Origin of the sequence: Nostoc sp. (assembly GCF_036918015.1) — a bacterium.
Taxonomy (GTDB): Bacteria; Cyanobacteriota; Cyanobacteriia; order Cyanobacteriales; family Nostocaceae; genus Nostoc.
Map to the genome: position 1 here is coordinate 115,343 of NZ_JBALEO010000034.1, position 57,671 is coordinate 173,013.

At 41.3% G+C, this 57,671-nt stretch carries 42 protein-coding genes and 1 pseudogene (2 of these 43 running past the window's edge); 19 read left to right on the forward strand and 24 right to left on the reverse strand.

Annotation, left to right across the window (positions count from 1 at the left end):
- The 7 genes and pseudogenes from hemE to V7K61_RS08405 form a co-directional block, all read right to left on the reverse strand.
- A protein-coding gene (hemE, locus tag V7K61_RS08375; RefSeq protein ID WP_335052643.1) for a uroporphyrinogen decarboxylase crosses the window boundary here: on the reverse strand, nt 1–491 show its 5' end (the start). 562 nt of this gene lie to the left of the window's left edge; 491 of the gene's 1,053 nt are visible here — the first part of the coding sequence; it begins with the start codon at nt 489–491; its stop codon lies beyond the left edge, outside the window.
- Between the two features lie 346 nt (nt 492–837).
- Nucleotides 838–1,932 (reverse strand): aromatic ring-hydroxylating dioxygenase subunit alpha, encoded by a 1,095-nt coding sequence (locus V7K61_RS08380; protein ID WP_335052645.1) that lies wholly within the window; start codon nt 1,930–1,932, stop codon nt 838–840.
- A gap of 40 nt (nt 1,933–1,972) precedes the next feature.
- On the reverse strand, nt 1,973–3,427 hold the full coding sequence (locus V7K61_RS08385; protein WP_335052647.1) for a glutamyl-tRNA reductase: 1,455 nt from the start codon (nt 3,425–3,427) through the stop codon (nt 1,973–1,975).
- Nucleotides 3,428–3,510: 83 nt separating this feature from the next.
- Nucleotides 3,511–4,959 (reverse strand): FAD-binding protein, encoded by a 1,449-nt coding sequence (locus V7K61_RS08390; protein ID WP_335052649.1) that lies wholly within the window; start codon nt 4,957–4,959, stop codon nt 3,511–3,513.
- A 5-nt stretch (nt 4,960–4,964) separates the two neighbouring features.
- Entirely contained in the window at nt 4,965–5,618 is a 654-nt protein-coding gene (locus tag V7K61_RS08395; RefSeq protein ID WP_334716584.1) for an L-2-amino-thiazoline-4-carboxylic acid hydrolase, read from the reverse strand.
- A gap of 800 nt (nt 5,619–6,418) precedes the next feature.
- Nucleotides 6,419–7,423, reverse strand: coding sequence for an oxygen-dependent coproporphyrinogen oxidase (gene hemF / locus V7K61_RS08400; protein WP_335052652.1), 1,005 nt, complete (start codon nt 7,421–7,423; stop codon nt 6,419–6,421).
- Between the two features lie 1,041 nt (nt 7,424–8,464).
- Nucleotides 8,465–8,953: pseudogene (locus V7K61_RS08405) on the reverse strand (hypothetical protein); the annotation flags it as partial.
- A gap of 320 nt (nt 8,954–9,273) precedes the next feature.
- Here V7K61_RS08405 and V7K61_RS08410 point away from each other — a divergent pair.
- The 4 genes from V7K61_RS08410 (at nt 9,274) to V7K61_RS08425 (ending at nt 11,989) form a co-directional block, all read left to right on the forward strand.
- Entirely contained in the window at nt 9,274–9,582 is a 309-nt protein-coding gene (locus V7K61_RS08410; protein WP_335052654.1) for a hypothetical protein, read from the forward strand.
- On the forward strand, nt 9,579–10,412 hold the full coding sequence (locus tag V7K61_RS08415) for a hypothetical protein (RefSeq protein ID WP_335052656.1): 834 nt from the start codon (nt 9,579–9,581) through the stop codon (nt 10,410–10,412). The genes V7K61_RS08410 and V7K61_RS08415 overlap by 4 nt, the downstream gene beginning before the upstream one ends.
- 203 nt (nt 10,413–10,615) lie before the next feature.
- The gene (locus V7K61_RS08420) at nt 10,616–10,798 is read left to right on the forward strand and encodes a hypothetical protein (protein ID WP_335052658.1); all 183 of its coding nucleotides are present in this window, start codon (nt 10,616–10,618) and stop codon (nt 10,796–10,798) included.
- A 345-nt stretch (nt 10,799–11,143) separates the two neighbouring features.
- The gene (locus V7K61_RS08425) at nt 11,144–11,989 is read left to right on the forward strand and encodes a DNA/RNA non-specific endonuclease (protein ID WP_335052660.1); all 846 of its coding nucleotides are present in this window, start codon (nt 11,144–11,146) and stop codon (nt 11,987–11,989) included.
- Nucleotides 11,990–12,248: 259 nt separating this feature from the next.
- Here the strand turns inward: V7K61_RS08425 and V7K61_RS08430 are convergent, their stop codons facing one another.
- Entirely contained in the window at nt 12,249–12,650 is a 402-nt protein-coding gene (locus tag V7K61_RS08430) for a nuclease A inhibitor family protein (RefSeq protein WP_335052662.1), read from the reverse strand.
- Between the two features lie 525 nt (nt 12,651–13,175).
- Here V7K61_RS08430 and V7K61_RS08435 point away from each other — a divergent pair.
- The 5 genes from V7K61_RS08435 to pstB all read left to right on the forward strand — a co-directional run bounded on the left by V7K61_RS08435 (nt 13,176) and on the right by pstB (nt 18,199).
- On the forward strand, nt 13,176–14,333 hold the full coding sequence (locus V7K61_RS08435; RefSeq protein ID WP_335052664.1) for a sulfate ABC transporter substrate-binding protein: 1,158 nt from the start codon (nt 13,176–13,178) through the stop codon (nt 14,331–14,333).
- 87 nt (nt 14,334–14,420) lie between these two features.
- Nucleotides 14,421–15,422, forward strand: a complete 1,002-nt coding sequence (locus tag V7K61_RS08440) for a PstS family phosphate ABC transporter substrate-binding protein (RefSeq protein WP_335052666.1) — start codon at nt 14,421–14,423, stop codon at nt 15,420–15,422.
- 50 nt (nt 15,423–15,472) lie between these two features.
- Entirely contained in the window at nt 15,473–16,414 is a 942-nt protein-coding gene (pstC, locus tag V7K61_RS08445; protein ID WP_335052668.1) for a phosphate ABC transporter permease subunit PstC, read from the forward strand.
- Between the two features lie 5 nt (nt 16,415–16,419).
- On the forward strand, nt 16,420–17,319 hold the full coding sequence (pstA, locus tag V7K61_RS08450; RefSeq protein ID WP_335052670.1) for a phosphate ABC transporter permease PstA: 900 nt from the start codon (nt 16,420–16,422) through the stop codon (nt 17,317–17,319).
- Nucleotides 17,320–17,371: 52 nt separating this feature from the next.
- Nucleotides 17,372–18,199 carry a phosphate ABC transporter ATP-binding protein PstB gene (pstB, locus tag V7K61_RS08455; RefSeq protein ID WP_335052672.1) on the forward strand — a complete coding sequence of 276 codons (828 nt, stop codon included), beginning with the start codon at nt 17,372–17,374 and terminating at the stop codon, nt 18,197–18,199.
- 389 nt (nt 18,200–18,588) lie between these two features.
- Here the strand turns inward: pstB and V7K61_RS08460 are convergent, their stop codons facing one another.
- The 6 genes from V7K61_RS08460 to V7K61_RS08485 form a co-directional block, all read right to left on the reverse strand.
- A complete protein-coding gene (locus V7K61_RS08460) occupies nt 18,589–18,834 on the reverse strand; it encodes a pentapeptide repeat-containing protein (RefSeq protein ID WP_335052674.1) in 246 nt (81 codons plus the stop codon).
- 100 nt (nt 18,835–18,934) lie between these two features.
- Nucleotides 18,935–21,796, reverse strand: a complete 2,862-nt coding sequence (locus V7K61_RS08465; RefSeq protein ID WP_335052676.1) for an isopeptide-forming domain-containing fimbrial protein — start codon at nt 21,794–21,796, stop codon at nt 18,935–18,937.
- A gap of 198 nt (nt 21,797–21,994) precedes the next feature.
- Nucleotides 21,995–25,819 (reverse strand): TonB-dependent receptor, encoded by a 3,825-nt coding sequence (locus V7K61_RS08470; protein ID WP_442936303.1) that lies wholly within the window; start codon nt 25,817–25,819, stop codon nt 21,995–21,997.
- Between the two features lie 50 nt (nt 25,820–25,869).
- Nucleotides 25,870–27,306: a hypothetical protein gene (locus V7K61_RS08475; RefSeq protein WP_335052739.1), complete on the reverse strand. Its 1,437-nt coding sequence runs from the start codon at nt 27,304–27,306 to the stop codon at nt 25,870–25,872.
- Nucleotides 27,307–27,577: 271 nt separating this feature from the next.
- Nucleotides 27,578–28,141 carry a hypothetical protein gene (locus V7K61_RS08480; protein WP_335052680.1) on the reverse strand — a complete coding sequence of 188 codons (564 nt, stop codon included), beginning with the start codon at nt 28,139–28,141 and terminating at the stop codon, nt 27,578–27,580.
- 170 nt (nt 28,142–28,311) lie between these two features.
- On the reverse strand, nt 28,312–30,837 hold the full coding sequence (locus tag V7K61_RS08485) for a beta strand repeat-containing protein (RefSeq protein WP_335052682.1): 2,526 nt from the start codon (nt 30,835–30,837) through the stop codon (nt 28,312–28,314).
- A gap of 828 nt (nt 30,838–31,665) precedes the next feature.
- On the opposite strand from V7K61_RS08485, the gene thrC reads away from it, so the two are divergent.
- Together thrC and V7K61_RS08495 are read left to right on the forward strand one after the other, a co-directional pair.
- Nucleotides 31,666–32,976, forward strand: coding sequence for a threonine synthase (thrC, locus tag V7K61_RS08490; protein ID WP_094350254.1), 1,311 nt, complete (start codon nt 31,666–31,668; stop codon nt 32,974–32,976).
- 87 nt (nt 32,977–33,063) lie between these two features.
- The gene (locus tag V7K61_RS08495; protein WP_094342283.1) at nt 33,064–33,339 is read left to right on the forward strand and encodes a ubiquitin-like small modifier protein 1; all 276 of its coding nucleotides are present in this window, start codon (nt 33,064–33,066) and stop codon (nt 33,337–33,339) included.
- Between the two features lie 431 nt (nt 33,340–33,770).
- Here V7K61_RS08495 and V7K61_RS08500 read toward each other — a convergent pair whose 3' ends face one another.
- The 4 genes from V7K61_RS08500 to ppsA form a co-directional block, all read right to left on the reverse strand.
- The gene (locus V7K61_RS08500) at nt 33,771–35,339 is read right to left on the reverse strand and encodes a dolichyl-phosphate-mannose--protein mannosyltransferase (RefSeq protein ID WP_335052684.1); all 1,569 of its coding nucleotides are present in this window, start codon (nt 35,337–35,339) and stop codon (nt 33,771–33,773) included.
- Between the two features lie 256 nt (nt 35,340–35,595).
- A complete protein-coding gene (locus V7K61_RS08505; protein WP_335052686.1) occupies nt 35,596–35,955 on the reverse strand; it encodes a XisI protein in 360 nt (119 codons plus the stop codon).
- Nucleotides 35,925–36,359, reverse strand: coding sequence for an element excision factor XisH family protein (locus V7K61_RS08510; protein WP_335052688.1), 435 nt, complete (start codon nt 36,357–36,359; stop codon nt 35,925–35,927). The genes V7K61_RS08505 and V7K61_RS08510 overlap by 31 nt, the downstream gene beginning before the upstream one ends.
- Before the next feature lie 19 nt (nt 36,360–36,378).
- Entirely contained in the window at nt 36,379–38,877 is a 2,499-nt protein-coding gene (ppsA, locus tag V7K61_RS08515; protein WP_335052690.1) for a phosphoenolpyruvate synthase, read from the reverse strand.
- Nucleotides 38,878–39,073: 196 nt separating this feature from the next.
- Here ppsA and V7K61_RS08520 point away from each other — a divergent pair, with 196 nt between their 5' ends.
- Nucleotides 39,074–39,478 carry a hypothetical protein gene (locus tag V7K61_RS08520; RefSeq protein ID WP_335052692.1) on the forward strand — a complete coding sequence of 135 codons (405 nt, stop codon included), beginning with the start codon at nt 39,074–39,076 and terminating at the stop codon, nt 39,476–39,478.
- Nucleotides 39,479–40,011: 533 nt separating this feature from the next.
- On the opposite strand, the gene V7K61_RS08525 is transcribed toward V7K61_RS08520, so the two are convergent.
- From V7K61_RS08525 to V7K61_RS08545, 5 genes are all read right to left on the reverse strand, one after another.
- A complete protein-coding gene (locus tag V7K61_RS08525; RefSeq protein ID WP_094350249.1) occupies nt 40,012–41,244 on the reverse strand; it encodes an aspartate aminotransferase in 1,233 nt (410 codons plus the stop codon).
- On the reverse strand, nt 41,241–42,431 hold the full coding sequence (locus tag V7K61_RS08530) for an iron-containing alcohol dehydrogenase family protein (RefSeq protein WP_335052741.1): 1,191 nt from the start codon (nt 42,429–42,431) through the stop codon (nt 41,241–41,243). The genes V7K61_RS08525 and V7K61_RS08530 overlap by 4 nt, the downstream gene beginning before the upstream one ends.
- 717 nt (nt 42,432–43,148) lie before the next feature.
- The gene (locus tag V7K61_RS08535; RefSeq protein WP_335052696.1) at nt 43,149–43,670 is read right to left on the reverse strand and encodes a Ycf51 family protein; all 522 of its coding nucleotides are present in this window, start codon (nt 43,668–43,670) and stop codon (nt 43,149–43,151) included.
- Nucleotides 43,671–44,395: 725 nt separating this feature from the next.
- Nucleotides 44,396–45,853, reverse strand: coding sequence for an O-antigen ligase family protein (locus V7K61_RS08540; RefSeq protein WP_335052698.1), 1,458 nt, complete (start codon nt 45,851–45,853; stop codon nt 44,396–44,398).
- The gene (locus tag V7K61_RS08545) at nt 45,835–46,677 is read right to left on the reverse strand and encodes a YaaW family protein (RefSeq protein ID WP_335052700.1); all 843 of its coding nucleotides are present in this window, start codon (nt 46,675–46,677) and stop codon (nt 45,835–45,837) included. Before V7K61_RS08545 ends, V7K61_RS08540 begins: the two co-directional genes overlap by 19 nt.
- A gap of 134 nt (nt 46,678–46,811) precedes the next feature.
- On the opposite strand from V7K61_RS08545, the gene V7K61_RS08550 reads away from it, so the two are divergent.
- From V7K61_RS08550 to V7K61_RS08575, 6 genes are all read left to right on the forward strand, one after another.
- Entirely contained in the window at nt 46,812–47,900 is a 1,089-nt protein-coding gene (locus tag V7K61_RS08550) for an NAD(P)/FAD-dependent oxidoreductase (RefSeq protein WP_335052702.1), read from the forward strand.
- Nucleotides 47,901–48,407: 507 nt separating this feature from the next.
- Nucleotides 48,408–48,782, forward strand: coding sequence for a hypothetical protein (locus V7K61_RS08555; protein ID WP_334900225.1), 375 nt, complete (start codon nt 48,408–48,410; stop codon nt 48,780–48,782).
- A gap of 197 nt (nt 48,783–48,979) precedes the next feature.
- Nucleotides 48,980–49,834, forward strand: coding sequence for an SIMPL domain-containing protein (locus V7K61_RS08560; protein WP_335052704.1), 855 nt, complete (start codon nt 48,980–48,982; stop codon nt 49,832–49,834).
- 225 nt (nt 49,835–50,059) lie between these two features.
- Complete coding sequence (locus V7K61_RS08565; RefSeq protein WP_335052706.1) at nt 50,060–51,727, forward strand: hypothetical protein; 1,668 nt, start codon at nt 50,060–50,062, stop codon at nt 51,725–51,727.
- Between the two features lie 790 nt (nt 51,728–52,517).
- Nucleotides 52,518–52,925: a VOC family protein gene (locus V7K61_RS08570; RefSeq protein ID WP_335052709.1), complete on the forward strand. Its 408-nt coding sequence runs from the start codon at nt 52,518–52,520 to the stop codon at nt 52,923–52,925.
- A 582-nt stretch (nt 52,926–53,507) separates the two neighbouring features.
- Nucleotides 53,508–54,422, forward strand: coding sequence for a bestrophin family protein (locus V7K61_RS08575; protein WP_335052711.1), 915 nt, complete (start codon nt 53,508–53,510; stop codon nt 54,420–54,422).
- A gap of 176 nt (nt 54,423–54,598) precedes the next feature.
- Here the strand turns inward: V7K61_RS08575 and V7K61_RS08580 are convergent, their stop codons facing one another.
- Nucleotides 54,599–55,447, reverse strand: a complete 849-nt coding sequence (locus V7K61_RS08580; protein WP_335052713.1) for a M28 family peptidase — start codon at nt 55,445–55,447, stop codon at nt 54,599–54,601.
- A gap of 318 nt (nt 55,448–55,765) precedes the next feature.
- Here V7K61_RS08580 and dnaK point away from each other — a divergent pair, with 318 nt between their 5' ends.
- A protein-coding gene (gene dnaK / locus V7K61_RS08585) for a molecular chaperone DnaK (protein WP_335052715.1) crosses the window boundary here: on the forward strand, nt 55,766–57,671 show its 5' portion. 176 nt of this gene lie beyond the right edge of the window; the window shows 1,906 of its 2,082 coding nt (coding positions 1–1,906); its start codon is at nt 55,766–55,768; its stop codon lies beyond the right edge, outside the window.

A 57,671-nucleotide genomic window follows, 5' to 3' on the forward strand; every position in this document is an offset into this window, starting at 1 on the left:
ATAATGGCGTAGTCTTTCGAGCTTTTACCTTCAATTGCATAGGCAGCTAGCGTCCAAGGAGCGCCAACAAAGCCCAAGACAGTAGCTTGACCGTTAACTTCTTGGCGTAGCGTCCTCAGAATTTGCTGCACGAAGGGTAAAGAAGCTTCGGGGTCGAGGGCAGTCAGCGCCTCAATTTGGGCTGGCGTGCGGATTGGCTGCTCAAATATTGGCCCTTTACTTTCGATAATGTCAAACGAGATACCCATACCAGGCAACGGCGTAAGGATATCTGAGAACATAATCACCCCATCGGGTTGGAAGGCGCGGAAAGGTTGCAGCGAGATTTCCACGGCTAGATCGGGGTTCTCGGAGCGATCGCGGAACGAAGGATACTTCTGACGCAAGTCTCGATAAACTTTCATGTAGCGACCTGCTTGGCGCATCACCCATACCGGAGGGCGATCGAGTACCTCACCTCGCGCCGCTTGCAGTAACGTATAATTCCCCATACATTTCTCCCTGGATTTAATAATTGTCATTTCAAGAATTTGGGATTTGCAACAATCCAATCTTGTGGGGTGGCATCTTGCCATTGGTGTCAAGTTAAGCCGAAAACTATATCGGACAGGCGTTTTGCAAATCCCTCACGCCCTCATCCCCTAACCCCTTCTCCCAAGGGAGAAGGGGAACTTGAATGTCTAGTATCTAGCTCCCCTCTCCCTTAGGGAGAGGGGCTGGGGGTGAGGGCAAAACGTTGTCACCAAGCGGGTTTCGCGTTAAGTTGACACCAGTGGCATCTTGCCCGCCCTAGTTATGCGAACTCTAAATTTAGTTCTTCAATAAGACAAAAGCTGTTCATGAGCGATCGCCCACTATGGCTGAAACAAACCATTCTGTTTTCTCAGGAGAAGGTGGCATTAAATTTCCGTTCGAGTCGTCTACTTGGTTCTGATAAGGTTTCATACCCCATCCCATAGCCAAACATTTTTGCCGAAGTTTGCGATAAGCAAGAGATAAGTTATCGCAAGGAACGTGAACTTCGTCTGACAACTTATCGGGGACTGCCATCGGATATTCAGACTCAACCACTCCCTTGTCTTCCATCACAACTTTGTAAGCTGCTCGCTGAAAGATACCATCGGCCCAAGGGAAAGTTAAAAAACTGCGAAACTGAATTCGCTTGGTAATAGTGGTGCGATCGTCAACAGGAACGTGGACAGTAAAATTAACCAGCTTGCCACGACCGAAGTCAACCACTAACCGAGTGATATTGGGCATATAAAAGCCTAGAGTCACCTTCACATTGGCTTTCAATGGGCGAAACACAAAGGCGAAAAGGTCTTTTGCTTTGGTGTAATCTCGGACATTAACATTGGCGTGACCCTCCCACTCCCCTACATTCAGCTCGTAATCTTCCATTTTTTGCTCTAATGCAAACCCATTCCCGAAGGACTTGGAATGAATAATAGATACGTGAGACATATCCATATCATTCTCTAGCGTGCGGGTGTAGTGAGCATTCAGTTCGTATTCAAAGAAAATTTTCTGTAGGCTTGGGTCTTCAAATTCTGGCAAGGGTGGGATTGGCGGACGTTCTTCTTCTGGTAAGTCTCCATAAAATAGCCAGATAAAACCGTATTTTTCCTGGATTGGATAGCTATCTACACGAGCATTCTTGGGAATAGGAATTCCGGGTTGATTAGCAGGAATATTAATACATTTTCCATCTGCTTGAAACTTCCAGGCATGATAGGGGCAATGGATACAATCATCTTTTACCCAACCGAGAGATAAGGCAGCACCACGATGGGGACACCGATCTTGGAGAGCTATCAGTTGTCCTTTAGCGTTACGGTAAAAGACTAATTTCTGATTTAATATCCGAACTTGCTTGGGCTTTGTAGTAACGGCGGCGCTAAACTCACAAGCGTACCAGAAGTTTTTTAACATACTTCCTTCCTGTTATTGCTATTAAGAATTATGGATTTTCTTAAGTTACGCTTTGAGCAATAACTTCTTCAACTTTTGCATGGACTGCAATACTTTCAAGTCTCATTTGAGCAACTTGGAAATGTTCCCGGTTCACTTGAGCAACATTGATGTTTTTTGCTGCTATCTCTACGGTGCTGATTGATAGGGAGGATGTTTCGGCAACAAAATTAGATTGCACCTCTCCTGTCTCTAGATTAAACAACTCTTGCAGAACTTGGAGGACAAGGCGTTGAGCTTCTACATCTCGCTGCGTCCGCAGTTGCACCATCGGTTCGTGGAGAATTTTGTTGATAATCCTTTGAGTTAAGGCTTCGACAGCTTCTTGATGTTTTTTAGCAAAATCAGACCCCATACGGGACAAAGCTTTTTCTAACTCTTGTTCGCGAATTTTTTCGAGTTTGTCCCGTAAACAGCTAATAATGGAAACGGTTTCTCGCGATCGCAACCAAGTTTGAAATGCGTCTAAATCCTCTTGGATTAATGCTTGCGCCTCTATTGCCATTTGCCGACGACTTTCTTGATTCTGGGCAACGACGGTTTTTAAATCATCAACATTAAACACCCGCACGTGAGGTAACTCATTAACGTCCGCATCAACGTTACGAGGCACTGAAATATCGACCAGCATCAAAGGCTGTTCGGGTTGCAATGCAGCTTTGAGTTTGGCTTTATCGAGTAAAGGTTCAACTGAAGCAGTGCTGGTAAAGACCAAATCCGCAGTTGCCACTAATGACATCAATTCAGCGAGGGGATAATATTGCACTCCAGCATCACTAAATTGATTCGCCAATTCCTCAGCTCGTTCGACGGAACGATTGACAATTGAAATTTGAGTTGCGCCTTTAGAGATTAGATGTTGCACCAGTCGCCGAGCCATGTTACCAGCGCCGACAATTGTCACTCGGCAAGCCGATAACTTCTCTACTTTGATTTGGGCTAATTCTACTGCCGCAGAGCTAACCGAAACCGCACCCGTACCGATTGATGTCTGCGTTCTAACCCGTTTTGCAGTGGTAACGGCTTGCTTGAACAACTGATTGAGGATGCGTTCGCCCTGATTGTATTGCTGAACCAGTTGGAAGGCGTGTTTGACTTGAGCTAGAATTTGCCCTTCTCCCAACACCAAGCTATCCAAACCGGAAGCAACTTGCATTAAATGCTTAACAGCATCTTGCTGTAGCAGAGTAAACAAGTATTGCTGCAAGTCTGCAAAAGGCAGTTTACTGTACTCGCAAAGAAACTCTGTCACCTCTTGAGCTGCCCGATCTATCTGGTTTACAACTACGTAAATTTCTAAACGATTACAAGTGCTAAGAATAGCAGCTTCTTGAATGTGAGAATATTTACACAGCTGGGCGATCGCGTTTTCAATTCGTTCTTCTGGAATACTCAGTTTTTCCCGAATTTCAACCGGAGCTGTTTTGTGACTAAGACCTACAAGTGCGATATTCATGTTTCCTCCTCTGAAGTTTGTCTTCTTCTAGAGCCTCGGTCAAGTAATATGGATGGTTCTAAACAAGATGATTGAGAAGTGACTTATACTGCGATCGCAGACTTAGTAGCAACATTCTCAACGAGTTGGTTTTTCTGTGGTGCGATCGCTGGATGGGCAATCTGTTCGTACTCAAAAAAGCCAGAGTTAAATATTCCTTTGGGATCGTACTTCCTTTTGATTTGATTAACTTTTGGCCAGTAATCGCCAAATTGGCTTTGCCACTGTTGAATAGTAAAATCTATCCAGCAAGTTAAATATCTTTTTCCGCCCATCTCTAAACTCAGGTTACTGAGCTTTTTCAATTCAGCCAATATTGGTTGAACTTGCGATTTCGGAATGCTGGGATAAATTCCAAACCCAATAATTAGTTCTTCCTCTTGCGGTAAACGAAACATGGGCATCGTGTTATTCCGGTTTACCAAGCAAAAGCAGCCCATTTGCGCTTTACTAATATCGAGAAAAGAAGGCAACTGTTTGAGAGCCGTTTCGATGTAATTTTTAGCTGATGAGGCGGGAAGAAAAACATCCATCCAAGGGTGAGCGATATCCTTACTATCTACTTGAATCATCGGTTCGATGAATTGTGCAAATCCCAAGTCTTCAGTATGGATATGACGGTAAAAATTTAAGCCAGCAAGGATTTCTTTGTCATCAATAGCGTCAAGAGAATTTGCTTCAACAGTAATCCGCAACGTGTAAAACCATTGAATCAAAGGTTGCATTATTCCTGTTGCTCTGGATACTCCTTGCAAACAGGGAACTGGGAAAGATACGAGATGATCGACCCTTTGTTCGGTTACTAAAACCCGTTTGTCATGCAAAAGAGCATCTAGGTTGTCATAGAACAACAAATACGTGCGGGTTTGGGAAGGGTAAACTTTGAGTTTGTGCTGAACTTGGGTAATAATTCCAAACTGACCGTAACCGCAAAGTACGTGATTAAAAAGTTCGCTGTTTTCTTCAGGCGAACACCAGAGAATATCACCTTCTGCGGTTACGACTTCTAAACCAAGACAATTATCAGCTTGATTTCCGTAACGAAAAGAGGCTGCACCTATACCACCCGCAGAATGAGTTCCTCCTACAGAAACACCAAAATAATTGGTTAATACGGGAGGAACTAAACCATCAGGAATACAAGTATCGATTACTTGATTCCAAGAAGTCCCCGCATCAGCTTTAAACCAGAGTTGCTCTTTTTGGATATCTCGAATTTTATCGAGATTCCTCATATTTAAAACGATTCCATCTTGGTTTAAAGACTGACCGCCTAACGAATGTCCCGCAGCGCGTGAAGAAACTATTAATCCTTTTTGAGTGGCATATTTGACAGTTTGGGCAATATCGTTAGCGTTTTGAGGAGTGACAACAACTTGAGGAGACTTTTGGAATATACCACCAAAATCTTCGGAAACTTCTGTCAAAATTTCTGAAGCGTTGCTAACTTCACCTGCAATCAAATGCTTGAGGTCTTGAACAATGCCATTCATAAAAGTTACGATCCTTTAGAAAGAGACGTTTTTAAAAGATTCATCCCAATCTGCAAGATTTTAGGAGTCAAGCGAATCAAATCGAGAATATGAGAGAACAAGCTCGGTGTTTTTTGTGGTTTTACTTCTACCCCTTTGGCAGGTCTTTCATACTTGAACATACAAACGCAGTCACCATCTGCCTGCTTGCTAATAATTGCGGCTTTCATCCCAGGAAATGCTCTCCTGGTTGCTTCTTGTTCCATCTCACAAATAACTCGACAAGGGCTTTCAAGTCCATATTCTTTGGCAATTGAAAGAACCGGGCAAACTCGTTGAATTTCTAGTGCAGCATCTTTTCCTTCTTGGGAAATATCTACGACTTGCATTTTGAAGCCCATGATCCGAAAGATCGGAATTGCATCAGTAAAGCCTTTGGCTATGGTGGTATTGTCAATGAAAGCACCCATGAACGCTTTTTGATGACCAGGGTAAGCTAACATCATTTGTTCAAAAGCTGCATCTTCTCCAATTTCATCTGACAGCTTTTTGTAGGCTGCAAATCGATTCCTAAACATACTCACTGCTTTGGAGGAATCCATTTGCATCACATCGTTCATGGTAATGTCGCCAATACCTATAACGTTATCCATTGCCAGTTCTCCGTGTTTGTTACTCATTTAAATTACCTAAAAAAACGAGCTAATCAATGGCTGATTGCTGCTAAATTTAAGACTGCGATCGCCAGAAACTTTTTTGCTCCTATAATCCTACGATTGACTTCAGGGATAGCACGTCCTTGGTGATTCAGGACTAGTATGAATTGAACTCCATAAGTATAGTAAAATGATCGTCAACGTTAGGTATCTGCTAGCAAACATACAGAGGAATACAATGTCAACTTCTTGCAACTGCTTGATGGAGAGAGAACTCAACCATTGAACTTGGAAAAACTTGCTAATTTCAGTTTTAAAGTTGGCGAATTTAGTTGAGTTAGACCAGCGAAATAGTTTGTTAATTTGTAGCAAAATACTTGTCGGCAATTTTTCCATAAACACCTTGTTACTTCCTATTTAGAGGCTATCTCTAAAGAAATTTAAAGAGTAAAAATTAGGGCGCTTATTATACCATTTCACTCAATTCTTGATACAAATTACTTTTCTTACTTTCCCTGGCTCAAGAGCCTACCCTGCTCAAGAACAGGTTGCCATCTGTATCAATCTTCAGGTGAAACGGTATTAGCCCTCTTTTTATCACTTTGGGAGAACCCAATCACTGAAAGCCTTTCAGAGCTTTAATCTCCAGGTTTTGGTTACAAATTTTAGTTCCTGTTAGAAAATAAACACTCAAAGCTTGACTCGATCAAAGTTTTGGAATCTTGCTTCGATTATTGTTTTCCGAGAGTAACAAAACAGGGTTAGGATTTGGGTAGCCAACATTTTTGATCGGCTGCTGTTTTCAAATCTGCTCTTGACCGTCTTTACACCCATTCCTGGGGATTTCTCAGTACCTCTAGAAGCTTTGCTTCTTGACTATCAGCCGTGGGTTGGTCATTATAGTTCCAAAAAGCTTCTCCAGGCATACAATTAAGAACACTTTGTGTACTCACGATGCCGCTTTCCAATCCGAATCGAACACCTCTGTCATGCAGTAGAATAAATTCGGCATAACGTCCGCGTCTGATGCGCTGCCAATATTTCTCCTGTTCCGTAAACTCCATATCCTTACGTTGTTTGACAATCGGAAAATAAGCAGGGATGAAAGCTTCAGAACAAGTTTTTACGAAGGAAAGTAAAGTTTCGACATCGGAATGTTGTAAATTGTCAAAGAAAATTCCACCTACACCTCTACACTCACTGCGATGAGGAAGATAAAAGTATTCATCACACCACTTTTTCAAGCGTGGATAGAGTTCTGGATCGTGGCGATCGCAAGCTGCTTTATGTACTTGATGAAAATGAACTGCGTCTTCTTCAAATAAGTAAATTGGTGTTAAATCACCTCCACCACCAAACCACCAAGAACCAGGTTCAGTGCCATCACCCAATTGGAAGTAGCGATAGTTAACGTGTGCTGTCGGTATCATTGGATTAGATCCATTAATGACAACACTGGTACTCGTAGCGAAGAAAGAAGTACCTTTTTGATCTGGCGTTATAGTTGTTGGGTCAGCCATCACAACATCCGATCCTCGGAAAGTCACACCAGGAGGTAACTCACCCTGCATCGATACGTAGTTGATACCTACTTTTTCAAATACATTCCCGTTCCGCAGCGACTTGTCGATATATATAGCACCATTACTGTTTTCACCTTGTACCCATTGGCCTCTTTCATCTCTTGTCCAGCGTTGTTCGTCAAGTTTACTTCCATCTATTTCCTCAATAGCTTGGCAAACATTATTGAACATATCTAGCAAAAAACTTTCAACTCTATTACTAATTGGTGGTTGCTTGACTGCTGGGTTTTCAAGAATTTGAACCATGACAACTGACCTCGTTGTGACTAAATAATTATTTGCAAAAAAGGAATTTTGGAATTTAGAAAAATTGGAAGTTGCTTCTCAACCTTTCATCTTGAGGTTTCATTGATTAAGTATGTTTGCTTTGTAGCAAAAGTCTGGGAAGGAAAGAGCTAGCATTTCGCGTTAATTACTTTTGGTTTTCGCGTTACCTAAGTCCTTTCGCTATCTATCTTTTTACTTTAGTCAGGTTTTTACTAGTGAAGATATAGAATTTTAAGAAAATTATAAAGAAAATATTAAAAACGTAACTGCCTAGTTAAGAGAAGAAAAATAGGATAACTTCAATAACTATAACCAGTCACACTTCAAATCAGTGTTTGATATTATTTTGACTTAACTAAAAAATAAGTTATTTTTAGCTAATATTTAACTTAAGCATAATCAATATCTCAGTCTTTAGATAGAAGACAGACTATTGTTGTAAATTATTGGTGTTTGTACTATTTTTTTAGCTTTTTCAAGATTCGAGACTTCCAGAAAATAAAATATACAGTTACTTGAAATGATAATCATTTTATTGAAGAAGAATTCAGAAGTCAGAATTCAGGAGTCAGAATGAAGACGCTCTCTACGTTCGCGCAGCGTGTCGCAGACAGACGCTACGCGTAGCTTGCTTCCCCGTAGGAGTACGCGGACTCGCTCGCGGTAGCGTCTCCAAGAGTTGCCATGCCGTTGGCGAAGCCTCTCGAAGAGAAGACTTTACGCTGCGCTATCCACTCTTTCGTTCAAAATTTATTCTGTTAGCGGTAGCGGGGCGTTTAGCCCATTCTGGCTCCTGACTCCTGAATTCTATTTCAGTAAACACTTTCTTTCCATACTCCCCATATTTCTTGAAAGTGCAGTAGGACATGGATTTTTTAGTTAAATGTATCCATAAAGTAAGTTTGACTGACTAACTTAACAACTGGATGCTTATCATTCCCAATCATAGTTTTAGTAAAATATAATGCTGTTTAAAGCCCATCAAAAATATTTTTATTATAATGATTCTCTACAATTCAGTTTCGGGTATTTTTTTTGAGCTTTAATCTTGGCAAGCCGCTTGAGGCAATACCCTAAATCATTTAACTTGACACGAATTGTTTCCGAAGTTGGTAATTCTTCATCATTATAACCAAAATTATCAATTAATTGCTGTCTAACTTCAGCAGCAGAAAGACTTATATACAGTTTTTGGCTTTTACCACTTGGGTCTATTTGGCTTTGTAAATCGACAATTTTTTTGATATCTTCTAAAAGATTTGGCAGTTTTACTTCTGCTTTATAACGCCCTCTACTTCGATAATTATCCACGCAAGTAATACTAGTAGTTAGCTCTTTAATTCCTTTACTAATAGTTACACGATTCCATCCTAACTCTCGCTCTGCTAGAGACTGTCCCCCATGTCCTAATGCCACAACTGTTTGTGCTATAAATTTACGTTTGTCCGCACCTTTTAATTGCTGTGCGGTTTCCTTCAACAACTTTTTCAGTGAATCCGTTAATTGTATTGACACCTCTATCTACCCAAAAATCAAATCATCATTAAATTTACTACAAAAAGGGGAGAGAGAGGCTACCAACGGCAATCTCTCCTGTTTTTATATAATGATTATCATTATTAAAATTGTATATTTTATTTTCTGGAAATTTCTTAAAATGCGTGCAGTGTTGTCACTACTAAATAACTTTTTTCTTAACTTCACTAGTCTTTACTGGTGAAAATTTTTAGAAAACTTACCCTAGATCACAAAGGACTTTTGAACTTTCGTTTTTTTTAACCTGGATGTATAAGGAGGAGCAAGAGTCATATACGGTGATTAAAGGTAGTATGCCGAAAGCGCTTAAGTTTCGGTTTAAAGCGCTCTGTGCACAATATGGATTAAAGATGAGTGAAGTCTTGGAAGTATTAATCAGCGAATGGGTAAAGGCTGATGGCCCAACTTCTTCTTTCATGACTAACACCTTAGATGAAGACCGAGACGATATCACGCATATCAAGGCATACATTCCCTCCTCCCTGAAGATACAATTTAAAGTTCTTTGTGCTCAAAGAGAGGTTATGCAACGCTTTATCCTCCACAACCTTATTCGTGAATGGGTAGAAACAACCCATGAAAATGAAAGAAACTTGCCATGAATCTATTATTCCGTTCAACTAACATCGACAAACCTAACAAGAGTAGCCAATTAAGTCTAAAGAGTAGTAATCCCTTTATCCAACTGATATTTAACAGGGACACTATATCTGAGACTCGCAAGCTTCTAGATAGAGCTATAGTATCTGCTGCCAAAGATACATTACCAAACTGCAAGCCACCTGCCTTAACTCCCTCCCATTGGATCTGGCAACTTGCCGCTTCCTACCATTTAACTCACCATACTGCGCTATTAATGGAAGAAGCAGCTGGGCGCTTTGCTGGATTGGGACGCTGGAGTTTAGCACAGTGGGCAGCACAGAAAGCTCGTGAAGAACAAGGTCACGATCGCCTCGCCTTGCTTGATATTCAATCGATGGGATATGATGCCGAAGCTGTAGTCAAAGCACTCCTCCCTCCGACTGCTATGGCTTTGCTGAGTTACTTCACTCAGAGCGTACAAGCAGCAGATCCAATTGGTTGCGTTGGGTATTGCTATACAATGGAACGTCTAGCAATGAATATCAAAGCAGAGCATATCCAACAGGTGGAAGCGATACTACCACCTAATACCTATGCTAATCGCTGCCTGCGAATGCACAGTTGTTTAGGTAGTGACGTAAAGCACGTGGATGAGACAGTTAAAATAGTGGCGGCACTAAGTTCAGAGGAGCGCACTAACATAACTGTTGCCTGCTATGAAACTGCACTGTTGTACTTCGGCTCGCTTAAGGAGAAGTATATATCAGAAGTGGAATTACAGCAGGTATTGAATCAGTTGAGGTTAGATCCTTGTAGTCAGAATAATTCTATTCCTCAATACATTTGCTAGTGCAGAGAGCGCTGAACAATGATTAATTTGTTGGCGTTGCAGAGAAAGGGAATGATTTAGCAAATTATAAAATCTCTCCGTCTGCTTCCCCTGTACAAGAACTGCCTCAGAATAGCTTGCTACAATTCATCCACTTGTTGTGGAATGCCAATTTGTTTAACCAATTCTTAATCACATACTTGAAACAACCTGAGGAAAATACAATGAACGTCGCAATCACAAGCATTGGGCAGCAACTTTTTGGCTGGAAATCTTTTAAATACTTCTTGAAGCACAACTTCGATACTTGGTTTCAAGTTCCGAATGACGACGAAATTGAACTGGAAGACTTTTTGAAAAATCAATTCGACCAAGGACTATTTTTTAATATTCCTTCCTCTTTCTAAGCTTTCGTGAGAGGTTAAGATAAAGCGTATTTTGTCAATCAGTCAAAATACTCTCTAGTCCTCAGTAGAGCGAAAATAGCGATCGCTTGGGCGCGGGCACTCCGCGCCATCACTCAATTATTAAAGCAAATAATAAGGTTAGAAAGACGCGATAAATCGCCGTCTCTACAGGAAACTTATCCGTCAATTAGTTCTTGACAGACTACTAGATGTTAACGCAATATTTACAGCTTTTTAACCTCTCTTTATACAACCATAGCTATATTGCGATTGGTAAGTTTTACTGAATTTCTGTAACTTTCACAGAAACAATTGTAGTTGATTTAAACAAATAAATAGTAACAAATGAAGAAGTCTGATTTTCTCAGGGCTATTCTAACTATTGCTGTACCAACAGCAATATCTTTCACTCTGCTTAATTATCTACAAAAGCCACTAACAGCCCAAACCTCAAGCGTTCATCTAAGAATGGGCAATCCTAGTAATGCTGGCAGTAGTTACAGTAATCTTTTGTTGAGCAAATCTCAATACGCAGTTTCTTACAATTGCTATAGAGGGACACCAAATTGGGTAAGTTGGCAGCTAAACACATCATGGCTAGGAAGCGCACCTCGCCAAGATGATTTTCGTGCAGATACTACATTACCTTCAAGCTGCTACCGAGTCACTTCTTCCGATTACACTGGTAGCGGTTTTGATAGGGGACACATGACTGCTTCAGCAGATAGGACAAATACAGTTACCAATAACTCTGCTACTTTTTTAATGACGAATATAATTCCTCAGTCACCTGATAATAATCAGGGGCCTTGGGCTGCACTAGAAAACTATTCTAGAGACTTAGTAAACCAGGGGAAAGAACTCTATATTATTTCGGGTTCCTATGGCACTGGTGGAACTGGATCGAATGGAACAAAAAACACAATTGCTAATGGTAACGTTACAGTTCCGACTAGAACATGGAAGGTTATTGTAGTATTAAATTCATCAAATTCTGATGCTAGCAGCGTCACTACTAACACAAGAGTAATTGCAGTGAATATGCCTAATTCGCAGGGAATTAGAAATAATAGCTGGACAAGCTACAGAGTTAGTGTTGATTCCATTGAAACAAACACTGGTTATAATTTGCTCTCTAATGTTTCTTCGTCTGTTCAAAGTGTGATTGAGTCTAGAGTTGACAATTTGTAAGGATACTTACTTCACTTAAAACTTAAAGCCTGTCTGTAAATTATAGACAGGCTAGTACCGCAAGGCGGAATTAAAAATTAAAAATTAAAATAGCGTAAGCATTTCATTGGTTTTGAATGGGTGGTTTATTTACGCCGTGCTGTACTATAGCGGTTCTCAGTTGAGTGAGATACAAGAACCCCACCCCCAACCCCCTCCCCGCAAGCGAGGAGGGGACTATGATGTAGCTCATGTGATTAGTAAACGCTATAGTGATTAGTTAGGTTTCTACAACTTTTGTCGAAATTCCGCCTAAATCTTTATCTGGAGTTTTACCAACAATATAGACATCAATACTTATCGTACCTATGCGATAAACCTTGATATTAGTGAGGCGATCTCTTAGTGTTTTGACAAGTGATTTAAACTTTAGCACATTTTGTTTTTGTATTTCATCGTGCCATTCTTTTTCTTGGGCACAGTTACGAAAAAAATAATCTAGTTCTACTTCTTCAACTGATGTTTCTTGAGGATGTCCTGTTAACTGGAGAAGTTTTTGAGCGGTCATTGGTTCTTGCGCTTGATTAGACCACAAAAAAGCTTCAAAAGGATACTCTGATTCACTTATCATTAACAAACCATCGGAGGCTTGTTTAAGTTTTTCCGTAATCTCGTTAGTCATAAAATTTATTTATGGTTATGAGCATTGATTTTTGAGTTTGCCAATCAGAGAATTAAGATTAATTTGGGTAGGCCAACCTTAAGGAAGATTTCCAGAATTATATCCTCTGTCTTTCAATCCTTATTTGCAATTAGATAACTGGTTAGAGTAGCAAAATCAAAGCATACCTTGATTTAGTAATCAGTGCGATCGCTAGATATGATTTTCAAAATGCTTTAATACGAATACTTTGTTTTACAAACAGCTTGGCGGCTAAAAAAAGTCTAGTTTTCAATACTGTTTTGTATTACAAATCACATATTTTTTAGCAAATATTATGTATGCAATCGGATTGTTTCGCTTTCCAGCAAAAAACCCGTCTTCTGAAATGCCTTGGTAAATCAGATTTATTTGCTACTTTTGATGATACATTGCTCACTTAGTCAAAAAAATTTAATCCAGATGATAAATATTATTCTATATACCCTATAATTCTCATAATCACGGTATCCATGTAGAAATACCGTAGATTTAGGGGTGATTCTAATGAGCAAGTCGCAACAATCGATACAATTAAGTAAATTCCTGAGTGAGGGAATGCAGGCTTATGCCATGAAAGCTTTGCGGACTATACAACTATCGTATCAACATACAGTTAGAAGTTGGTTGAATGGCCGCAGTATCCAAAGCTTTGTAAGTCTGTTTTTAATAAGTATTTTTTTGAGTATAGCAGTTGCCTCCTGTTCTGGAAGCAGTTCAGCTAGCAAAAATGATGTTAAGTTAAAACTCGTTTCATTCTCTGTCACCAAAGCCGCACATGACCAGATAATTCCCAAATTTATCGAAAAGTGGAAGCAAGAACACAACCAAAATGTCACATTTGAGCAAAGTTATGGTGGTTCTGGCGCTCAAGCGGCTGCTGTGATTGACGGTTCGCAAGAAGCAGATATAGTACACTTGGCACTTCCCCTCGATGTCAGCAAAATTGCTCTTGCAGGTTTGATTAAATCAGGTTGGGAAACCAAAGCACCGAGAAGTGGTATTGTGAGTAGATCGGTTGCTGCGATCGTTACTCGCGAAGGCAACCCAAAAGGCATTCAGACTTGGGCAGACTTGGCAAAAGATGGCGTGAAAGTGATTGCTGCTAACCCAAAAACTTCTGGTATTGCTATCTGGGAATTCTTAGCTTTCTGGGGTTCGGTAACTCTAACAGGTGGTGATGAAGCGACAGCGTTAGATTATGTCACCAAAGTTTATAAAAATACCCCGACTCTAACAAAAGATGCCCGTGAGGCTAGCGATTTGTTCTTCCAAAAAGGTGAGGGAGATGTCTTAATCAACTACGAAAATGAGGTGATTTTGGCGGGTAAAAATGGGACGAAGTTGCCTTATGTTGTCCCCCAAGTCAATATTTCCATTGACAATCCTGTAGCGATAGTTGATAAAAACGTCGATAAACACAGTACAAGAGAAGTTGCACAAGCATTTGTTGATTTTCTTTACTCCACAGAAGCTCAACGGGAATTTGCAAAATTACAATATCGTCCTGTTAACCCCACCGTTACCCAAGAAGTAGCATCACAATATCCGCCAATTAAAACTTTATTCACATCTCAAGATTTAGGTGGTTGGGATATTATTCAGAACAAGTTTTTTGGAGATGGGGCAATTTTTGATAAAATTCAAGCTGCGAACAAAGCATGATAAAAGATATATCATGCTGCATTCTCTACATTTTGCAGTTAGCCAAGCATAAGTAATTCTCAGCCACTTTATCTCAATGGATAATTTATGAGCTTTTGTAACCGATTTCAAAATAGTTTTTTCTTAACATCTTTAATGCTTCTTGCCAGCAGTATCACTGCTTGTAACAGCGGACAGGAATTGAAAAGTCAAGTAAGTATTGACGGTGCTGCTGTAGGTTTTCCTGTTTCTTTAGCAGTTGCAGAAGAGTATGGCAAAGGGAAACCTGAAGCTAAAGTTAGTGTCGCCTCAAGTGGTACTGGTGGTGGTTTCAGTAAATTTTGTAATGGCGATATTGATATAGCTGGTGCTTCTCGTACCATTCGAGATGAAGAAATCAAAAAATGTAAAAGTAAGAATATTGAATTTGTCGAGTTACCTGTAGCTTTAGATGGTATAGCCGTAATTGCTAACCGTAAAAATAACTTCGCCAAATGTCTCACTATTAAGGAACTGGGCAAAATTTGGGGCGCAAAATCAGACGGTAAAATCTTGACTTGGAATCAAGTTAATCCCAAATTCCCTAACGAAAAACTGAAGCTTTATGCTCCTGCTTCTGATACTGGAACCTTTGATTATATGACTCAAGCTGTGACTGGCAAAGCCAAGAATGGCCGTACAGATTATACCCCTAGTCACAATCAAAATCTCCTAGTACAAGGTGTTTCAGGTGATGTATCAGCCTTGGGTTATGTTGGAATATCTTACTACATTCAAAACCAAGATAAACTCAATTTAGTTGCTGTAGAAAGTCCTACAGGAAAGTGTGAAAAGCCAGTTCCTGTAGATAATGTCATCAAAAATATCTACACACCTTTGTCTCGTCCTCTATTTCTCTATGTCAGTAAAAAGTCTTTAGATAACAAGCCAGCAGTTAAAGAATTTGTAGATTTTTATCTAGAAAATTCTTGGAAATGGGTAGATAGTGTTGGTTATGTGGCACTACCTGATGAAGCTTATGTCAAAGTCAAACAAAAATTTGCTACTGGTGAAACGGGGACAAAATTCAAAAAAGCAAAACCAGGTGAACCAATTACAAACTTTATTTAAATAAAGTTCCAGCTATTGTAGTCTGAGTGTAGTTAAAAAATTAACTGTTTATGCAAAATCTCAATTCTCAAGACGATCCTTATCTATTATCCAGACAATCATTGGATAAAAATGCATCTGAAGATATTTCTGAAAAGATTGTTGGGGTAATTTTATTTGCTTGTGCTTTAGTTTCGGTTTTGACGACTTTTGGGATTGTCCTAATTATCTTTCAAGAGACATTTGGTTTTTTCCAAGAAGTCTCCTTTGCTCAATTCTTTCTTGATACTAAATGGACTCCTTTATTTGCAGATAGACATTTTGGCGTTTGGCCCTTGATTAATGGCACTTTCTTAACGACAGCCATTGCGATGGCAGTTGCTATTCCTTTGGGGTTATCTTCTGCTATTTATTTAAGTGAGTATGCTCAACCAAAAGTAGCAGCAGTTTTACGTCCAGCAGTGGAACTTTTAGCGGGAATACCAACAGTAGTATATGGTTACTTTGCTCTATTGTTTGTCACACCTTTGCTACGAAATTTTATCCCTGTGGAAATATTCAACGCTTTGAGTGCAGGATTAATGATGGGAGTAATGATTACTCCTACTGTTGGTTCTATCAGCTTAGATGCTATTAAAGCAGTTCCACGCTCTTTACGAGAAGGCTCTTATGCTTTAGGTATCACGAAACTGGAAACCATTTTTAAAGTAGTTCTACCAGCCGCGCTTTCTGGAATCATTGCCTCAATTATATTGGGTATTTCTCGCGCTGTGGGTGAAACAATGACTGTTCTCATCGCCGCCGGACTACAGCCAAAGCTGACTGTTAATTTTGCCGAATCAATAGAAACAATGACAGCTTACATGGCACAAATTTCTGGAGGAGATAGTCCGCGTGGTAGTCTCAATTTCAAAACCTTATATGCTGTAGGTGCTGTTCTGTTTCTCATCACCCTAGCTTTGAATATTGTGAGTTACTTGATTGCAAATCGCTTTAAAGAAAAATACGATTAATAAGTATGGCTACAAGTTATCAACCAAATAGTTCTCTAGATTCTACGACAGAATTTACTGATAATGTTGAAAGTAGAGAGACATTAGGAAAAGTATTTGAAGTAATTTTTTTGTTAGGATTACTGATTGGTTTATTTATCCTAGCATTGCTACTTTTTGATATTTTTAAAGACGGATTAGGTAGATTTTTGTCACCCGGCTTTCTGACCGAAACTCCTTCTCGTTTTGCTGACCAAGGTGGCATTCGTCCTGCAATTATCAGCAGTGTTCTTTTGGGAACTATTGTGATTTTGGTTACTGTTCCTATTGGTGTCGGAGCAGCTTTATATTTAGAAGAGTATGCACCTAAAGCTTGGTGGACAGCGATTATTGAGATTAATATCAGTAATCTCGCGGGTGTACCTTCTATTGTTTATGGATTGCTGGGTTTAGGAGTTTTCAATTATCTGCTTGGGTTTGGCCCCGCTTTGATTTCTGGTGCATTGACTTTATCTTTGTTGTCTTTGCCAGTAATTATTGTCACCTCTAGAGAAGCAATTCGCGCCGTCCCAGATTCTTTGAGAAATGCTTCTTATGGATTAGGTGTTACCAAATGGCGAACTATCAGCAGTCACGTCATACCCTATGCTATTCCCGGTATTTTGACAGGAGTGATTATCTCTGTATCTCGTGCCATTGGTGATGCAGCCTCTCTAATTGTTGTCGGTGCTGTGGGTTTTCTCACTTTTGACCCTGGTTTGTTCCAGAGATTTATGGCATTACCCATTCAAATTTACAGTTACATCACTCGTCCTGAACCGGGTTTTGCTGGTGCAGCAGCCGCGACAATTATTGCGTTGTTGCTCTTGATTTTAGCTTTAAATGGTGTTGCAATTTATATCCGGCAACGCTTCTCAATCCGTTAGGTAATTAAATATCTAATTAGATACATTCACAGATTATTTGGAGAATAGCCACATGACTTATAGCAATAGTAGAAGTCAATCAGATAGCGCCACAATTGAACAAGGTAATAGCGTTTTCAATGTTGAAGGTGTGAAGGTCTTCTATGGAGGATTTTTAGCACTTTTAGATGTCTATCTAAAGATTCCTGATAAACAAATTATTGCTTTTATTGGGCCTTCAGGATGTGGTAAAAGTACCTTACTGCGTTGCTTCAATCGGATGAATGATTTAATCCCTGGAGCTAAGGTAGAGGGTAGACTAAATTATCGCGATCGCAATATTTACGATCCCAAGATAAACTCTGTAAAATTACGCCGCCAAGTCGGAATGGTTTTTCAAAGACCAAATCCTTTCCCCAAGTCAATATACGAAAATATTTCCTTTGGGCCCCGTGCTAATGGTTACAAAGGTAACGTTGATGAATTGGTGGAAGATTCTCTCAGACGCGCTGCTATCTGGGATGAAGTCAAAGACAAACTCAAAGAGAAGGGAACTGCATTATCTGGCGGACAACAGCAACGGCTTTGTATTGCCCGTGCGATCGCCATGAAGCCAGATGTATTATTAATGGATGAACCATGTTCTGCTCTCGACCCGATTTCTAGCCGCCAAGTAGAAGAACTCTGCTTAGAACTCAAAGAGCAATACACCATTATTATGGTGACACACAATATGCAGCAAGCTTCGAGAGTGGCAGATTTCACAGCTTTCTTCAATACAGAAATTGACGAGTATGGCAAACGTCGGGGCAAATTAGTCGAGTTTAATCCGACAGCGCAAATGTTTAGTTCTCCTCAAACTAAAGAAGCTGAAGATTATATTAGTGGGCGCTTCGGTTAAAGAGGCATCACACCATAAGGGGAAAAGTATAGCGGTTCTCGGTTGGATGCATTAGAGTTTTCACCTCTCTCCAAACCTCTCTCCTACAAGGCTACGGTGTACACACAAGTGTTAGTGCAGTGTATCTATCCCGCCTCGGAATAAATTTCGAGTCTCATAGCGAAAGTCTTCTTTTAGATGACTAAACAAGAAATTTAGTTCAGTCCACGCTTAGTGGACTTTAGCTATCAGCCCGGAACTAAAGTTTCGGGCGTGATATTTGCTCAGTGTGCGACTTTCACTTGAACAGAAATATTGTGTGGGTAGGATTTTTAGAGATGTGTGTACACCGTAGCCTACAAGGAGAGAGGCTTTGAGTCTTAATAACGATGAATAAACTAATAATTTATTTAAATAGTTCCATTGTAAATACTGCCATCTGGCATGATAATTCTACAAAAAATAGAATCTTTAACCATCTCCTGAATAAACTCAATCTCAGCACCAGTCAAGTCAGCATTAGTCAAATTTACACCCCGCATCACAACGTTTTGCAGACAAGCGTTAGTTAACTTGGCATCGGTCAAATCAGCACCATCAAGGTTAGCGTATCTGAGATCAGCACTAGTACAGGTCGGCGGAAATAAACAGACCATATTGGTGGGAGAATAAATAATCAGGATAAAAGCCGTTTTGTAGGGACAGATGGAGGAATCACGGTGTGGCTAGATTAGCTCCTAAAATATTAAATTTAAGCTATTTCACCTTAGCGCGGAAGCGGACAAAACCATAAGAATTAGCTGGTGTGCCAGATCCAGTGGCTGCGGGTAGATTAGGAAAACTTGGGACTGTAATATTGACCACTACTGCTCCATTAGTGTTAGTACCACAGTATGATGGTGTACTTGAGTCATTAGCTGTATAAAAATACCCGCGATCGCTATCTCCGACATTCGTCAGATAAAGCGTAGGTGTATTAGAACCAATAGCTAGAGCAATTCCTCGATCTGCTCCTGGTAAGCCACCATCATTAGGAGTCATACCATTAAAAGCAGTAGGAATCAAACTAACATTAGTGGGAACTAAGTCGCAGAATTTCACATTAGTTGCATTACCAAGACCATTGGAAAGGAAATATATCGTGTATTCCAATTCATCTCCCGGTTTGACAGTGCCAGCATTAATTAATCCTCGCAAGTAGCCAACAGGCCATTTAGGATCGCTATCATCAGTAGCATAAGGTTCTGGTACATAGTTACTGGCATTAGTAGCAACGTCACTGCGACCATCCACAATATCAGTTAAATCTTGGTTATTAAGGCGGGTGATGCGTTTAATTAATAGCAATTTAGGGTTAGAACTAATAATATTTAATACTGTAAATAAAGTGGGGTCATCATCTGCTGTACTGGCAGGATTATTACCAGTATTTACACCATTATCAGTAATTTGTAAGAACGAATTACCAAGAGTAGGTGGATTATTAGTAGCACCAGCAGAGTCTGCATCCGTCAACACCGTGCCAACAGTTCCTGTAGGATTATCAGGTGTGTTAAAAGTCGCATTTGCTTGGTTACTAATTGGATTACCGCCATTGGCATTATTAATTGTGGCAGTAATTTTAATGGTAATCGTATCACCTACACGGAGAGTTCCAGAATTTGTCACAGCAACAACACCAGCGCCGTTATAACTGGGATTGATTGTGATATTATTTCCTGAAGTTGCAGCAGTAATTGCCGCACTCATAAAGGTTAACTGTGAGGGCAATAAGTCGTTAATGACAAAGTTAATTGCATCGCTATTACCTGGATTCAGGTTGGAATAAGTGATGGTATATTCGATGCGATCGCCTACAGTCACTGTTCCACTACTATCATCATCTGCGAGGAAGCGAACAGATTTGGTTCCGATGACATTTGCTTGAGTGTTAGTAGTAATTACTAAGGGAGTAAGGATTGCTTGACTTGGGAAATATGTCCAAGTATCTATTCCCTTAAAGTCACCATAATTACTACTAAACTCATGTTTTCCTAACGCACTATTAATCCCTCTAGCAGCATTACGCGGGCTAGTAGCTCCCGTACCATTTAAGTTAATCGCCGTACCATTGGCAGTAGTATAATTGTTGTCGTTGTAATAAACGGTCGTCGATCCAATCTGCTGGCCATTTTGATCTACAAGGGTAGGAAAAGCAGCAGGAGGATTTTCCATTGTGATTTTAAACCCCAGCGGATTATTCTCAGCATCCAACATGGGAAAGTGATATTCACCCGAACGTGTTGTGATTATGGCATTGTATGGTGCATTTCCTGCTAGAGGTTGGAGATTTGTCCCATTTGCATCCTTTCCATTCCAAAGCACCACATTTGAGCCGACAGACAGCACATTTTGTATTACTCGATCGCTACTAGGGTCAAAAATGCCATCATTATTGGTGTCAATAATTATTTGATAGCTACCAGTTGAGACAGCATTGAAGCTAAAATTGCCTCCCACACCCACAGAAGTTTGGTTCCCACTACCTCCATTACCCCCAGTGAATTTGAACGAAGTCGGTACTGTGGGAATCGTCGCTGCAATAGGAATACTCAAAGAATTGAGGGTTGCCGTGTCGGGTCGATTGAAGAAAACTAGGTGGGTAATGTCTGTTGTAGTATCAGAAACATTTGGATTTTGAACTTGCAGATTGCCGGGAAAGATCAAACTATTATTAGGAGCGCTGCCAGTAGAATGGTAAAGAGTGCTGTTATTTGTTGTATCAATATATCCCCGGTTATTAGCAAAAAAGATGAAGCCAAAAGGATCGACTCCATTCATGTCAGTCTCGTAACGATACCCATCTTTGGTTTGAATATAAAGCTTAGAGTTGAGTGCTACGGCATTTGCCCCCATATTCATCGCGATATAGTTAGTAAATACCCGCCCTTTTTTGGCAACACCGTTACTATCTCGAACTGTGATATCCCAAGCAGCTACCCCTGAAAGTTGAGTACCATCTGTAGGAAATGCCGCCGTTGCAACTTTTGGCGGCGGATTATTGTTTGTAGCACCAGTTTTATCAGGAGAATGAAATTCAACTTCGTAAATACCTGTTTCTGTAGCGACGAAACTACAAGGGGTATAGCCACCACTATTAGGTAAAGGGCCAGCCGTTTCTTTGGCAACAGTGTCAATAAAACCAAAACCAGTCGCTAGAACATTACAAGAGCCATTTTGAGTACCAAAGGGACTGCGGTAAACAATATCTTGTGGATCTGAAAAACTAGTAGGCGCACTAGAGCCAAGATTAACTGTTTCTCCTTGTTGAACATAAACTTTGAGTACAGTTTTCCGAACAATACCTGCCAGTAGTAAATCTGACCATTCCAGGTAAGGTCTGTATCCGCCATCAGAAACTAACTCTTTGCTGCCTTCAGCCCAGCTAGGTTGGATACTATTTCCGAAAATACATAAAAAAAAGCCCAAGCTACTGAGCCATAGTTTTTGACGGCTAATTGTTAATGGCTTTTCCAGAGTTTTTTTTACTGGATTGTCCACAGTCAGAGAAAATTTCTCATTTTCATCAATATTTATTGTGGCGATCGCTCTTAATTTCTTAAGTAAATATTTCATCATTTAGTTCCAATAAAAATACATAATATGTGAGTAATGATATTGAGTTTATAAATATATAAATACCAGCATGAGAATTGAAACGTTTTTGCACTAGATTCAAAGCGAATAAAAAATCGTTACGACAATAGTATTCCCATGAGGAAAGGTTAAATTCGTATATAGAGGTTGCAACGAACATCTCTACATCAAATAACCCTTTTATATTTCACGCTTTTGCATCCCCCTCATTGCAGCCTTGAGTTTACCCACCAAAGTTTTCATCGCCGATTCTTGTGGCTGGCGCGCTACAGGTTTTTGTTGTCCAAAGCCGTCAAACAATTCGTTGAGCTTAACCGTAAAGCCTAAATACGCGCCTCCCGCAGAACGTGTTCCTGAGAAATCTCGGTCATCAACTTTACCAAAGACGTAACCAGCCGAAATGCGCAGATTAGGCGTGAGGTAGTAGCCTGTTTCAAGAACAAAGCCTGTCTCACTGTAACTAGACTGACTAATTACACGAGCCTCACCCACCAAATCCCAGCTATATCCCAAACGATAGGTAGCGCGTACTTGGGCGAGATTTACTGTGCTAGTACCGGCTAAATCGTTAGCTATGTAAGAAGTACTGTTACGCAAAGCATACTTACCGTAGAATTCCCATTGCCAGTTAGGAGCGTAAATCGCTTCTAAAGCAAAGGTATGGTCTTGAGAACCCGTACCACTTCCTAAGAGGATAGTCTCAGGGATGGTTGATGGATTTTGGCGATATTCATAACGCAATAAAGCATTAAATTTATCGCTATTGGGGTCGCGGTAGGCTAAACCAAGCTTTAGGTTAGCGGTATCTCCCAATCCTGAAAGCTTTTGATTGGAAGAACCTGCTTGTTGATAACGTACTAAAGCTGTGAGAGCCGGAGAAATTTTACCCGCAGCACCTGCGGTAATTACTGTATTACTACCACCAGAAGAGGAACGATGTTCATAACGGACGCTAGCTTGAAACTGCGGGTTATCACTGTATTCCAGCCCGACACTGTAGCTATCGCCACCATCAAACCCGATCGCAGATGCTGCTTGACCAAAGGCGTAGGGTTGGGCATATTGTTGACCTGCCGCCGTGCGTCCGAAGAAGTTGCCAAATACGTGTTCGTAAGCAACATTCAGCCGCAATCCCGAAGCAATAGTCCAGCGATTATTTAGACCAATCGCCCCTTGGGTAGTCATTTCGTTAGCACCACCCAAAATTGAGTAGCGACCGGTCAAGGTAGTATCCGATCCGAGTTTGTGTTCGCCGTTGACACTCAAGCTGGTGATGGAATTACCCGAATATTGACCACTACTGTAATACTGTTGGGCTAAACTAACGCTGACACCAGGAATTATCGCCCAATTCAACCCTAAAATGGTACGGTCTGGGTAAACAGTATCTTTTTGCGAAGATAAGCTGAGTTCATTTTGGGCTTGGAAGGTCAGGTTTTTAGCTAGAGGAACTGAAAAACGCGATCGCAGTTGATCCGAATTACTACTTAAACTACTGTCGGGGATACGGTCTTCCCGACGACGATGAATCCAATCCACATCCAGAGTAGCTTTACCCAAACGTTGTTGAATCCCAGCGGAAATCGTCGTCAGTGAATTATCAACTTTGCTCCCAGGTATCGCCTCATAACGCGGTGCAAACAGTTCTTCAAAGGTGTCTAGGGGTTGGGGAGCAATCCCAAAATTGTCTTCGTGGTCGTATTGCGCTCTGACGTTGGTAGTTGAGGTGAGTTTAGCTGTAACCTGCGCTCCATAACGGGTTTGTCCTGGGACAAAGCTGATAGTGGCATTATTGGCAAAACCCGTATCAGCAAAGCGATAATAGGCACGACCTTGAATCCCATTAGCAATCTTTCCTTCAGCTTCTAAACGGTAGGCATCACCTCTAACTTTTCCCACAACATCAGAATCATTCGTGGAATGGGCATATTCTGCGATTAACTTACCGTTGTCACCTAAAGCAATCAGCGCATCTGCGCCGTAGAGTTGAAAGTCGCGCACGCCGTGATTTTCTTGAACATAAGTTGCTCCTATCCAACTTTCCTGGTTGAGTTTGCGGGAAAGATTATATTGCAGACGACCAGCATAGATGCTCCCGTCAGAGTCTTCGCTGTCATATTGATAGCTAACAACAATCCGACGTACCAATACTTGTCCGGTTCGATCGATATCGGTGCGAAGAATCGGTTCGCGGAATAATAAAGTACCGCGATCGTAGTCGATTTCGTAGTCTGGGCCTCGGTTAAGCTGTTTTCGTTCTAATACAGTCCCAGGACGATTGAGTTCTTCTAACTCGATAAAGACATTTTCACTACCTGCTTGTAATAGTCTGCGAGAGAGGAAGTAATAACCACTAGTACCATCAGGAGCAATAGTATCTCGTTGAAATCCTTCTAAGTGGTCGCCATAGAAACCTGTAATTTGTAGGTTTCCTAAGTTGTAATTAGCTTTAAAACCGTGGAGTTGACGGGTGATAGAAGTAAATTGCTGCGATCGCCGCGCAAATTCTTCTGTGTTATAGTCACCCCACATCGCATAATCAGGATCGGAGCCAGGGGTACGAGCTGAACGCTCAAAACGCAAAAATACACTGTCAATGGAAGGAGCGACTACATCAACTTTCGAGCTATCACCGTAGACAGGATAGTTTTGCTCGCTGAATTGATAAGTTCTAAACAGGCGATTATCGCAGTTGCAATCTTCATTGAGGTTACGAGAACTGTTGTATGCGCCTGTAAACAACCATTCCCCAATCGCACCAGTGGCAAATATCGCGGAATGAAAATCTAATTGGGTTCCATTGTTTTTGTCAGGAGGGAGGAAATCACGGAAACTGCCGTAATAATTTGTACCTCTAGCGCCCAAGCGTAAATCTATGACTCCAGTAACTAAACTCGGACGCAGTGAGGTTTCAAATTGTAGTTGGGTGAAGGCTTCTAAATCATTTGCGATCGCGCGAATTGTGACAGTTTCCGCCTTCAGTTGCGATCGCAAAGTAGCTGTAAATTGCCCCGCTTTCGCCTCCACTTGAAATCCGGGTTCATCAGGTTTGAAGTCTTTCCCAACCAATTCCCCAGCAGTGGGTATAAGGGTGACAACAGCATCACGATTCGAGCGATTGCCACTTGCATCGATGAGTTGACCCCGGATTGTCGCCGTAGAACGCCCATCCGCCGGGATACGAGACTCCACTGTTTCTACAGTTAATTGCTGCGGCGCTCCCCGGACTGCAACTTGCACTGTTACAGGGGGTTCTGTTCCTCCAACTACCTGTGCAGAGATGGTGTTTGCACCTTGTTTTAACGAGACACCATACCATGTCTGCGTTACCAAGTTGGTGGTAGCATCAGTTTCCGTCCGTCCCACTAAAGAAGGATCTACCAACGCCCCATTTACCCGCAATTCCACTTGACTACCAGCGGGAAACTGCACAATCACCGTGCTAGCTTGTACATCTACAACACTGTCAGCCGTCGGAGTCAGGATTTTGATTGTTGTAGAGATGGGGACAGTGGGGGACACCGGAAGATTTTCATTCACCTCTTGTCCCTTTGTCCCCGCGTCGTCTACTCCTGCAACTTTGCGTAATCCTCTAGGCAAGCCTAAAGAAGTTGCTGGTTGAAATGGTTGTATTTCTGTTGGAGAAGCATGAAATAGTGTTTCGGTATTTTTGCGTTCGTCGTTCTTGTTCTCTATTCCTACTGTTTTGCCTAAGTCTCTGGGCAAATCTACAGAAGTTTTTGATTGAAATGGTTGTATTTCTGTTTCACTTGGCTGGACATCTGGAATTTCAGGAGCCGATACTGAAGAAGTTGAGGCAAATTCCAGAGGTGGAGAATTCAAACCCTCTCCCATTCTAGGGGAAAGGTTTTCCAGATCCGGTGAAAAGTCAGGATCTTTAATACCCTTATCTGCTTGCGAAGATGAATCAGGGAAAAGGAGATTTTCACTAGTGATTTCTGCTTTGACAATTGCAGGGTACAAAACAAGGCAGACTACTGGCATCACCCCTATCAATCTCAGGTTAAATGTAGTTACACAGTGCAGTCTGGGTTTCATTTCTTGACTGGCTCCTGAAATGTTGGGGTTACAGCGAAGTTCATGCGTACTAAGCCACCAGGCTCTAAATGCACCAAGCGAGATTGGCTATTTCGTTCGCGGAATTTTTCGTTATGAGCTAGGGTGTAACCCCCTACACTGCTGAGGTCTAGTACACCTGTGTGGTATCCAGGTAAGGCATTAGCTAGAGAGAACAAACCATTAGGATCTGTAGTGATGCGGTTTCCATCCTCCAGAAAAATCACCGCATTTGGTATCCCAGGCTCACCCCGCTGTTGTTCCCCGTCAAAGTTTTTATCAACAAACACCCGACCGATAATCGTGCCACAGTCAGAAACGATTCCTGGACGAATTTTCAATTGGTGCGTTGCTGGGCCATCCTTAGTACTAAAACGGTTATCAGCTCGTTGACCATTAACGATCGCAGTGTTACGACCAGTACCACGCAGCGCATCAGTTGTTAATTGAGCAGCGTAGGCAATATTCAAGACTTTCTCTGGGGAAATTGTTACGTCTGTGCGGAATGTGACTGTGTTACCGTTGCGTTCTGAAGCGATCGCAACTGGTTGACCGTCCAACTCTCCCTGCACAGATTTCGGTAAAAACTGGAATCCTAAAGGTAGGTTGTCGGTGACAAATATATTACTCAAACCAGCATCAGCGAGATTTTTTACCGACAGGCGGTAGATTACCGTATCTCCAGGTTCAGCAGTAGCGCGATCGCCTGTTTTGATAATCTGTAACTGATTGGCTTGACACAAATTTGTGGTGAATTCAAAGGCTAATAAATCCAGTCCCACTGTTTCTGCATTGGGAACTAAAACAACTGTTTGCTCTAGTCTGGTTTCACCTGTAAGACTGATTGGTTGACCATCTAGAGAACTAGCGACATATCGCACAACACCATTAGCTTTTGTGCCATTGTTAGCAAGGATTTCAATCTTGACCCGCCGCTGTTTATAGATAGAATTTGGTGGTGGATTAACTACAAAAATGTAGGTTCTACCTGGAGCGGTTTGACCCTTATTCGGATCGAGTAGGAAATTGTAGACACCCGCAGGGTTATTCGTAACGAAGTAGGGATTACTATTCTCAGTATTCGGCGATTTCCCACCAGGAACGTTGTTATTAGGAATATCTGGTAACTCTGTTCGAGTCAAAGCAACCAAGCTGCCCAATTCTGTCCCCGTTGGATCGCTAGAGTTGGGTTCGTATACCCCAACTGAAAAACCTGTATAGTCAGGTAAGATTGTCCCAGCGCAACCTAAAATCCGTCCTAATGGATCGAGTAAGGGAATAGGACTAACATTGATTTGCTCAGAACTTCCTTGATATTGATAATTACTACCAGAATCTGTATAAGTATAAGTAGCCTGATTTATTAATGGCAAAGACGCAACCAGATTGTTAGTCTGTTGCGCGATCGCTGGCATAGATATAGTAGTAGTATGCAAAAAACTTCCCAGAAGAACGGTAGCTGTTAACCGTCGCCACCAGCTACCGCTAGAAGTAATTTGCTTATGGTTTTGAGGACGACTCACTTACCACATCTCCTCTGAAATGTCAAGCTTGTTGTTAATAAAAGCACTTATTTATTTGGGGAAATCCAGTTAAGCTAAAACTCTTTTAAAATCTCGTTTCCAGTTGAATTTGAAAATATTCTTGATTGCGGCTCTTTTTCGAGTTAGCAAGGCGGCGTGTTAATCAGCGCACTTGGGTTTGATAAGTTGCCTTGACTGTTGTCTTCGCTGCAAGTGATGGAATCTGCAAACGGATATGAGTGTAAGCCGTGGCTGGGGCTGGTTTGGTTTCCACTTTGCCGCCAGGAAGAGTAACTTTAACAGTGGGATTTTCGACAAAGCTACGCCCACCATCAATGCTGTAAATAACTTTGGCATTGTTGGCGACATTGGTAGAATTCAGCACGTAGACCATTCCTTTGGGAATAGGTTGATTAAAAGTCAAATTTTTCACTGGGCGATCGCTCTGATTTTCGCCGCTCAAGGTATATCGCAATACATCTCCTGGTCGCACCACAACTTGACCTTTTAAAGGTTCCCATTTCTGGCTTTGCTTACCCTGTTGATCCTTTGCCACCACTTGCTTTTCTGCTTCTAAACGCAATTGAATTTGCCCTTGAGTTTTGATATTCTGAGCAACAGCACTTTCTAAATGCCATACATTTGCGATTCCCGGAATTTGACCAACAAATGGAACTGTAGCAATGAGAGCGAATGCTCCTAAACCTGCAAGAGAAACACGCTTCATATAAATAACCTCAAAAAACTTCCAGAATGTGAATTGTTGACTTATCTTTCCCAGCTTTTGCTAAGAAAAAGTCACTCTGCTATTTGCTTGCTGTTTGGGATCGGGTTAAATGGTTTGCAGACTCTTCTGTACTAGAGCCTGCAAACTTCAAAGTCCCCAATCCCAACGAATTAATTCACCTTGCGCTGGAAGGTAAATGTTCTTTGAATGCCCGGTGCGATCGTGCCAGTGACAGTATCCACATACTTAGCAACATCAGTATTTGCCGTAGTTCCAGTTTGGTCGATGCCAGAGTTAGTAGCTGGATTACCACTGAAGAATTGAATGGTTGCAGTCCCGGAATCCTTAGCTGAACCAACAATGTTGCTAGTATCAATTTGACCGCTGGCATCGTTGTCTAATGCCCAGTTATTGGGGCTTTGCGTACCATCTTCAGTAATCACAACTTTGTTAGCATTCAAAATCACATTCCCAGTTCCAGATTGAGGATCGGAAATATTTGTGTATTGAATTTGGTACTCAATAATGTTTCCTGGTGCAGGCTTCTTCGGATCGATACTGAATGTGCCATCATTCCCCTGGACTACAGGCCCAGTTCCTTGTAAGACTCGCGACACTTTCAGCAGTTTTAGGAAGCCAGTGTAGACGCGATCGATAGTAGTGTTGGTTGAATCAAAGGTATTATCGTTTCCACTATCCTTAATTCCATCACCATTAGTATCCGTCGTATAGTTGTCAATCGAAGCAATGATGGGTACTGGAAAGCCTTTATTAATATCAGTGGATAACTGCGTACCTGGAGGTAAATCAACTTCTACACCATAGTTGACACTTGCACCAGGAGCAACGTTGGGGATTGTGATTGCTGTACCAGCAGTTAATGCAAACGCTCCATTATTGTAGGTATAGACAGCAGACTGACTACCGTAGGTAATAGTCACCTTTGTATTATTCGGTAAATCTCCTGGAATTGCTGGTGACGTTGGCTCTATCTTCAAAACACCTGAGTCAGTACCACTGTTCTTAACTGTATTGGTGAAGCCAACTGATTGTGGATCGAGTGTACTACCAGGTGCTGTACCAGCAGGAACGAGAGAAGATTTGTTAGTGAAATCATCGTTGGTTCCACCTGACGGCCCAGTAGCATCCGGGGCATTTTGCGGCCCGTTGAGTAACGCTGAAGCAATAGGCGCTTGCACCGTGAAGACGTTCGCCTCACCACCTGTACCAGTACCACTATTGTTATTACCTGTGTCAGTTCCAGTTTCTGGAGTTGCTGGAGTGTTAATATAGCCATCATCAACGTTGCCAGGCGGTAGAATATTAGGAACACCATCACCATCAGTATCGGTACCTGGAGGAGGTGTCATACTACCTGGGGAACCGTCGTAGTTGCTGGGGTTTTGGTCGCCAGATTCGTCGTATACTGGGAAATTGCTACTGGGTGTTTGACCAAACAATTGAGCGATATTAGCGACGGTTAAGGGTGAAGATGCAGTTGATTCAACAGCTAGCTGAATCGAGAAGCCATTTACCGTTGTACCAGGAGCGATGGAAGTAATAGTCGCTGGATTATTGATAAAACCAACGCGAGTGACTGAGGCCAAGGCTGGTGCTGTCGTAGTCCAATTAGCTGTATTAGCATTAGTTGTAACTGGAGTGGTGGTGTAGACAGTTTGCCAACCAGGAGGTGCAGTTGGTGCTACTGCTAAATCTGTACCCGCAGGAATCGCATCAGAAACCAAGATATAAGTACCAGCAACACCATTAACATTGATGCTTGTACCCGTCAAAGCTGATGGTGTAATTCCCTGTCCTGTGGGATCGTTAGACTCAACTCGCAAACTCAAATCGTAGGTCAATTTATCATCTGTAATCGCAGTTGTGCCAGCATTGTTATAGCCACTGCGAATCTTCAGAATGGTGGCTAAAGCATAGGTCTTCACCGTTAAACCAACCTTAATTTGTTCGGTGGCGCTAGCTTCCCGCGTACCATTAACTGGTGCGCCAGATACCTCACCAGCACTACCATCGGGGTTATCTACGGTGAATATGTCACCACCATCAGGACTCCGCAGTTGGTTTTGAGCATCACCAGGAGTATTACCAAGAGTAACGGTTATGACATCATTGGTTTGAGCGCCAGCTTGTACAGTTACTGGCACACGTACTAACACAGTACCGTTAACCGGAACAGAAGGTGTGTCTACGCCACCTTGAGGGACGTTTATCCAAGTTTGACCACCATCAGTGCTATATTGCAGGCTATTAACTGTACCACCATTTGGTAATGTACCAGAAACTGTACCCGGCCCAGTTGTTGTCGCTTGGTTGGGAATATGGAATTTGGTGGGGTCATTACCTACGTTAGTTAAGGCGTAGGTGTAGATTAGTAAGTCGCCAACTGCAACATTACCGCCATTGTTATCTGTAACTCCAGACCCTGTGACGGTGATTCCAGCAACCTCTGCTACGGTGACAACGACAGTGTTAGAAGTGGCATTTATAGTTGTCCCTGGACTGTTAGGATCTTCGTAAGTTGCTGTCGCAGTGTTACTAATAGATGTACCCGCAGTCGTTCCGTCAGCTAATACGGGTGCGAGAAATTGGAAAAGGCTACCAGTTAATAATGCTGTTGCTACTAGAAATTGGTAAAGTTTATGCTGATTATTTACAGATTGATTTCGATTTACCATAGAAGTAGTTTGTTTGCTGAACTTGTATCTCAGATTTTGAGACAGGATAAAGTTCGGCAATTCCTTTTAAGGAATTACCGATTTATGGCTGCCCAAAACTTCAACGTTTTGGGAATGCATATTTAAGGAGTTAAATTATTGACACTCCTTGGAAATTATGTTGAGGCAATAACCAGAAATAATTTGTCTAGTTGTTTTACGCTTACCCTTGAGAATCAAAGCTGGCAATCGCAAATATGTGTAATTTATTACTGTATTTTGCTTAGTTATAGATGTAAATAGTAATGTAGCTTTTAAAGCAAAAAAAAACTTCCGTATAAATAAGTAACTTCTGTAGCTGTGAATGAGTGCATCAAAGCTGGAAAATTAACTTTATTTTGGCAACACACATAGCAATTTTAGTGGTTTAAGAAGACGCTAAAAAGACTAAAACTTATATAATTAAATGCTTTTGAGCCTTTGTTGTCAGAAATATATACTGCTCTATAAAGTCATTTAGATCAAAAAAATTGAAAGTTAACTAAGCGATCTAGATCGTTTAAATAGGATGGCAATTTCAATAAATGCAATTTTATCATAAAAAAATGCTATTTAATCATATTTTTTACCGTGTTAATGCTGAAGAAGGGAAGCTATTTTATTTTTTAATAACATTAAAGGTATGCGTGTAAATACTAAAAACAGAGATTACTAGTATTAAAGTTTTACAAGAATCATTCCTCTCAATACCAAACATACCCGACATTTTTAGTCGGGTATGTTTGACTGGTATTTTTGCTCGTGTTAGTATCAGGCGACAAGTGACAGACAAACAGGGAAAGCTAGTTTATGACTCAGGCAATCAAAACCCAAACCCAAACCCAAACCAGCACTGCCTACTTTCAAGCCTTGAAGTGTAAGGAATGTGGTGCGGAATATGAACTCAAAGCCAGTAATGTTTGTGAGTTATGTTTTGGCCCGTTAGAAGTTAAATATGACTACAACGCTCTACGTTTGACTGTCACTCGTGAAACAATTCAAGCTGGGCCCAATTCAATTTGGCGCTACCGCCCCTTTTTGCCTGTCGCAACTGACAATGTAATAGATGTGGGAACTGGTATGACTCCGTTAGTTCGTTCCCACCGTCTTGCCCGTCGCCTGGGTCTAAATAAGCTTTATATAAAAAATGATGCCGTGAATATGCCCACCCTGAGCTTTAAGGATCGGGTGGTGTCAGTCGCTCTATCCAGAGCGCGGGAATTAGGTTTCACTACTGTTTCTTGCGCTAGCACTGGTAATTTAGCAAATTCTACAGCTGCGATCGCAGCTCATGCCGGTTTAGACTGCTGTGTGTTCATCCCCGCAGATTTAGAAGCCGGTAAAATTCTCGGTAGCTTGATTTACAGTCCCACCCTCATGGCCGTCAAAGGCAACTACGATCAAGTAAATCGTCTCTGTTCGGAAGTTGCTAATACACACGGCTGGGGTTTTGTCAATATTAATCTTCGTCCTTATTACTCTGAAGGTTCTAAGACGCTAGGTTTTGAAGTCGCAGAACAACTAGGCTGGGAACTACCCGATCATGTCGTTGCTCCTTTAGCATCTGGTTCGCTCTTTACAAAAATTTATAAAGGGTTCCAAGAATTTATCGAAGTTGGTTTAGTAGAAAACAAGAGCGTCCGTTTCAGTGGCGCTCAAGCTGAAGGTTGTTCGCCCATCGCCCAAGCTTTCAAAGAAGGACGCGACTTTATTAAGCCAGTAAAACCGAATACAATTGCGAAATCGCTAGCGATCGGCAATCCAGCAGACGGTATTTATGCTGTGGAGCTAGCTCAGAAGACTGGTGGTAACATTGAATCAGTCAATGATGCCGAAATTATTGATGGCATCAAGTTGCTGGCAGAAACCGAAGGCATCTTCACAGAAACGGCTGGTGGTACAACCGTAGCGGTGCTGAAAAAACTGGTAGAAGCTGGCAAAATCGATCCAGATGAAACTACCGTGATTTATATCACAGGCAATGGTTTGAAAACCCAAGAAGCAATCCAAGGCTACGTTGGTGAACCCTTGACTATTGATGCGAAACTCGATAGTTTTGAACGTGCGCTAGAGCGATCGCGTACTCTGGATCGCTTGGAATGGCAACAAGTCCTCGTTTAGTTAGGAGTTATGAGTTATGAGTTTTTTATTCATGACTCCTAACTCTTAATTGTATTCCTCACTTTTAACTCTTCACTTTGTACTTCTATGGCTGTAACAGTTTTAGTTCCTACAACTCTTCAGAATTTGACTAATAATCAAGCTAGTCTAGAATCCAACGGTAGCACCATTGCTGAATTGTTGGACTCCTTAGAACAAAGCTTTCCTGGTATTAAATCTCGGTTGTGCGATGAAGAAGGCAAGCTACGTCGATTTGTAAATTTTTACGTCGATAGTGAAGATATCCGTTATTTAGATGGTATTAACACAGCCTTGAAAGATGGCGATGAAGTCAGTATTGTTCCTGCTGTTGCTGGTGGTTAATCTTGAAAATATCTACCTAGATTTAGCAAATGAATACATTTAAGCTTGCCGCGAATGGCAGGCTTATTTTTATTGGTTTCAAATTTAGTATTGGTATGCCCTCACCTTCAAAATCATTACCAAGGAGATATGTGCTGGTAAGCTAATTAACATTAAAGTTGCATAATCAGGGCGTGCAAGATGCCATTGGTATCAACTTAAGCTGGAAGAAATAGCTTATCTGTTGGCTTCCATGCCCGCCCGAAAATAAATTTTCGGGCTAATAGCTTAAGTCTACTGAAGTAGACTGGAGATTTTTGGCGATATTTAGTCATCTTCAGATGACTTTAGTTATGAGACGGGAATTTCAATTCCCGGCGGACAAGCGGTTGCGCGTTAAGTTGACACCAATGGCAAGATGCCCACCCCACAAGACATTGAGAAAATTTTAATCAAATCCAAGAGTTGAACCACATTCGCAACTTGTAACCGTTAGGAGAGAGGGGTAAACCCAAATAAATGGGCATCCAGAAAATAAAAGCAGCCAGAATAATAAAAGTAATGGTGACACCTAGCGCCCGGAGTTGTTGATAATAACTGCAAAGACACCGATCGACAAACCAAGCGATCGCTAAAAATACAAACACCACTGCACACATATAGTGGTAAATAAAAACGCACCTTGTCACTTTCACCCAAGGTAATAAATTAGCAGCATAGTTTATAACTAAATACAAAGCAATCCAAGTATCAACACTAAGAGTTGCAGGCATAGAAAAACGCTTTTCTTTCACCCAAGGAATTACCGCTTGTGATACCAGCATTCCTACTAAAAACAACATAGCAGCGACACCAAACCACCACAAAAATGGATTGCCCATTGCATGAACATCATAAATAACTTGTCCAGCACCAGCAGGTAAAGGCGGTCCCATCACAGGTAACGGTTCAGTGATACTTTCAGCCGTTTGATAATAATATGCCATTGGTCGAGTCATCAAAGGCCATTTATACCAAGCAGCACAGTAAGGATGTACGTTAGGACTATTACCACCTAGATGTAAATGAAACTTCAAAATTTGCTGATGTACTGCAATAAATCCATAAGTTTTATCTAGTTGAAGGTGAGGAATCCAGATGATGCTATAGATAAAAGCTGGGATAATTCCTAGATAAAACAGCATCTGAAAAATATTTAGCTGAGTTAAATTTTGTAGTGGTGTCTGAGATGAGGGGTATGAGGGAAATGAGGGAGAATAAGTACTAACTCCTGCCTCCTGCCTCCTATCTTCTGCCTTCTCCCTTCCGCCTCCTGCCTCCTGCCTCCTGCCTCCTGCCTCCTCTAATGAAGGGGATCTAAAAAAGAATTTGGAGTTAGGAAAAGAATGTATCAAATGAATTACCCAAGCTGCTATCCAAATGAGATAAGCACCTGATAGAAACCATAAACCATTCCACTTAGTACCGACTGAAGCACCAAAACCAATGCCAGCAAAAACTAACCAAAAAGAACGTCGCCGATTTTGGTTATCTAATGCCAATAATAAAAACCAGTGCCCTAACAAACCAAAAATGACGATATAAATATTACTTAGAGCATACCGAGACTCAACTAAAAAAATACCATCACAAGCTGTAAATAATCCTGCAAGTATTGCAAAGGTACGACGATAACTTAACTGATAAGCGATCGCAGCCACAACTACAGGAATAAATGAGCCTGTGAGGGCATTTAACCACCGATAAGTCCAAGGCGATCGCAATGAACCTGTCAGCCCATTCACGGTATCGTGCCAAAAAGGAATGTGACTGCCAATCCAAATGCCGATGCCAATCATATATTGACTTAGCGGCGGATGAGCATTAAAAAATGGCGTATGCGTAAGATAATTATTACCAAATTTGGCAAAGTAAACTTCATCAAATACCAGAGTGTTGAATCGCTCCAGTCCCCAAAACCGTAAGGCAAGTGAGAGAATAAATACACTCACCATCCCAATTCGGAACCACTTTTTATTCATTAGTCATTAGTCATTAGTCATTTCTCCCCTTGTCCCCTTGTCTCCCCCTGCCCCCTACTCCCCCCCCATTCTTCAGGTGCATCTAGTTGGAACAGGAGTAGTTCAATACCGTAACTTTTGGCTAAACTAAATCGCCATTCTGCAAAATAGTAAAATACTTATGGTTAAGCAGTCAAAAGTTTTATAGAGAATTACACAAAAAAATATGGCGATCGCTATGCTATGGACAATTATCCAGAGGTTTAACTACCGTTGGCTATGCAATCGCAAATTCTGAATCTTTCCGCAGTTCTTCAGACCGGAACCCTAAGACAATCCGATCCTTTGTGATACCTGCCTTTACTAATTCTGTTGCTACCCCCTCTTCAGTACCATCACGTTGAATCCAAATTTTGCCATCAATAATATCTATGTGAATCATACAGCCGTGAACGCGACGAGTCACAGTAGGAGACAAGTCATAGGCCGGTTCTCTTCCCAAAATCATCAAGAGGTAGCGGTCTTGTTCGCCGTCGAAAACTGTTTCAAATTGAATATCGCCAGTGCTGAAGGGGATTTTTGTATGTTCAATCAGAATATTCCGAATCAACTGCCTGTATTGCTCCAAGGTATCCATTTAAAAATAACCTCTTGCTCTAGCTGAAATAGAACAATATGAACTTTGTAATCTTCTACCAAAAGTTTAGCAATTGGCTCATCAAAGATATCGGCGTATACTTCGTCCCGAACGGCGAGATATAGGACGCGATCGGGATTGGTTCTACTCATCACAGAGCGGTATGCAAGATACTGTCCCAGCGCGTGTTCAAGATCAGTCATGTCCGATACGCTGCGAAACGTTTTAATCTCAACGGCTATCTGCTGTCCTTCCTTTTCAGCAGCAATCAATTTCTCTGCACCCAAGTCAACATACATATCCCTTTTTCCCCACTTCAAATGAAATGGATCGTCGGTAATCGTCCAGCCATCTTTGATTAGGGCATTTTTGACGTTCTGGTGGTAGCGGTCTTTAGCTGGCATAAATTACTCGAATTACAAATTACGAATTAGTACTCTCGACTTTTGCGACTTCTAGCATTGTCTTTAAAACCGAATCAGGATTTAGACTAATCGAGTCAATTCCTTGTTCCACCAAAAACTGGGCAAATTCTGGATAGTCGCTGGGTGCTTGCCCACAAATGCCGATTTTGCGATCGCATTTTTTCGCTGTTTCTATGACCATTTGTACCATTCGCTTAACAGCTGGACTGCGTTCATCAAATAATCGCGCTACTAACGCTGAATCCCTGTCTATCCCTAGTGTCAATTGAGTTAAATCATTAGAACCAATGGAGAAGCCATCAAATACCTCAGCAAATTCCTCAGCCAGAATCACATTACTGGGCAACTCGCACATCACATAAACCTGCAAGCCGTTAACACCTTGCTTTAAACCATTTTTTGCCATCTCTGCTAAAACTAAACGTCCCTCGTCAGGAGTGCGACAAAAAGGAATCATCGGGATGACATTTGTCAAACCCATTTCTTCCCGTACCCGTTTGAGGGCATGACATTCTAAGGCAAAAGCTTCTCTGTAGCCTTCATCGTAGTAACGCGCCGCCCCTCGCCAACCTAACATTGGGTTTTCTTCATGGGGTTCAAACTGTCGTCCACCTAATAAATTGGCATATTCATTACTTTTGAAATCTGAGGTTCGGACTATTACTGGTTTGGGATAAAATGCTGCGGCAATTCTACCAATGCCTTGAGCTAATTTATCGACAAAATATTGGGGTTTATCGTCGTAAAGTGCGGTAATATCAGCAATTTTAGCTTTGACAAATTCATCTTTTAACGAGTCATAGTGAATCAACGCCATTGGATGAATTTGAATTTGGTTAGCAATGATAAATTCTGTCCGCGCTAAACCTACGCCATCGTTGGGAATTGCCGATAAACTCAATGCTTCTTGGGGATTACCCACATTCATTAAAATTTTAGTGCGGGTGCGGGGTAAGTTCTCTAAAGGGACTTCTTTAACTTCAAAAGGTAATAAGCCTGGATAAACTTTTCCTTCTTCCCCTTCAGCGCAAGAAATTGTTACCTCTTGACCAGGTTTTAAGATTTCTGTAGCATTGCCGCATCCCACGATCGCAGGTACACCCAATTCTCGCGCAATAATTGCTGCATGACACGTGCGGCCTCCAGAATTGGTGACAATTGCACTGGCGCGTTTCATAATTGGTTCCCAATCGGGATCGGTTCTCTCTGTCACCAAGACTTCCCCGACTTGAAACTGTTCTAGTTTCTGAACATCTAGAATTAGGCGGGCTTTTCCCTGACTAATTGCTTCCCCAATTGCACTTCCTGTAACCAGTGGGATTAAGGATTGGGAATCAGCGAGTGAGGAGTGGGAATTTTCCCCATTCCCGATTCCCCATTCCCGATTCCCCAATATCAAACGATAACTCCGCAACACATTTCCCGTCTTCTGCGACTGGACTGTTTCGGGACGCGCTTGCACAATAAAAAGTTGGTTAGTAATCCCATCTTTTGCCCACTCGATATCCATTGGAGTGAAAATGCCGTGGACTTGGGAATAATGGTCTTCAATTAAACACCCCCAACTTGCTAGTTGTAAAATCTCTTCATCACTCAGAGCGAATTTACCTCTTTCACTGGGCGAAACCAAAACATTTTTCGTAAATTTTGAGCCGTCATCATAAATCATTTTCAGTTCTTTGCTGCCCAATTTTTTGTCGATAATTGGGCGGAAACCAGTTTTTAAAGTTGGTTTAAAAACATAATATTCATCAGGATTGACAGACCCTTGGACAACATTTTCACCTAAACCGTAGGCGGCTGTAATTAGTGCCGCATCCTTAAAACCTGTTTCTGTATCAATGGAGAACATCACCCCAGAGGTTGCTAAGTCAGAGCGCACCATTTTTTGCACACCTACAGCCAGAGCAATGCTAAAGTGGTCAAATCCCTTGGCGTGGCGATAAGAAATAGCGCGATCGGTAAATAGAGACGCAAAGCATTTATGACAAGCTGCTAAAACTCCTTCCACACCGACAACGTTGAGGTAAGTTTCCTGCTGTCCAGCAAAACTAGCATCTGGAAGGTCTTCAGCAGTGGCACTGGAACGGACTGCCACATCTGTGTCTGCATGGTATCGTTCGCAGAGACTATGGTATGCTGTGGCGATCGCCTCCCGCAATTCTACAGGAAATGGCGTGTGGATTAATAGCGATCGCGCTTTTTTGCCGCGTTCTCGTAAATTTTTGACATCTTCAACATCCAAGTCAGCAAAGAGTTTGCGTAGCTTTGCTTCTAACCCCGCTGATTGAATGAAATTACGATAAGCGTAAGCAGTAGTGGCGAATCCGGTAGGAACGTTAATCCCTTTAGGCGTTAGCTGTTGAATCATTTCGCCCAGTGAGGCATTTTTACCACCAACTACTGGGATATCAGCAATCCCAATTTCATCAAACCAGAGAATGAGCGATCGCTCTTGGGCAGATAGAGACAAAGTGCTTTTTGATACTGTAGTCATAAATATTACCTTTTTAGTTTATACTCAACTTGTAAGTGCATAACTGCTACTATATTTATTTTTCCCATATTCAACTTGAGATTTTTGGTTCTGTCGCGTAGTTTGATATTTGGCGATTAAATCCAAAACTATAAGCAATAAAAATTAACAATTATTCAGTTTAATAACTCGATCAAAATACCGGATGTAATAAATTATGGCGCAGCTAGAAAGACTTCTGAAAATGGCAGAAGATGAACTAACTGAATACAGTACTGATGCCCGCAAAATAGAAAAACTACGCCGTAAAATAGGTTTAGCAGTATCGGTAACAGAACAGCAGCAAGTGAAAGAGGCATTACTTGCTAAGATGAAATCTAATATAATTACCCAAGTTGTGGAAGAACAAAGACAAGCAGTAGCTTTACCATTTTGGGGAATTGCTGGATTGGGTTTGCTACTAGGAATTTCTTTAAATCAACCTGTATGCTTGTTAGCGTCTGTAATTGGAACTGTATTAGCTTATAGAATTCAGAAATGGGGTTGGAAATTGCAGGCAAATCGTTTATTGTTACAAACATTAGAAGATATTGAAACGCGTATTGCCCAACCCACTAAGTAACCATAAATATGTATTTTATAGATAATTTATCTACAAATACATAAACTTTATTATACCAAATAATAAATTTATCACTTAGTTTACATCTCGTAATCACTTAACAATTCCTTTGGGATCACCATAGCAAAAAAATTAGATATTGGATTTAAGATTAGGTATTTATTAAGAAAGACAGCAAGCAGAAGGCAGTCTTCCGTAAACTCGAACTGCCCTCCATCTTCATTCAATATCCTGGTTTGCGGGTAATAAATGCTACATTATCTTTTGACAGCAGATATTACACATCTTGCAAAAATAACTTTGCAAGATGTTGGGGAAAGGTTAAAGGGGAAGGGAAAGTTCCATACCTTTGCCCCTTCCCCCACTACTGCAAGAAATCTATTGAATATAGCTACGGGTTGTCTCAACCTGGAAGTCCAGGTTAGAGAGTTCACTTGCAATAGCTGTCGCTTCGTATAATCGTATTTTTTACACGATCTCAAAGATCGTCAGCAAAAATTTTAGTCATGTAATATTGGTTTTCTTTTTTCTAATCAACTAACCAAATCGGCGATCGCTTCTGAAGCAGGGACTACAGCTTCAGGTTGATAGCGGATGCCAGCTTGCTTGAAGCGATGTAAAGCTTCACCTAAGCGATCGCAGTCTGCAATCAAACTGATCCTGACATAACCCTCACCTGCAACCCCAAAGGCATTACCGGGAGTAACCACAACGCCTGTTTGTTGCAACACGTTCAGGGCAAAATCTGTGGAACCAACACCAACGGGACACTTCACCCAAAGATACATCGTCGCCTTGGTTTTGGGGATATCCCAACCCAACTCTCCTAACCCGTGAATCAGGAAATCGCGGCGGGTACGGTACCGTTGTTGTACCTCATGCAAATACACATCTGGCAGTTGCAAAGCTGTCTCGGCTGCTGTTTGTAATGCTGCAAAAATGCCGTAATCCAAGTTAGTTTTCAGCGTCCGCAAACCTTGAATTACATGGCGATTACCTACCACAAACCCGACGCGCCAACCAGCCATATTGTAGGTTTTAGATAAGGTGTGAAATTCCACACCAATATCTTTCGCACCGGGAATTTCTAACAAGCTAGTAGGTTGATAACCATCAAAAGCTAACTCGGCATAACACAGATCGTGTACCAGCAAAATTTCATATTTGCGGGCGAAAGCGACTATTTCTTCAAAAAATTCGCGGGGGGCGGTGGCGGCGGTGGGATTGCTGGGATAGTTGAAATAGAGCATTTTGGCTTGTCTGGCAACTTCGTCAGGAATGGCAGCTAAATCAATTAACCAGTCATTTTCGGGTTTAAGAATCAAACTATGGATTTTCCCACCAGCGATCGCCGGGCCGCGAAAATGTGCTGGATAAGCGGGGGAAGGAACCAGAACTAAATCACCAGGGTTAACGTAGGCGAGTGCTAAATGGGTTAATCCTTCTTTAGAACCCAGCAATGGCAAGGCTTCACTATCAGGATCGAGAACCACATCATAACGGCGACGATACCAGTTAGTAATTGCACGGCGGAAACTAGCTGTACCCTCAAAAGGAGGATAACCGTGATTGGCGGGATCTTTTAAAGCAGCGATCGCCGCTTCGACAACTGGTGCTGGCGTTGCACCATCGGGGTTTCCCATACCCAAGTCAATTAAATCTAACCCTTGTTCCCGTGCTTTAGCTTTCAGTTCATCTAAACGGGCAAATACATAAGGTGGTAGTTTTTGTATGCGTTCTGCTGGGACAATCCAATTTAAACTCATAAAACCTCGTCACTCATTCCCTTGGGCGAAACTCGATTTGTAGTATCTCTACTATCTATAGGTGCAGTGGTAGAAACCATTGCCGCCATCAACTGTTCTGGCGCGACTTTAAACGGTAGCCGATGAATGTCAGAATTAGGAACTAGAGCCATTTCGGCGGCTGTTTGCAATTCGCCTAATGTAATATTGCCCAATCCCAAATCACTTAATTTCTGGGGTAGTCCAATTTCTGTGTAGAACTTTAACAACTGTTGCCGTGCCGATGCTGCTAATTGATTGCCTTGTAGCATTTCTTCTAAACGCAGTTGCACCAAAATCCCAAAAGCAACTTTTTCGCCATGAATACTGCCATGTCCTGAAATATGAGTTAAACCGTTATGCACGGCATGGGCGGCAACTGTGCGACACTGCGCTCCTCCAAGTCCCCCAACTACCCCAGCGAGTAAAACAGTGGCATCTACCACTTCTCGCCAAACCTCACTACCTGGTTCTTCGAGAGCGGCGGCTGACTTTTGCAACAAGATATCTCGCAAAACTCGTGCTTGTTGCACCGCAGCAATAATTAAAGTGTCTTGCAAGTGTCCACTGCTAACTGAGGCTTCGTACCATTTAGCGATCGCATCACCAATTCCAGCTACTAAAGTACGTTGTGGTGCAGTTTTAATCAAGTCATAATCGAGTATCAATAAATCGGGACAACGAGATAGCCCCACATCGTAGAGAAAAGCCCCATCTTCTGAATAAACATTTGATAAGGCACTCCAAGCTGCACAAGTAGCGCCGGAAGTCGGAATTGTCACCACTGGTAGATGTAACTGCTGTGCGACTAATTTCGCTGTATCTAGGGCTTTGCCACCACCAACACCGATAATTACATCAGCTTTATGTTCTTTTGCCTTCTTCTGTAAAGATTTCAGGCTAGCTTCGCAGCAATCAGCACCATAAGCAGCTTGGACACTATCTAACTGCTGCGCTTCTAAAACTGGTTGTAAATTTTGTTGGCTGATAGCGAGAGTAGACTTACCTGCCACAATTAAGGGACGACTTCCCAAACAGGCAATCTCTGCTGCGGCTGTTTGCAACACCCCAGAACCACGGATTACTTTTGCGGGGGAGACTGTGAGCGTAAAGAATGAACTAGAGGTTTGAGTAGACAAAGAAGGTTGAGTAGAAAAATTATTGGGCATATAATCTCGTTTGTCAAAACCTTGATATTTCTTAATCAAATATACTGGCGATCGAGGATACTTGTTGCCAAGCTGGTTTTTGGATGGCTCCAACCTGACACCCAGATCATCTGGATTTGAGCCAAGCAATTCAATAGACAAGTCCTGTTGCCGACTGATTGAGTAGTTTGACGACATTGCTTGAATCTATAAATACCCATTGACCTGAAATTCCGAACTATCAAAGTTTTGAATAACCGTATAATTAATTAACATTACCATTGTCAGATTCTCAAGAAAAGCAATCGATAATTGATAATGTGTAAGCGATCGTGCTATTTCATGCAATCCTTAGCTACAGATATATATGTAAAGGTGTGTATAGATATGCCCCTACAACCCTTGATTTACTGTAAAGAATTTTAAAAATGGCAACAGGGGCAATTAGGACAACAACTGACAAATCACAACTGTCAGTACCCATTACCCGCACGCTGATTAACCTTTTCCCACAGTATAACCACTAAAGTGTAAATATCTTAATCTAAATATAACCATTAATGTATCAGTAAATACAAAATAAATTTTGTCATCCTGATAACAGGTAAATTACTTTGTTTTCTGGGATTGGGCATAAGAGGCAGAGGAGCAGAGGGGCAGAGGGGAAGTCCTTTACTGCTCCCCTGCTCCCCTGCTCTCCTGCTCCCCTGCTCCCCTGCTCCCCTGCCCCCCTGCCTCTTAAGCAGTAGGTTTTGGCAATTTGGCGAAATTGTCTGTGTAAATTTTGACTGTTACCGGGGAATTTTGATGAGAAATGAGCGATCGCTTGACCTCACCCAAGTAAACTGGGACAGAAATCCCTGTTTCCGGGTGGATAATAGTACGAGCGCGAACTGTCAGATTTTCGTCTTCCCGTGTACCTGAACGACCATAAGAAAAGAGATTGCTAGCTGCTTGACGTAAAGTTGCTTCTAATTGTGTGGGTGTAATTTTGGGTGATGTGGCAATCACTGCTTGTGTTGAACCATTGTCATAAACTAGAGTGTACCGAGCTGCTCCGGGAATCACAGTCCGACTCAAGGGGACTATTGAGAGTCCAAATAAACCAGCAGTCACCACCAGCATAAAGCCAGTCGTACCCACCAACCGAAAGCGGATGCCCCATTTGAGAATAAAAGCCAAAAATGTCAAGGCAGCAAATACCAAGGTGGCTATACCTGACCATTGGGTGTACTGAAAAAAGTTAGCTGTTGTGAGCATAAGGTTGGTTATGGAGGCGTCTTTTTTTCGTTACCGACACACCCATTTTACCGAGAGCTTACACCATAAGGGTTATCGTAGTCTTTAATGCTAATCAGAATATTGGGTGCGATCGTAGTCATAATAAAGATTTTCGGTCTTCAACCCTCTGATTTACCATAGCTAAAACTGGTATTACTTATCAATAATTGCCGTCCAATCAGCATCTTTGTTGCATTCAGAGCGAAACCTGATTTTAGTTGCTGCGTCGTAAATTCGACAAAAAATCACATTTTATTTGCCAGCAATTGCAGCGATAATCATGAGCTTGGAAAAGTCCTGAACTAATGATGCAGCCAAAATAAAAGTTAAGGCAAGAGACGCGATGAATCGCCATCTCTACAATCATCAGTCTTTTGTCTTGACGGCGATTTATCGCGTCTTTGTGATGATTTATCGCATCTTTAGTTATCTAAAATTTTCATCAAAAAACCTTAACCAAACCGGATTGCAGTCAATCCTGTCTTTGAATTGTTTTTAACTGAATAAAAATAGTAAATATACAAAAGGGCATCTACAAGAGATGCCCGTCATGCAGGAAAACCCCAAATGGGTGTCCCTACACCTTCCCAACAATCAGCAACAGTGACCAATTAGGTATTAGTCACACTCACAGACGTGAATATAACAATATTATTAACTTGAAACTCTCAATGTCCCCAGTGCATACACTGAAAAACTAATAGCTAATTTTGATGAGATGCAAGCCTATCTTTTTCGTGATAACGATGTACTACTCCAGAAATGGCAGCCAAAATTAGCCATGAAATCGCATTCAAACGAAAATCAAAGAGGGTTACATCTACTGTATTCAATAAAATCCACCCCACAAAGGATAGAAGATAACTGAAAAATATCAATTTGTCTCCTGTATTTATATATTTTGACTTTTGCAGTAGTTGGACACTTATAATCAAAATCCAAGCTAGTAAGCCACAAAATAAAAAAGTACTGGGAAAACCAGTTTCAGCAGATAACATTAAAAACAAGTTATGGGGATGACCCAAGGGAATCTGCATCTTTGCTTTGTAAAGTGTACTAAAACTGCGTAAGCCCCAACCAGTCCAAGGATGTTGTTGAGCTAAAGACCAAGCAAACTCCCACTGAGTTTTTCGCATTAAAGCGACTGGTCTATCTGGATACATATCGTCATTTAACCTAGCCCAAAAGAAGGCAGGAACTACCCAGCGAAAAATGTGAGCGACTGGTGAGGGAGCAAAAGCCGCTAAAAGAATACTAGAAACGATCGCAGCAACGCTACCTACAAGAATGCGCCAACCTTGGTAGAGTGCATAAGCTAAACAGGCAAAAATAGCGATCGCCCACCCATTACGCGAGTTGGTGAAAATTAAGGTAATAAAATTCGTAATCACTGCCACGGTTAGGAAGAGAAAGGGAACTGGAGAGTGGGGCGCAGTAAGTCTTTCCCCTCTGCTCCTCTGCCCCTCGGTAACAGAGCGCAGCCGTTCGCGCAGCGTCTCGTAGAGAAGTGCTGCGCCTCGGTAACAGAGCGTAGCCGAAGTGCTGCCTCTTATGCTCAATCCCCAATACCTCATCCCTAATCGCCATTGTTCGATCCACAACCCTAGACTAAGGATGAAAACTATTACTAGATAAGCTGCGAAGGTGTTAGCGTGCAAGAAAAGTGAAGCGATACGACCTGGTGGGTTTCCGCCTGGTGTGATTGTCCAACTAAACACAACCCACACAAACTCGAACTTGAAACTCCAGCCTAAAAATAATTGTCCCAAGCCCATAATTGCTACTGGCATGGAACCAATTACCAAAGCCCAAGCCATTTGCCGCAATTGGGTAAATGTTTGAATCAGAGCGCTATGGGCAGCGAAAAGTAAAAAGAATGGTAATAAATTAAATAAGCCGAGGAAAGCTGCTGTTTTGTCTTGGGCAAAGCCAGCACTCACGATCAGTAATACACTCAACAGGGCAAATCCCCAGTTGAGGGGGCGGCGATTAATTTTGCGGGATTGTTTCAGCCAAGTTATTAATGAGACAAAACCTAAAGTCACAGCCCCCACTAAAGGACTCAATGGGAAGATTAACAGTGCCCATAGAGAGTAGTTCCAAGAAGATTGCCAACGAGATTTGAAATAGTCAAAAACCTTGTTCAAGCTGGCTCCCAACATTCCTCACGGGTGAGGCGAATTTGAGCTAAGGCGAAGATAGTAGGGATGATTCGACCATAGTTAGTAGCGATCGCTCTCCAGCCTAAATCCGCAATAAACCAAGTCCACATCATCGGGCCAATTACGGCAAACATCGTGCGGGCTGCCCCATAACGAGCTGCACTTACTGTCATACCCCGTTGCGCCATTTGCATCGTTACATAACTTTGAAATTGCGTTGCAGCTGCCTCTGAGCCTGTAATTGCCGCTTGTTTGGCTACTTCATAAGTAGCAAAGTGGATGGCAAATTGACGGGCAATTTGCTTAAGTACAAGTGGCTGGAGAAGAGAAGTAACCGCTAGGGCACTACCACCTTTGAAAAGTAAACCCAAGGGGTCACGTTGTAATAAAAGTGGTAAGGGTTGTTTTAGTTCTGATTTGAGCAGCTGACGCTGCACCTGTACAGTCAATTTTTGTTTTTCTTGTTCCGGTAATTTTTTCCACACCTGTCCTAGTAGATGCAAAAATACTTCTGCTTCTAAATCAATAGTTGCCAGCTGATTAGAATAGGGAATTTTTAGATACTTACATACTTGAACTAACGCTTGTCGGTAAGTTACCTGCCCTGTACGTCCCCGTAATACTGTCACCCCATCTGCCGCCAAAAAACGAAAGCGACCCTCTAGTGCATCTAACCAAGCTTTGCGGTCTTGGCTTTGAACTTCGATGGGTTCGGGTGTGTGTACATAGTCTAAGGGATTGAACTTACGACTAAATAGAATTGCCGTTAAATCTTGCAATTCTTCTTCGGTCGCTAACTCTAGCGCCGCCCTCATTTCATCCAATTTCCCATCCTCCCTTCCGTGCAGCTTCGTGTACCTTATTCTACTATTAGCTTTCAGCAGTCATTAGTAGTAATTTTGTTTTTTGATAATAACCAATAACTAATGACCAATAACTAACTAAGGACTATTGACTCATGACTGATATTGCAGTGATTGGTGCCGGAATTGCCGGTTTAGTCTGTGCCCAGCAGTTAAGTCAAGCTGGATATTCGGTGGTAGTGGTGGAAAAGTCGCGTGGTTTAGGAGGAAGACTAGCTACACGCCGCTTGCATGGAACTTTGGCGGATCATGGGGCTTGTTACCTGAAGCCAAAGGGTGAATTATTAGAACGTTTTGTGGAGATATTGCGCGATCGCCATATCCTGGAAGTTTGGACAGATGAGGTTTACGAACTCACAACAGGTGTTCCTTTATCTGAACCGAAAAACCGCAGTCCGCGTTATGTTGCACCTGCGGGAATGAGTGCGATCGCTAAATCTCTCGCCCCAGGTTTAGAAATATTACTGAATCAGCGTGTCATCGCTATTACCCCAACTCCCGAAAATAGCTGGCGTTTGACTCTCGAATCTAGTAATGAAGAATTAACTGCAAAAGCTATAGTCGTCGCTATTCCTGCACCCCAAGCTGTGATGTTATTGGAACCTTTGGGTGAAAGTGTATTGGATGCAGCCTTTCTTGATAACTTGCGTTCTGTAGAATTTTATCCTTCAATTAGTGCGATCGCGGGATATCCTTCTACATCCCAACCCCTGCCTCAGTGGAAAGCCCTAACTTTTGTGGATGATGCTGATTTAGCATGGATTGGTTTGGACAGTAGCAAGCGTCCTAACCCTCAACAACCACATTTTGTGGTGCAAAGTAGCGCTGATTTTGCCCAACGTCATCTAGAATCACAGGATTTACAACCTGCCGGAGAGTATATGTTGCAACGAGCAGCTGAATCTCTGTCCCTTCCTTGGCTGAATACTCCTGAATGGATGCAAGTACATCGTTGGCGTTATGCCTTTCCTAGCCGTCCTTGGCACGAAGCTTTTTTGTCTACCGGAACTCCCTCACCTTTAGTTTGCTGTGGTGATTGGTGTGGCGGCAATCTTGTCGAAGGTGCGATGCTTTCTGGATTAGCTGCGGCTGATGAAATTAATCATCAGTTGCGTCATTTACCTTTCGACAATGTGAACTTTTTAAACGTTTTTGCCCGATCATTTCATCTGTCGCTAGACTGATCCTGCACTATGTGAGTCGCTATTTTTCTGACTGACTAAATCAAAGTGCAACAAATAAGTTTTTTAGATGAAATAGCAAATTTTCCTGCGAACCTAAAAAGTGATGCCAATTACCCAAAAAGCTTAACTTCATGAAAAACTTGTTCCTAATTCAGGTTGTTTTATTGCTGTTAATCTTGATCCCCTAGCCTTTATGCTGCGTTTTATGTAGATTTCTGCTAAAAAAGCAGAAATTTGAAATAATTAGGATTATAAATATAAAATGTCGGTAAATTACCAGCTTATTGGGCGCTGTTTTAATAAGTCATGCTGTGAGACAGTATAAACTTTAACTAAAATAAGCAAAGCCAAATGTCTGAGATTGTACCAAGATAAGAGGCTAGTTTCGGGGTTGATTGCATCTGCAAGTTGAATTATTTTTAACTGATTGTCATCACGACGTTGCCATCTAAAAAAGTTATTCTCTCCACCAAGCATTGACTTGATTAAAAAAGGAGTTTAAAAACCATGAAAACGGTAGTCAATTTAACACAACAATCAATAGTGGGAGAAATTGAAAGTATTTTGAATACATATCCATCCCATCCATATCAACAAGCCTTTGCGATTCCTGATTTACGCCAAGAGCTAATTACTTTCGTCCTCAACCGCATTCCCTCCTTTTACAGCGTCATGTCTGATGAACAGATTCCAGCGGAGGCTGAACAAGGAAGCTTGGCTTATTACAAGTTGCCTCGTAAACCCTTAGAACAGCAACTACATTTACAGAATTTGATTCACCAAGGCATTTGTTTAATCGTTCAAGAAAAGTCAGATTGGATTAGCCATCGTGTTTGTGAAACAGTTCAACCAGCTTGTGAACCCTCTCACTGGTTTGGTTAATAGTTCTAACTAGATTTGGCTTTCTGCTGAGATATCATAACGCCCGCAGTGAATTTTGAATTTTTGAGCTAATCCCATAGCCTTTAGTCGTGGGATTAGCTCAATATTTTTTTAAGTAGATTCCTCTTGAGGTGTAAACTTTGACAATTACTAAGTTCAAAGGATATTCCCAGGATATGAGAAAAATAACTGCTCTAATGCTAAGTATTTCCGTGACTGTTGGGGTAGGGGCATTAACACCCAAAGTCACTAATGCCCAATTGTTTTACCCACCCGCAAGCGATCGCCATTCATTAATGGTAATCGGTCAAGGGGTTGTGAGAGTGCCAGCAGATACAGCGGATATTGAGTTGGTATTCAGTAGTGGAAGTAGCAATGATGAGTTACAAACGCAACCATCATCTCTACCAGAAACCCGCCGCCTATCCTCACCCTCCGGGTTCGGCAGTCCCTCTTTGTTGGAACAACAAGACCGGGCTGCCTCACCAACTCTGCTGTTTAATTACAAAACAGCAGCAGAACCTTTACCAAACAAAAAATCCCCAACGAAAGCAACTCTTCAGCCTGTAGTGGATAGCTTAGTTGCTAAAGGCATTAGGGCTGATAAAATTCAAGTGCAAATTAACCCTAATGCCAGTGAAAATAACGCCAAGATATTGGTGAGACTGGAAAAACCAACACGCGATCGCGTCCAGGAAATTGTTGCTACAGCGAACAAGTCCACAAGCCAAATTGAAAACCTTTCTGTCAAGAGTGTGGGTGTTGAGTACGCAGTAAATGACTGTCAGGCTTTGCAGAGTTCAGTTTATCAATCAGCGATGAAAGATGCCCAAAGCCGCGCTCAGGCTTTAGCAACTGCGATGGAAGTTAAACTTAGTACACCTTCTGTCGCCGAGCCATTTTACACATTATTTTATCCCTCATGTAGTTCTAAAACTGGAGTTCCTTTACCGTCGTTTGCTAGTTTTTTATTATCACCAGCTTATAATCCAGATGCCCCAGCAGAAGTTGAAATGAAAAAGGATATTTTTGTGACGTATACAACGAAATAAACATTTATATTTAGTGCGATCGCACTTTGATTTAGTCCAAATTGGAAGTGCGATCGCTTAACTATTTTCTTCTGAGTCTAATCAATAAGGATACGTGCAGACTCACTTCTAATTTACTTCATATTGCTATTACTGATTTATTCACGTAATCAAATAAAAATCCATATAATACAAATGGTAATAATAAAACTTGGTTATAAACGTATTAGTAAACATTGCATACACTTGGAATCTGTAGCTAATGCAAAAAAAAATTATCTAGTGTGGTGGTTTATTAAGCAGTTGCTTAGTGTTTTATTAATAATTATTTTTACAGTATTTCCACTTAATCAGCTAATTGCCCAATCCCATAATGCTAATTCTAAAAATATGGTGTCTATATCAGACATAGCACGTAACCTTCGTAACTTAAACTTCATATCGGAAGAAACGTACCAGCAGATACAGTTTTCAATGACAGAAGGTGAAATACCTAGCCGTTCGATGTTGCTCGATGAACTTGCACAGGAGGCAAGAAAGCGCCGACTTAGCCCTGATTTTCCTAAGTTATTTAGAGTTGCTATTGTATTTGAACCCCCCACTGAGTTAACTGAGGAAATGCGCTTAGAACTACTCCAATTGTTGCATGATCTCAAACAGTCGGGAGTTATTACCGAACGTGTTTATCAACGGCTAGAAACAGAGGTTAAAGCTAGTTATATCAAAATGGATATCGATTTATTTCAGCAAGCTGAAAATCAAATGAGGGTTTATGAGAATTTACAACTGAAGGATTTAGAACCTCACCTTAAAACCTTGCGTTCTAGTAGTATATTGTCTGCTGATGGTTATACCAAACTAATACAAGATATCCAAGCAGAAAATATTGCTAGTAATATTCAGTTATTTAAGTATTTTAATAATGCAGTAATTTTTGACTTCAAAGATTACTCTAAAAAATTATATGAGTACTTACCAACAATTTATCAATGCATTGTTAGTATGCTGCATCAATCAGGCATAGCAAACATTAAAATTGATAGCTTTTCTATTGATGAGCCAATGATGTTTTCAATATATACAAATAGGAGAAAATATCAATATAATTTATATCCAGTTATCAAAAACGAATTTTCTATACCTATCGCTGATAGAAGAGAATTTTTTTTCTTATTTAATAAAATACTGCGGGATATGGGTTCGTCGTATCGACTTTATGATATAGGAGTTGTTAGTGACCAACTAATAGGTTTATCAGCGCTAGAAAATAGTAATACTTTTGGATTTATTGCACTTACAAACAAGCAATTTAAATTATTTTTAAAGAAATCATATATTTTTAATCTAAATAGTTTTAACGAACAAGAGAAAGAATTAACAACAAACCGGATAGAAGAAGTTATTGTATTTTTAGGTAAAATTGGATTATTGAATCACTTAACACCTCAACAAATAAATGTAAATAAAGAGAACATTAGACAAAGTTATATTACTAACTACTATCAATTATTGCAAGTTTTTGATACCTTTGTTCCTACTATTGATTTGGAAGCCAATTCTAGCGAAGATAGTTATAAGCGGCTTATCCATAAATTTGCAAATGTTTCACGAGGTAATTTTGCTCCAACTGATATTTTATTTGAATGGAAAAATAACCAAACTGCTGAAGTTTCTTTTAAAGTTAATGGCAAAACATATAGTACAAAGCTTGAGTCTAAAGATGATTTTATCGATGTTCGCAGGCTATTTAGTTTAATCCTACAAGTAGTTGATAAAACTGTGCCTAATGGCGGCAGATTTTACCCACTTTATAATGGACATAATTATATCACTGGGTACATTTTTTTAACCAACGAACAGCGACGATTGCTCGAATTTGAAAGATTGGTTGTATTTTCTTCACCAACTAACTGAAAAAAGGGAAATTGAGGTTACTCATTTGAAGTTCTGGTATATGTAAACTAAGGGTGATTGCGCTGACTTCGACCACGCAATCACCTTTCACGGTTGTACCTACTTTAAACCTTTACTGGTAAAGCTTTTGAGTGATTAGATAAATTTGATTTCTTAATTTTTTTCTTAATTACATCCAACTTCATACATATATAATTAATACTATTTAGGTATTAATTCCACAAGACTTACGCAACTGGCACAGTTTGATCGTTAATTAGTAGTACATACGTGTTCATAATCAAAATAAAATATTCATTAGAGTTTAGATTAAATTGCTGATTTCAAACTCCAGTCATGAAAAAACTCCAGAAATGTTTGTGACAAATCTGGAGTCAGGAAAGATACGCATTTACCTATACCAAATTTTCGCCCTGAGAAAATCCTACGTCATCCGGGTATACACTCAAATGTAGATAAAAGTGTTTGAGGATTCTCGTTAGCACTCCTTCTCTGTGGGAAGTAACGCAAAACAGCCCCAGATAAGCTGAGGCTGTTTTGCGAGAGTTGTTTGGTAGAAGGGGTACATCAATAAGTGATGCCCGTGTTAAATATAGATAATTCAGTATGCATCCTTATTCAGCCATGTTTTGGCATATCAGGATGATTGGGAAAATTTTTATGGCTTTTTCCAAAAAGAAACTCCAGATGCACTTAAGGCATTCTGGAGCAGTAACAGGTTTCTAACATCAATCAATTTTTACCTATGCGATCGCCCGATGTCGTTAGGGTATATACTCAAATGTGTTTTATGCCTACTCATCCGCAAATAGACCAGCAAATTACCTTCCTTTCTACCTATAACCTCAATGCATCTACAGAATTCTACGAACAAAAACTAGGTTTGGAGTTATGGCTTGACCAAGGAACCTGCCGAATTTATACTATTAGTGGTTCTGGATACTTAGGATTTTGTCAAGCAAGCGAAAAATCAACTCCTCCAACGAACAAACACTCAAGTGTCATTTTTACTCTAGTAACACAGCAGGTGGATGAATGGTTTGAATATCTCAAAGAACGTGGCGTCGAATTTGAAAAGCCACCGACACTAAATGAAAAATACAACATTTACCATTGCTTTTTCCGCGATCCTGATGGTTATTTGATTGAAATTCAACGTTTTGAGACTAACGACAACAAAAAAGACATAACCAAATAAGTTATGTCTAGACATTTAATGTACAGGGCAGGATTTTTACAGACTAGAACTTTTTGATTTGCTAGGGTACATGATACCGACTAATGCTGTATGAACATTATCGATAGGAATATACCTTTTCTTCCATAGATTTATCGGGATAAAATGCGTAATTTATGCTGCCACTGGAAAATATTTACATCTCTTTATAATTGGCGCTTAGTTGTAGCCAGCACTAGCATTGTTGTTGAATTTTTTATAATGTTTGCTTCAGTTGTAATAATAAGTAGACCTCTTGCAAAAGTCCCTAACACCCCACCCCAACCCCTCCCCGCTCTTCGGGAGGGGAGACAAAGCCTAGCTTTGGCGGGGTGGGGTTCTTTCTTAGTTTTTGATTTATGCAAGAGGTCTAGTATTTAACACGGACTTTAAATTGCATAACAGAAACTAGAATAAAATACATAGTCGCCAGTATATTATGTTTTTAACAAGAATAGTTTTTCAAGTATCTCTTTGCTAATTATGCTACTTTTATAATGCTTGTTTTTAAGCTAAAAAATATTGAACATATCGGTTCAATAAATATTTTATTAGGGTGACTACATGATAAACGAAAAAATAAAATGGTTCCGCACAGTATTACAACCGAAAGGTTCAGTAATGAAAGCAATTTTCAAACATATTTTATGGTGTGGAGCTTTCGGATTTTTAATTTCTCTGCTTCACCATTTTGAAAAACCTGTATCCCAGCCCATTTTAGTAAATGTGATTCCTAGTATTGTTTTAGGTTTGTTACTTGTCTTTCGTACAAATACTGCTTATGAGCGATTTTGGGAAGGGAGAAAATGCTGGGGTTCTATAGTAAATAACGTCCGAAATTTAGCTCGGCAAATTTGGGTATCAGTTGATGAAATTTCACCAGAAGATAAAGACAATAAAATCACGGCATTAAACTTATTGGTAGCCTTTGCTGTAACAACTAAACTACATTTGCGAGGAGAAGCTGTTAATAGCGAGTTAAAAGACTTAATGCCATCTACTAAGTACATAAAACTGAAGATTATGAATAATCCTCCTATAGAGGTTGCCTTTTGGATAGGAGATTATTTACAGCAACAGTACGATCGCAATTGTCTGAATAGCTATCAACTAACATCAATGCAAGAATTATTGAATAGTCTTGTGGATAATTTAGGTGCTTGCGAACGTATTTTAAAAACGCCTATGCCGCTTGCTTATGCTATTCATTTGAAGCAATTACTGATACTATATTGCTTTTTGCTACCATTTCAACTAGTAGACAGTCTCGGTTGGTGGACAGGTTTAGTTTCTGCTTTGGTTGGGTTCACTTTGTTTGGCATTGAAGCGATTGGCTTAGAGATAGAAAACCCCTTTGGTTATGACGCTAATGATTTACCATTAGATGCAATTTGTGAAACAATGAAGCGTAATATTGACGATTTAATTACTTTGACTCCCAATGCGCGATCGCATCAGCAAGATAGTATAACCAATTGAAAAAGCTGAGAATAATGAAATAAGAAACCCCAGTGGCAATCCACTCGGTTTATGCATGATATAGATTCCGCAAAAATGCTGTATCTGTACCCATGATTGCCCATAAACCACATCTAAAAAAGAGGTGTGATCGCTAAGTCTGGTTTGGCGAACTATAAACCTCTCCTAATATCCTTTCACAACCGCCGAATCGCCATCTCTAAACCTTCACATACACGAGTCAGAAAATCTAAATCCAAAGTAGCGATCGCATCACTAGCTTTGTGATAATGTGGATTTCGCAAGAATGCCGTATCTGTCACCATCATTGCCGGATAACCCAAATCCCAGAATGGTGCGTGATCGCTAAGTCTGGTTTGGGGAACTATTAAACCTCGATTTGGCACGGGTAGCCATTGACTAGATACGCCAGCTTTGCGAATATTACGGCTCATCCCAATTAAGTCAGGCAATGTCCGCAAGTTGCCAATTAAAGCAATAAAATCACCTGTATCTGGATAGAAGCGTTCCAGAGGAGGGGGGTAACTTTGGGAACCAGGTGTAGAATCCTTATAGCCCAGCATCTCTAAGGAGATCATTAAGCGTAGCTGTTGCTTTTGTTGATGTAACAGGGCTGCATAGTCAGCACTACCCAGTAAGCCGTATTCTTCCATATCGAAAGCAACCAGCCTTAAAGGATATCTGACAGCTTGGGCAGCGAATTTTCTCGCTAATTCCAGCAAGACTGCCACACCTGTAGCATTATCATCAGCCGCAACTGTTCCCGGAACCCCATCATAATGAGCGCCAATTAAAATTGGTAGTAAATCCTTTTTTTGCTTTTTAGCTTGGGATGGTAAATTTAATATCAAGTTATTGCAAGTTTTACCTCTGACTTCAAAGGTGTGGATTTCCACACTCCCCCATTGGGAAAATTCCTGGCGGATGTATTCTTGGACAAAAAAGTGCCCAGCCGTTGCCATGTAAGGATCGCGTTCTCGCGCGATCGCACTCAGGGAAGTCTGTAATCGCTCTGTTAAATTCAAATCTTTTAAGTAGTAGCAATAATATGAGAATTTTCAGGCACTCAAAAAAGCAGAGCAAGCGTTATTAAGGTTAACTTACCAATTTGCAGATAACTAAAACAGAAGTAGGCGGATATCAAGAATTGAGGCTGCTTGGGCACACCAACCGTCTCAATGCTATCCTAGTCTTGCAACTATCTCCTCTAGCTGCACTTCTTAGCTTACTGCTTTAATGATGAGTATTATACATTGAGGTATTTTTATCTTGTAGCACAAAGCTAGAGGTAGTTCCGCCCAATCATAATAAATATATAAGACACTTTAGGAGAAAAGTAACGCATGGGCAAGGTAGTCGGCATCGACTTGGGTACAACCAACTCAGTAGTCGCCGTTATGGAGGGTGGCAAGCCGGTGGTGATTGCCAATGCAGAAGGAATGCGAACAACCCCCTCCGTAGTTGGCTTCAGCAAAGAAGGTGAAAGAGTAGTTGGGCAAATGGCACGGCGACAAACCGTCCTCAATCCCCAAAATACCTTTTTTGCAGTTAAACGCTTCATTGGGCGGAAGTATGGTGAACTGAATGCAGATTCTAAGCGTGTGCCCTACACGATCCGCAAAGACGAAGTAGGTAATATTAAAATTGCCTGTCCTCGGATGAATAAAGATTTTGCCCCAGAAGAAATTTCGGCAATGGTGCTGAAGAAATTGGCAGACGATGCTAGTCGCTATTTGGGTGAACCAGTTACCGGGGCAGTGATTACAGTACCCGCCTATTTTAATGATTCTCAACGGCAGGCAACCCGCGATGCTGGCAGAATTGCCGGTTTAGAAGTGCTGCGGATTCTGAATGAACCGACGGCGGCATCTTTGGCTTATGGATTGGATCGGGGTGACACGGAAACGATCTTAGTCTTTGACTTGGGTGGTGGCACTTTTGACGTGTCGATTTTAGAAGTTGGTGACGGGATATTTGAAGTCAAAGCCACCAGTGGAGATACACAACTTGGTGGGAATGACTTTGACAAAATAATCGTAGATTGGTTAGCAGAGCAATTTCTGGAAACAGAAGAGGTAGACTTAAGACGCGATCGCCAAGCTTTGCAACGTCTGATGGAAGCGGCGGAAAAGGCTAAAATTGAGCTTTCTGCTGTCAGCGTCACCGATATTAACTTACCCTTCATCACCGCTACAGAAGATGGCCCCAAGCATCTGGAAACTAGTCTGACTCGTTCCCAGTTTGAAGGTTTGTGCGGTGATTTGGTGGGACGCTTAAGGACACCAGTGAAACGCGCCCTCAAAGATGCTGGACTTTCACCTAGAGACATTGAAGAAGTTGTGTTAGTTGGCGGTTCTACACGGATGCCAATGGTGAAGCAGCTAGTACGGGATTTGATTGGTACAGAACCTAACGAAAATGTCAATCCCGATGAAGTCGTGGGAGTAGGTGCAGCAATTCAAGCCGGAATTCTCGCAGGCGAACTTAAAGATGTGCTGCTTTTGGATGTTACACCCCTTTCTATGGGATTGGAAACCATCGGCGGCGTGATGAAAAAACTCATTCCCCGCAATACCACTATTCCAGTTCGCCGTTCTGACATTTTTTCCACGTCTGAAAATAACCAGAATACTGTGGAAATTCACGTAGTTCAGGGTGAACGGGAAATGGCCGCAAACAACAAGTCCTTAGGACGGTTCAAGCTGTATGGCATCCCACCAGCGCCACGAGGAATTCCTCAAGTTCAGGTGTCATTTGATATTGATGCTAATGGGATTTTACAGGTAACAGCCTTAGATAGAACCACTGGGCGAGAACAGAGTATTACCATTCAAGGCGCTTCCACTTTGAACGAGTCGGAAGTGAATCGGATGATTCAAGACGCGCAAAAATATGCCGATGTCGATCGCGAACGTAAAGAGAGAGTAGAAAAACGGACTCGTTCTGAGGCGTTGATTTTCCAAGCAGAAAGACAACTCCGAGAAGTAGCGCTGGAATTTGGTATGCAGTTTGCCCGAAACCGCCGCCAAAGAATTGATAATATTTGCCGACAACTAAAGGAGAGTCTGAAGGAAAATAGCGATCGCGGTATCGATCAAGCCTACGCCGACTTGCAAGATGCTCTCTATGAGCTAAATCGCGAAGTCCGCGAGACTTATGCTGAAGATGAAGATGACGACTTGTTTGGTACTATCCGTGACATCTTTACTGGCGGCGATAAGGAACGAGAACGCGAATCTCCCAGAGATA

What these genes read in the sequence shown, in the direction of transcription:
- V7K61_RS08380 (WP_335052645.1), bottom strand. Translation starts at nt 1,932, where the DNA reads ATGTTAAAAAACTTCTGGTACGCTTGTGAGTTTAGCGCCGCCGTTACT.
- V7K61_RS08385 (WP_335052647.1), bottom strand. Translation starts at nt 3,427, where the DNA reads ATGAATATCGCACTTGTAGGTCTTAGTCACAAAACAGCTCCGGTTGAA.
- V7K61_RS08390 (WP_335052649.1), bottom strand. Translation starts at nt 4,959, where the DNA reads ATGAATGGCATTGTTCAAGACCTCAAGCATTTGATTGCAGGTGAAGTT.
- V7K61_RS08395 (WP_334716584.1), bottom strand. Translation starts at nt 5,618, where the DNA reads ATGAGTAACAAACACGGAGAACTGGCAATGGATAACGTTATAGGTATT.
- hemF (WP_335052652.1), bottom strand. Translation starts at nt 7,423, where the DNA reads ATGGTTCAAATTCTTGAAAACCCAGCAGTCAAGCAACCACCAATTAGT.
- V7K61_RS08410 (WP_335052654.1), top strand. Translation starts at nt 9,274, where the DNA reads ATGCCGAAAGCGCTTAAGTTTCGGTTTAAAGCGCTCTGTGCACAATAT.
- V7K61_RS08415 (WP_335052656.1), top strand. Translation starts at nt 9,579, where the DNA reads ATGAATCTATTATTCCGTTCAACTAACATCGACAAACCTAACAAGAGT.
- V7K61_RS08420 (WP_335052658.1), top strand. Translation starts at nt 10,616, where the DNA reads ATGAACGTCGCAATCACAAGCATTGGGCAGCAACTTTTTGGCTGGAAA.
- V7K61_RS08425 (WP_335052660.1), top strand. Translation starts at nt 11,144, where the DNA reads ATGAAGAAGTCTGATTTTCTCAGGGCTATTCTAACTATTGCTGTACCA.
- V7K61_RS08430 (WP_335052662.1), bottom strand. Translation starts at nt 12,650, where the DNA reads ATGACTAACGAGATTACGGAAAAACTTAAACAAGCCTCCGATGGTTTG.
- V7K61_RS08435 (WP_335052664.1), top strand. Translation starts at nt 13,176, where the DNA reads ATGAGCAAGTCGCAACAATCGATACAATTAAGTAAATTCCTGAGTGAG.
- V7K61_RS08440 (WP_335052666.1), top strand. Translation starts at nt 14,421, where the DNA reads ATGAGCTTTTGTAACCGATTTCAAAATAGTTTTTTCTTAACATCTTTA.
- pstC (WP_335052668.1), top strand. Translation starts at nt 15,473, where the DNA reads ATGCAAAATCTCAATTCTCAAGACGATCCTTATCTATTATCCAGACAA.
- pstA (WP_335052670.1), top strand. Translation starts at nt 16,420, where the DNA reads ATGGCTACAAGTTATCAACCAAATAGTTCTCTAGATTCTACGACAGAA.
- pstB (WP_335052672.1), top strand. Translation starts at nt 17,372, where the DNA reads ATGACTTATAGCAATAGTAGAAGTCAATCAGATAGCGCCACAATTGAA.
- V7K61_RS08460 (WP_335052674.1), bottom strand. Translation starts at nt 18,834, where the DNA reads ATGGTCTGTTTATTTCCGCCGACCTGTACTAGTGCTGATCTCAGATAC.
- V7K61_RS08465 (WP_335052676.1), bottom strand. Translation starts at nt 21,796, where the DNA reads ATGATGAAATATTTACTTAAGAAATTAAGAGCGATCGCCACAATAAAT.
- V7K61_RS08470 (WP_442936303.1), bottom strand. Translation starts at nt 25,819, where the DNA reads ATGCCAGTAGTCTGCCTTGTTTTGTACCCTGCAATTGTCAAAGCAGAA.
- V7K61_RS08475 (WP_335052739.1), bottom strand. Translation starts at nt 27,306, where the DNA reads ATGCCAGCGATCGCGCAACAGACTAACAATCTGGTTGCGTCTTTGCCA.
- V7K61_RS08480 (WP_335052680.1), bottom strand. Translation starts at nt 28,141, where the DNA reads ATGAAGCGTGTTTCTCTTGCAGGTTTAGGAGCATTCGCTCTCATTGCT.
- V7K61_RS08485 (WP_335052682.1), bottom strand. Translation starts at nt 30,837, where the DNA reads ATGGTAAATCGAAATCAATCTGTAAATAATCAGCATAAACTTTACCAA.
- thrC (WP_094350254.1), top strand. Translation starts at nt 31,666, where the DNA reads ATGACTCAGGCAATCAAAACCCAAACCCAAACCCAAACCAGCACTGCC.
- V7K61_RS08495 (WP_094342283.1), top strand. Translation starts at nt 33,064, where the DNA reads ATGGCTGTAACAGTTTTAGTTCCTACAACTCTTCAGAATTTGACTAAT.
- V7K61_RS08500 (WP_335052684.1), bottom strand. Translation starts at nt 35,339, where the DNA reads ATGAATAAAAAGTGGTTCCGAATTGGGATGGTGAGTGTATTTATTCTC.
- V7K61_RS08505 (WP_335052686.1), bottom strand. Translation starts at nt 35,955, where the DNA reads ATGGATACCTTGGAGCAATACAGGCAGTTGATTCGGAATATTCTGATT.
- V7K61_RS08510 (WP_335052688.1), bottom strand. Translation starts at nt 36,359, where the DNA reads ATGCCAGCTAAAGACCGCTACCACCAGAACGTCAAAAATGCCCTAATC.
- ppsA (WP_335052690.1), bottom strand. Translation starts at nt 38,877, where the DNA reads ATGACTACAGTATCAAAAAGCACTTTGTCTCTATCTGCCCAAGAGCGA.
- V7K61_RS08520 (WP_335052692.1), top strand. Translation starts at nt 39,074, where the DNA reads ATGGCGCAGCTAGAAAGACTTCTGAAAATGGCAGAAGATGAACTAACT.
- V7K61_RS08525 (WP_094350249.1), bottom strand. Translation starts at nt 41,244, where the DNA reads ATGAGTTTAAATTGGATTGTCCCAGCAGAACGCATACAAAAACTACCA.
- V7K61_RS08530 (WP_335052741.1), bottom strand. Translation starts at nt 42,431, where the DNA reads ATGCCCAATAATTTTTCTACTCAACCTTCTTTGTCTACTCAAACCTCT.
- V7K61_RS08535 (WP_335052696.1), bottom strand. Translation starts at nt 43,670, where the DNA reads ATGCTCACAACAGCTAACTTTTTTCAGTACACCCAATGGTCAGGTATA.
- V7K61_RS08540 (WP_335052698.1), bottom strand. Translation starts at nt 45,853, where the DNA reads ATGTTGGGAGCCAGCTTGAACAAGGTTTTTGACTATTTCAAATCTCGT.
- V7K61_RS08550 (WP_335052702.1), top strand. Translation starts at nt 46,812, where the DNA reads ATGACTGATATTGCAGTGATTGGTGCCGGAATTGCCGGTTTAGTCTGT.
- V7K61_RS08555 (WP_334900225.1), top strand. Translation starts at nt 48,408, where the DNA reads ATGAAAACGGTAGTCAATTTAACACAACAATCAATAGTGGGAGAAATT.
- V7K61_RS08560 (WP_335052704.1), top strand. Translation starts at nt 48,980, where the DNA reads ATGCTAAGTATTTCCGTGACTGTTGGGGTAGGGGCATTAACACCCAAA.
- V7K61_RS08570 (WP_335052709.1), top strand. Translation starts at nt 52,518, where the DNA reads ATGCCTACTCATCCGCAAATAGACCAGCAAATTACCTTCCTTTCTACC.
- V7K61_RS08575 (WP_335052711.1), top strand. Translation starts at nt 53,508, where the DNA reads ATGATAAACGAAAAAATAAAATGGTTCCGCACAGTATTACAACCGAAA.